This window comes from Phycicoccus avicenniae (assembly GCF_018139485.1).
In the GTDB taxonomy this organism is placed as follows: Bacteria; Actinomycetota; Actinomycetes; order Actinomycetales; family Dermatophilaceae; genus Phycicoccus; species Phycicoccus avicenniae.
Genome location: NZ_JAGSNF010000003.1, coordinates 1 through 57,671, shown reverse-complemented (window position 1 = coordinate 57,671; position 57,671 = coordinate 1). Strand labels below are relative to the sequence as shown.

At 73.3% G+C, this 57,671-nt stretch carries 46 protein-coding genes, 3 rRNA genes and 1 pseudogene (1 of these 50 running past the window's edge); 11 read left to right on the top strand and 39 right to left on the bottom strand.

Going from position 1 to position 57,671, the window contains the following annotated elements:
* Window positions 1–429, bottom strand: partial view of a replication-associated recombination protein A gene (locus KC207_RS02220; protein ID WP_211601589.1) — the start only. Its footprint begins 915 nt before the window's first position; 429 of the gene's 1,344 nt are visible here — the first part of the coding sequence; it begins with the start codon at window positions 427–429; the stop codon falls past the left edge of the window.
* A 134-nt stretch (window positions 430–563) separates the two neighbouring features.
* On the opposite strand from KC207_RS02220, the gene KC207_RS02215 reads away from it, so the two are divergent.
* Together KC207_RS02215 and KC207_RS02210 are read left to right on the top strand one after the other, a co-directional pair.
* On the top strand, window positions 564–1,343 hold the full coding sequence (locus KC207_RS02215) for a GNAT family N-acetyltransferase (RefSeq protein WP_211601276.1): 780 nt from the start codon (window positions 564–566) through the stop codon (window positions 1,341–1,343).
* Between the two features lie 115 nt (window positions 1,344–1,458).
* Window positions 1,459–2,283, top strand: coding sequence for an alpha/beta fold hydrolase (locus tag KC207_RS02210; RefSeq protein ID WP_211601275.1), 825 nt, complete (start codon window positions 1,459–1,461; stop codon window positions 2,281–2,283).
* A gap of 99 nt (window positions 2,284–2,382) precedes the next feature.
* Here KC207_RS02210 and KC207_RS02205 read toward each other — a convergent pair whose 3' ends face one another.
* Window positions 2,383–2,988, bottom strand: a complete 606-nt coding sequence (locus KC207_RS02205) for an HAD-IA family hydrolase (protein WP_211601274.1) — start codon at window positions 2,986–2,988, stop codon at window positions 2,383–2,385.
* Window positions 2,989–2,990: 2 nt separating this feature from the next.
* Entirely contained in the window at window positions 2,991–4,814 is a 1,824-nt protein-coding gene (gene aspS / locus KC207_RS02200) for an aspartate--tRNA ligase (protein ID WP_211601273.1), read from the bottom strand.
* Between the two features lie 162 nt (window positions 4,815–4,976).
* Here aspS and KC207_RS02195 point away from each other — a divergent pair, with 162 nt between their 5' ends.
* A complete protein-coding gene (locus tag KC207_RS02195) occupies window positions 4,977–5,873 on the top strand; it encodes a hypothetical protein (protein ID WP_211601272.1) in 897 nt (298 codons plus the stop codon).
* Window positions 5,870–7,384 (top strand): peptidase M16 family protein, encoded by a 1,515-nt coding sequence (locus KC207_RS02190; RefSeq protein ID WP_211601271.1) that lies wholly within the window; start codon window positions 5,870–5,872, stop codon window positions 7,382–7,384. The genes KC207_RS02195 and KC207_RS02190 overlap by 4 nt, the downstream gene beginning before the upstream one ends.
* A 4-nt stretch (window positions 7,385–7,388) precedes the next feature.
* Here the strand turns inward: KC207_RS02190 and KC207_RS02185 are convergent, their stop codons facing one another.
* The gene (locus tag KC207_RS02185; RefSeq protein WP_211601270.1) at window positions 7,389–8,111 is read right to left on the bottom strand and encodes a VOC family protein; all 723 of its coding nucleotides are present in this window, start codon (window positions 8,109–8,111) and stop codon (window positions 7,389–7,391) included.
* A 92-nt stretch (window positions 8,112–8,203) separates the two neighbouring features.
* Here KC207_RS02185 and KC207_RS02180 point away from each other — a divergent pair, with 92 nt between their 5' ends.
* The gene (locus tag KC207_RS02180; RefSeq protein WP_211601269.1) at window positions 8,204–9,697 is read left to right on the top strand and encodes a hypothetical protein; all 1,494 of its coding nucleotides are present in this window, start codon (window positions 8,204–8,206) and stop codon (window positions 9,695–9,697) included.
* An 18-nt stretch (window positions 9,698–9,715) separates the two neighbouring features.
* Here the strand turns inward: KC207_RS02180 and KC207_RS02175 are convergent, their stop codons facing one another.
* From KC207_RS02175 to tyrS, 19 genes are all read right to left on the bottom strand, one after another.
* A complete protein-coding gene (locus KC207_RS02175; protein ID WP_211601268.1) occupies window positions 9,716–10,114 on the bottom strand; it encodes a YchJ family protein in 399 nt (132 codons plus the stop codon).
* Complete coding sequence (locus KC207_RS02170; protein WP_211601267.1) at window positions 10,104–10,748, bottom strand: NUDIX domain-containing protein; 645 nt, start codon at window positions 10,746–10,748, stop codon at window positions 10,104–10,106. The genes KC207_RS02175 and KC207_RS02170 overlap by 11 nt, the downstream gene beginning before the upstream one ends.
* On the bottom strand, window positions 10,741–12,453 hold the full coding sequence (gene pyrG, locus KC207_RS02165) for a CTP synthase (protein ID WP_211601266.1): 1,713 nt from the start codon (window positions 12,451–12,453) through the stop codon (window positions 10,741–10,743). Before pyrG ends, KC207_RS02170 begins: the two co-directional genes overlap by 8 nt.
* 16 nt (window positions 12,454–12,469) lie before the next feature.
* Entirely contained in the window at window positions 12,470–13,573 is a 1,104-nt protein-coding gene (locus KC207_RS02160) for a glycosyltransferase family 4 protein (protein WP_211601265.1), read from the bottom strand.
* Window positions 13,570–15,198 carry a murein biosynthesis integral membrane protein MurJ gene (gene murJ / locus KC207_RS02155; RefSeq protein ID WP_211601264.1) on the bottom strand — a complete coding sequence of 543 codons (1,629 nt, stop codon included), beginning with the start codon at window positions 15,196–15,198 and terminating at the stop codon, window positions 13,570–13,572. Before murJ ends, KC207_RS02160 begins: the two co-directional genes overlap by 4 nt.
* A complete protein-coding gene (locus tag KC207_RS02150; RefSeq protein WP_211601263.1) occupies window positions 15,195–16,004 on the bottom strand; it encodes a hypothetical protein in 810 nt (269 codons plus the stop codon). The genes murJ and KC207_RS02150 overlap by 4 nt, the downstream gene beginning before the upstream one ends.
* A complete protein-coding gene (locus KC207_RS02145) occupies window positions 16,001–16,960 on the bottom strand; it encodes a copper transporter (protein WP_211601262.1) in 960 nt (319 codons plus the stop codon). The genes KC207_RS02150 and KC207_RS02145 overlap by 4 nt, the downstream gene beginning before the upstream one ends.
* Window positions 16,957–18,135 (bottom strand): putative cytokinetic ring protein SteA, encoded by a 1,179-nt coding sequence (steA, locus tag KC207_RS02140; RefSeq protein WP_249138506.1) that lies wholly within the window; start codon window positions 18,133–18,135, stop codon window positions 16,957–16,959. The genes KC207_RS02145 and steA overlap by 4 nt, the downstream gene beginning before the upstream one ends.
* Before the next feature lie 23 nt (window positions 18,136–18,158).
* On the bottom strand, window positions 18,159–19,844 hold the full coding sequence (gene recN / locus KC207_RS02135; protein WP_211601260.1) for a DNA repair protein RecN: 1,686 nt from the start codon (window positions 19,842–19,844) through the stop codon (window positions 18,159–18,161).
* Window positions 19,841–20,797, bottom strand: coding sequence for an NAD kinase (locus KC207_RS02130; protein ID WP_211601259.1), 957 nt, complete (start codon window positions 20,795–20,797; stop codon window positions 19,841–19,843). Before KC207_RS02130 ends, recN begins: the two co-directional genes overlap by 4 nt.
* A gap of 2 nt (window positions 20,798–20,799) precedes the next feature.
* The gene (locus KC207_RS02125; RefSeq protein ID WP_249138505.1) at window positions 20,800–21,627 is read right to left on the bottom strand and encodes a TlyA family RNA methyltransferase; all 828 of its coding nucleotides are present in this window, start codon (window positions 21,625–21,627) and stop codon (window positions 20,800–20,802) included.
* Window positions 21,611–21,799, bottom strand: coding sequence for a hypothetical protein (locus KC207_RS02120; protein ID WP_211601258.1), 189 nt, complete (start codon window positions 21,797–21,799; stop codon window positions 21,611–21,613). Before KC207_RS02120 ends, KC207_RS02125 begins: the two co-directional genes overlap by 17 nt.
* Complete coding sequence (locus KC207_RS02115; RefSeq protein ID WP_211601257.1) at window positions 21,796–22,782, bottom strand: hypothetical protein; 987 nt, start codon at window positions 22,780–22,782, stop codon at window positions 21,796–21,798. The genes KC207_RS02120 and KC207_RS02115 overlap by 4 nt, the downstream gene beginning before the upstream one ends.
* A gap of 42 nt (window positions 22,783–22,824) precedes the next feature.
* On the bottom strand, window positions 22,825–23,718 hold the full coding sequence (locus tag KC207_RS02110) for an HAD-IIA family hydrolase (RefSeq protein ID WP_211601256.1): 894 nt from the start codon (window positions 23,716–23,718) through the stop codon (window positions 22,825–22,827).
* Window positions 23,715–24,452 (bottom strand): tetratricopeptide repeat protein, encoded by a 738-nt coding sequence (locus tag KC207_RS02105; RefSeq protein ID WP_211601255.1) that lies wholly within the window; start codon window positions 24,450–24,452, stop codon window positions 23,715–23,717. Before KC207_RS02105 ends, KC207_RS02110 begins: the two co-directional genes overlap by 4 nt.
* 385 nt (window positions 24,453–24,837) lie before the next feature.
* Window positions 24,838–24,954 (bottom strand): 5S ribosomal RNA (gene rrf / locus KC207_RS02100).
* Between the two features lie 77 nt (window positions 24,955–25,031).
* Window positions 25,032–28,147: ribosomal RNA gene (locus KC207_RS02095) — 23S ribosomal RNA — on the bottom strand.
* 336 nt (window positions 28,148–28,483) lie between these two features.
* Window positions 28,484–30,009, bottom strand: a 16S ribosomal RNA gene (locus KC207_RS02090).
* The 16S, 23S and 5S rRNA genes sit together here, the layout of an rRNA operon.
* A gap of 686 nt (window positions 30,010–30,695) precedes the next feature.
* Window positions 30,696–31,970, bottom strand: a complete 1,275-nt coding sequence (gene tyrS / locus KC207_RS02085; RefSeq protein ID WP_211601254.1) for a tyrosine--tRNA ligase — start codon at window positions 31,968–31,970, stop codon at window positions 30,696–30,698.
* Window positions 31,971–32,359: 389 nt separating this feature from the next.
* Between tyrS and KC207_RS02080 the strand changes: the two genes are divergently transcribed.
* The 5 genes from KC207_RS02080 to KC207_RS02060 are packed head-to-tail and all read left to right on the top strand — an operon-like array spanning window position 32,360 to window position 39,651.
* Window positions 32,360–34,171 carry a glycosyltransferase family protein gene (locus KC207_RS02080; RefSeq protein ID WP_211601253.1) on the top strand — a complete coding sequence of 604 codons (1,812 nt, stop codon included), beginning with the start codon at window positions 32,360–32,362 and terminating at the stop codon, window positions 34,169–34,171.
* A 1-nt stretch (window position 34,172) separates the two neighbouring features.
* Window positions 34,173–34,943, top strand: coding sequence for a hypothetical protein (locus tag KC207_RS02075; RefSeq protein WP_211601252.1), 771 nt, complete (start codon window positions 34,173–34,175; stop codon window positions 34,941–34,943).
* On the top strand, window positions 34,940–35,800 hold the full coding sequence (locus tag KC207_RS02070; RefSeq protein ID WP_211601251.1) for a glycosyltransferase family 2 protein: 861 nt from the start codon (window positions 34,940–34,942) through the stop codon (window positions 35,798–35,800). The genes KC207_RS02075 and KC207_RS02070 overlap by 4 nt, the downstream gene beginning before the upstream one ends.
* The gene (locus KC207_RS02065; protein ID WP_211601250.1) at window positions 35,797–38,574 is read left to right on the top strand and encodes a glycosyltransferase; all 2,778 of its coding nucleotides are present in this window, start codon (window positions 35,797–35,799) and stop codon (window positions 38,572–38,574) included. Before KC207_RS02070 ends, KC207_RS02065 begins: the two co-directional genes overlap by 4 nt.
* Window positions 38,575–38,607: 33 nt before the next feature.
* On the top strand, window positions 38,608–39,651 hold the full coding sequence (locus KC207_RS02060) for an FAD-dependent oxidoreductase (protein WP_211601249.1): 1,044 nt from the start codon (window positions 38,608–38,610) through the stop codon (window positions 39,649–39,651).
* Here the strand turns inward: KC207_RS02060 and KC207_RS02055 are convergent.
* From KC207_RS02055 to KC207_RS01995, 13 genes are all read right to left on the bottom strand, one after another.
* On the bottom strand, window positions 39,611–40,252 hold the full coding sequence (locus KC207_RS02055) for a DNA-3-methyladenine glycosylase (RefSeq protein ID WP_249138504.1): 642 nt from the start codon (window positions 40,250–40,252) through the stop codon (window positions 39,611–39,613). The two genes, KC207_RS02060 and KC207_RS02055, sit on opposite strands and share 41 nt — an antisense overlap.
* Window positions 40,222–41,670, bottom strand: coding sequence for an argininosuccinate lyase (gene argH, locus KC207_RS02050; protein ID WP_211601248.1), 1,449 nt, complete (start codon window positions 41,668–41,670; stop codon window positions 40,222–40,224). Before argH ends, KC207_RS02055 begins: the two co-directional genes overlap by 31 nt.
* Entirely contained in the window at window positions 41,667–42,170 is a 504-nt protein-coding gene (gene argR, locus KC207_RS02045; protein ID WP_211601247.1) for an arginine repressor, read from the bottom strand. The genes argH and argR overlap by 4 nt, the downstream gene beginning before the upstream one ends.
* Window positions 42,167–43,108 carry an ornithine carbamoyltransferase gene (argF, locus tag KC207_RS02040; protein WP_211601586.1) on the bottom strand — a complete coding sequence of 314 codons (942 nt, stop codon included), beginning with the start codon at window positions 43,106–43,108 and terminating at the stop codon, window positions 42,167–42,169. The genes argR and argF overlap by 4 nt, the downstream gene beginning before the upstream one ends.
* A 2-nt stretch (window positions 43,109–43,110) precedes the next feature.
* On the bottom strand, window positions 43,111–44,331 hold the full coding sequence (locus tag KC207_RS02035; protein WP_211601246.1) for an acetylornithine transaminase: 1,221 nt from the start codon (window positions 44,329–44,331) through the stop codon (window positions 43,111–43,113).
* Window positions 44,324–45,271, bottom strand: coding sequence for an acetylglutamate kinase (gene argB / locus KC207_RS02030; protein ID WP_211601245.1), 948 nt, complete (start codon window positions 45,269–45,271; stop codon window positions 44,324–44,326). The genes KC207_RS02035 and argB overlap by 8 nt, the downstream gene beginning before the upstream one ends.
* 23 nt (window positions 45,272–45,294) lie before the next feature.
* Window positions 45,295–46,446, bottom strand: coding sequence for a bifunctional glutamate N-acetyltransferase/amino-acid acetyltransferase ArgJ (gene argJ / locus KC207_RS02025; RefSeq protein ID WP_211601244.1), 1,152 nt, complete (start codon window positions 46,444–46,446; stop codon window positions 45,295–45,297).
* Window positions 46,443–46,850, bottom strand: a complete 408-nt coding sequence (locus tag KC207_RS02020; protein WP_211601585.1) for an ACT domain-containing protein — start codon at window positions 46,848–46,850, stop codon at window positions 46,443–46,445. The genes argJ and KC207_RS02020 overlap by 4 nt, the downstream gene beginning before the upstream one ends.
* A gap of 5 nt (window positions 46,851–46,855) precedes the next feature.
* Window positions 46,856–47,896, bottom strand: a complete 1,041-nt coding sequence (gene argC / locus KC207_RS02015; RefSeq protein ID WP_211601243.1) for an N-acetyl-gamma-glutamyl-phosphate reductase — start codon at window positions 47,894–47,896, stop codon at window positions 46,856–46,858.
* 122 nt (window positions 47,897–48,018) lie between these two features.
* Window positions 48,019–48,834: an SDR family NAD(P)-dependent oxidoreductase gene (locus KC207_RS02010; RefSeq protein WP_249138503.1), complete on the bottom strand. Its 816-nt coding sequence runs from the start codon at window positions 48,832–48,834 to the stop codon at window positions 48,019–48,021.
* Window positions 48,831–51,377, bottom strand: coding sequence for a phenylalanine--tRNA ligase subunit beta (gene pheT, locus KC207_RS02005; RefSeq protein ID WP_211601242.1), 2,547 nt, complete (start codon window positions 51,375–51,377; stop codon window positions 48,831–48,833). Before pheT ends, KC207_RS02010 begins: the two co-directional genes overlap by 4 nt.
* A complete protein-coding gene (pheS, locus tag KC207_RS02000) occupies window positions 51,377–52,471 on the bottom strand; it encodes a phenylalanine--tRNA ligase subunit alpha (protein WP_211601241.1) in 1,095 nt (364 codons plus the stop codon). The genes pheT and pheS overlap by 1 nt, the downstream gene beginning before the upstream one ends.
* Before the next feature lie 207 nt (window positions 52,472–52,678).
* Entirely contained in the window at window positions 52,679–53,902 is a 1,224-nt protein-coding gene (locus KC207_RS01995) for an MFS transporter (RefSeq protein WP_211601240.1), read from the bottom strand.
* A gap of 144 nt (window positions 53,903–54,046) precedes the next feature.
* Between KC207_RS01995 and KC207_RS01990 the strand changes: the two genes are divergently transcribed.
* Window positions 54,047–55,621 (top strand): catalase, encoded by a 1,575-nt coding sequence (locus tag KC207_RS01990; protein WP_211601239.1) that lies wholly within the window; start codon window positions 54,047–54,049, stop codon window positions 55,619–55,621.
* A gap of 11 nt (window positions 55,622–55,632) precedes the next feature.
* On the opposite strand, the gene KC207_RS01985 is transcribed toward KC207_RS01990, so the two are convergent.
* The 3 genes and pseudogenes from KC207_RS01985 to KC207_RS17065 all read right to left on the bottom strand — a co-directional run.
* Entirely contained in the window at window positions 55,633–56,700 is a 1,068-nt protein-coding gene (locus KC207_RS01985) for a sensor histidine kinase (RefSeq protein ID WP_211601238.1), read from the bottom strand.
* A gap of 10 nt (window positions 56,701–56,710) precedes the next feature.
* Window positions 56,711–57,238 carry a TrmH family RNA methyltransferase gene (locus tag KC207_RS01980; protein WP_367616025.1) on the bottom strand — a complete coding sequence of 176 codons (528 nt, stop codon included), beginning with the start codon at window positions 57,236–57,238 and terminating at the stop codon, window positions 56,711–56,713.
* Window positions 57,233–57,430 (bottom strand): annotated as a pseudogene (locus KC207_RS17065) (RNA methyltransferase substrate-binding domain-containing protein); the annotation flags it as partial. The pseudogene KC207_RS17065 and the gene KC207_RS01980, both read right to left, overlap by 6 nt.
* Window positions 57,431–57,671: the final 241 nt, after the last annotated feature.

Genomic DNA, 57,671 nt, shown 5'->3' with positions numbered 1-57,671 from the left:
GATGATCGAGAACGACGGGTTCTCGGTCGTCGCCGCGACGAGGACGACCTGGCGGGTCTCGACCCCGGGGAGCAGGGCGTCCTGCTGGGCCTTGGTGAACCGGTGGATCTCGTCGAGGAAGAGGACGGTCTGGCGGCCGTACAGGTCGCGGGTGCGCGCGGCCGCGTCCATGACCGACCGGACGTCCTTGACGCCGGCGGTGACGGCCGACAGCTCGACGAACTCGCGGTCGGCCGCGGTGGCGACGAGGTGGGCGAGCGTCGTCTTGCCGGTGCCCGGAGGACCCCAGAGGATCGCCGAGAGCGGTCCGGCCGCTCCCCCGCTGCCCTCGATGAGCCGGCGCAGCGGGCTGCCGGCGCGCAGCACCGTCCCCTGGCCGCGCACCTCCTCGACCGTCCGCGGGCGCATCCGGACGGCGAGCGGCGCCATCGGTCCCGGCGCGTCGCCGTCACCACCGCCGCGGGCGGCCGCGCCGAAGAGGTCGTTCCCGTCCTGGCTCACCCGACCGAGGCTAGCCACCGGCCCTGACGGGCGGTGCGCGCGCCCGTGCGATGCTGGCCCCCGTGAGCGGGGTGAGCGTCCGGCGGCTGGACACCTACGAGGAGCTGCTCGAGGCCTCGGGGCGTCACCCGGTCGTCGAGCTCGACGTCGGGCGTGGCTTCCGGGGCCCGGCCTGGGCCGCGACGACGCCGACCGGCTCCGCCGTCGCCTTCCCCCGACGCTCCGACCACGGGGTGCCCGGGGCCTCCGTCCTCGGCGACGCCGACGCCCTCGAGGTCCTGCTCGGCGACCGGGCGGTGCTCGACTGGTTCGCCACCGGCGACTTCCACCACCTCGGGCGCCCCCGCGCGCTCCACGACCTCGTCGAGCGGCTCGTCCCCCTCGGTGACCGAGGCGGTGACTGGGACTGGATGTGGACCACGACCCCGCCGCCGCACGTCGACGGCGAGGAGCGGGTGCTCCCGTGCGACGCCTCCGACGCCGAGGAGCTCACGGCGCTGCTCACGCGGGCCAGCCCGCGCACCCACGGTCAGCCCTTCGTCCGGGACGCCCAGCGCTGGGTGGGTGTGCGGACCCAGGACCGGATCGTCGCGTGCGGGTGCGCCGAGCCGTCCGCCGCCGGGGTCCCGGTGCTGTCCGGCATCGCCGTGGAGTCGGAGCACCGCGGTGAGGGCCTCGGACGCGCCGTCACCGCGGCCCTGGCCCGGGAGGCCGTCGCGACGACCGGGGCCTGCGTGCTCGGCATGTACGCGGACAACGACGTCGCCCGGGGGCTCTACGAGCGGCTCGGTTTCCGCACCGCGGTCGAGTGGCGCAGCCGGTGGGTCGACCGGCCGACCTGAGGAGCCGTCAACGCCCGACCCGTCCGCCATATTCCCTCGACGAACCTTCGACATCGCAGGTCAGAGTGCCTAGGGTGGAGGTGTCAGCACAGCCTCCGACGGAAGGTGAGACAGAATGCCCACCCTGACCAACGGCTCGGTCGACATCCACTACGACGACCACGGCGGCACCGGCCGTCCCGTCGTCCTCATCCACGGCTGGCCCCTGTCCGGCGAGTCGTGGAACGACCAGGTCGGCGCGCTGCGCGAGGCCGGGTACCGGGTCGTCACCTACGACCGTCGCGGGTTCGGTCGCTCCGACAAGCCCGGGGAGGCCTCCTCCTACGACTACGACACGCTGACGGGCGACCTCGACGCGGTGATGCGCGAGCTCGACCTCACCGACGCCAGCCTCGTCGGGTTCTCGATGGGCGGCGGAGAGGTCGCGCGCTACATCGAGACGGTCGGTGAGTCCCGGCTGCACAGCGTCGTCTACGCGGCGGCGGTGCCCCCGTGCCTGAAGAAGGACGCCGAGCACCCCGACGGCGCCCTCGACGACGAGACCGTCGAGGGGATGCAGGCCGACCTCGCGAAGGACCCGGACGGCTTCCTCGACGGGTTCGTCACGGACTTCTTCACGGCGAACGACGAGCTCAAGGTCACCGAGGCCGAGCGCCAGGAGGCGCTGGCGCTCGCGAAGCAGGCCGACACGCACGCGGCGGTGCAGTGCATCCGTTCGTGGGTCGAGGACTTCTCCGGCGGCCTCGCGCGGACGACCGTCCCCACGCTCGTCATCCACGGTGACAGCGACGGCATCGTGCCCCTCGAGGTCTCCGGCGCCCGGACGGCCGAGCAGGTCACCGGCGCCGAGCTGCACACCGTCGTCGGCGGTCCGCACGGCATCAACGTCTCCCACAAGGAGGAGTTCACCTCCACCCTCCTGGAGTTCCTCGCGCGGTGACGCGGGACGGTCCGACGGGGTGACCTCCTCCTCCGCCCCACCGGACCACGCTGCCCGTCGCGCACCACCCCTCGCGCGGCGGGCAGCTCCCTGTTCCTCTCAGGACAGGAGGCGCTGGACCTCTCGGCGCAGCGCCGCCGACCCGGAGGCCGGGTCGTGCCGCACCGCGGCGATCCCGAGGCCGGCCGCGGCCGCGACGTTGGCCTGGAGGTCGTCGACGAAGGCGGTCTCCGCGGGCGGCAGGCCGAGCCGGTCGAGGACGTGGTGGAAGTACGCCGGGTCGGGCTTGGCGACCCCCATCTCGCAGGAGTAGAAGACGTCGTCGAAGTGGTCGTCCGTCCGCAGCACGTCGCGCATCCAGGCCCGCCGGTGGTCCTGCTGGTTCGTCGCGAGCACCGTGCGGACACCGGAGGCGCGCACCTCGTCGACGAGCGCGAGCGCGTCGACGTCCGGGACGGCCCGCTCCCACAGCCCGAGAAGGTCGTCCACGCCCACCCCGGCGTCCGGGCAGGCGTCGACCACCCGGGTGAGGGCCGTCCGCAACGGCTCCTCCCCGCGCAGGGCGGGTCCCTCCGCGGCGAACACGGCCTCGGCGAAGCCGTCACCGTTCGCGGCGTCGAGGACGTCCCGCCACCCCGCGGCGGTGTGCTGGAGCACCCCGTCGGCGTCCCACAGCAGGGCGCGCACCCCCGTGCGGGAGCCCACGGTCAGCTCCGGTGCGGACCGACGCCGGGGTCGCCCTGCGGCGGGGCGTCCGTCGCGGGCGCGGCGTCGATGCCGGCCTCCTTGCGCTGCTCCGGGGTGATCGGCGCCGGCGCGTCCGTCAGTGGGTCGTACCCGCCACCGGACTTCGGGAAGGCGATGACGTCACGGATGCTGTCGTAGCCGCCGAGCAGCATGACGATCCGGTCCCAGCCGAAGGCGATGCCGCCGTGCGGGGGCGCCCCGAACTGGAAGGCGTCGAGGAGGAAGCCGAACTTCTCCTGCGCCTCCTCCTCGGAGAGCCCCATGACCGCGAACACCCGCTCCTGGACCTCGCGGCGGTGGATACGGATCGACCCGCCGCCGAGCTCGTTGCCGTTGAGGACCATGTCGTAGGCGTAGGCCAGCGCCTCGCCGGGCCGCTCGTCGAAGGTGTCCTCGAACTCCTTCTTCGGCGAGGTGAAGGCGTGGTGGACCGCGGTCCAGGCCCCGGCGCCGACCGCGACGTCACCGGCGGCGACGGCCTCGTCGGCAGGCTCGAAGAGCGGGGCGTCCAGGACCCACAGGAAGCTCCACGCGTCCTCGTCGACGAGCCCGCAGCGCTTCCCGATCTCGAGGCGGGCGGCGCCGAGCAGTGCGCGGGAGGAGCGGGTCGCCCCGGCGGCGAAGAAGACGCAGTCGCCCGGCTCGGCCCCGACGTGCGCAGCCAGCCCGGCCGTCTCGGCCTCGGACAGGTTCTTCGCGACGGGTCCGCCCAGCGTGCCGTCCTCCTGCACGAGGACGTAGGCGAGGCCGCGGGCACCACGCTGCTTGGCCCACTCCTGCCAGGCGTCGAGCTGCTTGCGGGGCTGGCCCGCCCCACCCGGCATGACGACCGCCCCGACGTAGTCCGCCTGGAAGACCCGGAAGGAGGTGTCCGCGAAGAAGTCCGTGCACTCGATGAGCTCCTGGCCGAAGCGCAGGTCGGGCTTGTCGGTCCCGAAGCGGCGCATCGCCTCGGCGTAGGTCATCCGCGGGAACGGGGCCTCGAGGGAGACCCCGATCAGCTCCCAGATCTCGGAGACGATCGCCTCGCCGAGCTCGAGGACGTCGTCCTGCTCGACGAAGGACATCTCGATGTCGAGCTGGGTGAACTCGGGCTGCCGGTCGGCGCGGAAGTCCTCGTCCCGGTAGCAGCGGGCGATCTGGTAGTACCGCTCCATCCCGGAGACCATGAGCAGCTGCTTGAACAGCTGCGGGCTCTGCGGGAGGGCGTACCAGGAGCCGGGCGCGAGCCGGGCCGGCACGAGGAAGTCGCGGGCGCCCTCGGGCGTGGAGCGGGTGAGGGTCGGGGTCTCGATCTCGACGAAGTCGCGGGCGTCGAGCACCCGCCGCGCGGCCTGGCTCACCTTCGAGCGCAGCCGGAGGGCGTGGCCCGCCGACCGGGCGCCGGGACGGCGCAGGTCGAGGTAGCGGTGCTTGAGCCGCGCCTCCTCGCCGACCGTGACGCGCTCGTCGACCTGGAACGGCAGCGGTGCGCTCGGGTTGAGCACCTCGATCTCGGTCGCGACGACCTCGACCTCGCCGGTCGGCAGGTCGGCGTTGACGTTGTGCGCGTCGCGGGCGGTCACCTCGCCGGTGACGCGCACGACGTACTCGCTGCGCAGGTCGTGCGCGGCGCCGGTGAGCACCTCGTCGCGGGCGACCACCTGGACCACCCCGCTCGCGTCCCTCAGGTCGACGAACGCCACTCCCCCGTGATCGCGCCGCTTCGCCACCCAGCCGGAGAGGGTGACGGTCTGGCCGGTGTGGGCGGCACGCAGCGTGCCGGCCTCGTGGGTGCGGAGCACGGTCGGGGTTCCTTCGTCTCGGGTGCGGGGACGCCGGGGCCGCCGTCGGGCGGCACGGCCGTCGCCATCCTACGGACGCGGGACCGCGGTCCCGAACCGGATTCCGGGGCGCTCGGCCGGTCCGCACGCGCGGCAGGGCCGCCAGCGCCTACGATGCGCCCGATGGACGCGAGCGTTCCGGCTCCCCAGGGCGACCTGGCCGAGATCTTCCCCGAGCTCGGGGTCCTGCGCGCCCACGCCCGGGACGGCGACCTCGAGGCCGTCCTCGAGCTCCTCGAGGTGCTGCGCGCCCGCGACGTCGTCGACCACACGGTCGCGGTCCTCGTCCTCGCCCGTGCCGAGGACCCGGACGGCACGCTCGGGCAGGCCCTGGAGGAGCACGACGACGACCCGACCGTGCGGGTGCTCGCCGCCGCCCGCGGGCTGACCCTGGGCGACTCCACGGCCCGGGTCACGGCCGAGGCGTCGCTCGTGCGCCGTTGCGCGGAGGACCCGGGCAACCCGACGGCGTGGTACCTGCGGCTCGTCGCCGCGCGGGACGCGCGGCTGCCCGCGGGCGAGGCGCTGCGGCGGCACGACCGCCTCCAGGCGGCCGCCTCGGACCACGTGCCGGGGAGGCGGGTGCTCCTGGAGTGCCTGCGCCCTCGCGGCGGGGGGTCCTGGGAGGGCGTCCTGGACGCCGCGACGAGCGCGAGCGAGCACGCACCGGACGGCAGCGACGCCCACGCCCTCCTCGCGGCGACGTACCTCGCGGCCTGGCTGGCCCAGGGTCCGGATCGCAGCATCGCCTCGCTCCGGGTCCCCGGGGTCATCGACGACATCGAGCGGGCCGCGACCCGCTTCGCGGCCGCCCCGTGCCCCTCGCGCTACGGCTGGGTCGCCGCCCACACCGACTTCGCCGTCCTCCTCGGGCTCGCCGGGCGGCGCGCCAGCTCCGCCGGTCACTTCCGGGCGCTCGGGGCGGCGGTCGACGCCCGCACCTGGTCCAGCGTCCACGAGCACCACGCCGACCTCCTGACGATCCGGGAGTTCGCCCTCGCGGAAGGACGTCGCCGATGAGCCTCGTGCGCACCGAGGTGGCCGGGGTCCCGGCGGTCCACCTGCCGACGACGGGCGGGACGTGCAGCGGTGGGCTCGTCTTCCGGGTGGGCTGGGCCGACGAGACCCTCGCCGTCCGCGGCCTCACCCACGTCGTCGGGCACCTCGCCCTCGCCGCGCTGCCCCCCGGCGAGGTGCACCACCACCTCGACGTCCTCGCCAACCACACCGTCCTGCGGGCCGACGGCACGTTCGAGGAGGTCTCGCGCTTCGTCACCGAGGTGTGCGCCACCCTCCGCGACCTGCCCGCCCAGCACCTCGACACGGAGAAGTCGGTCCTGTCGGCCGAGACGGTGCACGACCGCCCGGTCGGTGGACGCACCCAGCAGCTGCGCTACGGCGCCCGCGGCTACGGCCTGTCGGCCTACCCCGAGCTCGGCCTGTCCGAGGTCGACCCCGACCTCGTCCGGCTGTGGGCGACCGAGACCTTCACCCGGGACAACGTCGTGGTGTGGTTCCGCGGCCCCGGCTCCCCGGAGACGATCCCGCTGCCGCTGCCGGACGGGATGCGCCAGCCGCTGCCCCCCGTCCCGGAGCCCCTCGCCGACACCCCCGCGTTCTTCGTCAGCCCGGAGAGCGACGTCCTGCTCGTCACCGCCGTCGTCCCGCGGTCGGCCGCGGCCGTCCTGCTCGCGGAGCTGCTCGACACCGCCCTCGACGCCTCCCTGCGCGAGCGGACCGGCTACTGCACCCGGGCGGGTGCGCAGTACGACGTGCGCGACGGCGAGGACGCCACGGTCGTCGTCCGTGCGCACTGCGTCCCGGGCCGCCGAGCGGAGGCGGTCGGCGAGCTCGTCGACCAGCTGGCACGGCTGCGCTGGGCCCCGGTCGACAGCGCGGCCCTCACGACGGCGCGGACGGCCGTGCTCCGGCGTCGCGGCGAGGTGGACCACGTCGTCGCGGCGGCACGGGACCTGCTGCTGAGCCGCCACCCCCGGGAGGACGGCCCCGTCGAGGACGACGAGCGGGCCCTGTCGGCCGTCGGCTCCCGCGACGTCGCCGCCGCGGCCGAGGCCTTCCACGCGAGCGCCCTCGCCCAGGTCCCCGAGATGGGGCTCGCGTGGGCGGGATGGCACGAGGCGCTGCTCGCGGCGAGCGGTGGGGACGCCGAGGGCGTGCCCGAGGTGCGCGCGGACCGGGTGACGGTGCGGCACGGCGGGCTGACCGCCGCCGTGCGCTTCGACGCGGTCTCGGCGATGGTCGCCTTCGACGACGGGGGGCGCTGGCTCGTCGGCGAGGACGGCACGGAGATCCGCGTGGAGCCCGGCGCGCAGTCCCTCGCCGCCGACGCCGTCGAGCGGATCGACGCGGCGGTCGACGTCGCCCGGGTGGTGCACCGCCCGGCCCGCGACGAGGACGACCGCCCGCCGCCTCCCCCGGAGGTGGCGGCCGCGGCGGCCGCGGCGGAGCGTCCGTCGCCACTGGCCGCCCGGCTGCTCGGGCGGCTGCGTCCGCGCCGTCCGGAGGCCTGAGCCGTCAGGTCCGGGCGGGCAGGACGCAGACCTCGTTGCCCGAGGCGTCGTGCAGGACCGGCCACGGCAGGTCGCCCCACGGGTGGTCGACGACCCCGCCGCCGAGGGCCAGGACCCGCGCGACGACGTCGTCCACGTCCTCGTGCGGGGCGAGCCGGGTGTCGAGGTGCAGGCGGTTCTTCACCCCGGGGTCCTTCGGGACGGGGTGCGGGCACAGCTCGAGGAGCGGCCCGCACCCGCTGGGGTGGCGCAGTGCCGGCAGCGGGGACCGGGGCTCCTCGACCCATCCCGAGAGGTACCGCCAGATCGCGAGGTCCCGGTCGGCGTCGGTGGAGTCGAGCGGGAGCGCGGCGATCGGGCCGGCGTCCGCGTAGACCTCGCGCTCCTCCATGACGCAGAACGGGTTGCCCTCCGGGTCCGCGAGCACGACCCAGGGCACGTCGCCCTGACCGATGTCGAGGGGACGGGCCCCGAGCGCCAGCGCCTGCCGGACGACGGCGTCCTGGTCACGTCCGCCGGCGAGGTCGAGGTGCAGCCGGGGCGCCGGTGGCGGCCGCTCGGGGACGCGGGGCACGCACACGTCGAGGGCGGCCCCGCCGGGCGCGACGACCCGGGTCTCGACGAGGTCGGGCTCGTCCGTGATCCGGGTCCCCCCGAGCAGGCCCTCCCAGAAGGCACCGAGCAGCCCGGGGTCGCAGGCGTCGATCGCGACGTTCTCCAGCTCCACGGGACCGGTCTACCACCCGGGGACGACACCGGGGTGCCGCGCGGACGCCCCCCGTGCGACGGTGGAGTTCGACGACCCCACCGGAGGACCACGTGACGACCATCCCGCGCCGCACCGCCCTGCGCTCCGGCGTCGGCCTCGCGGCCGGCGTCGCCGGGGTCGGGGCGACGGCGGCGTGCTCGCCCACGGAGGGGCCCGACGCCGAGGTCCCGCCGCACACCGTCGTCCTGCGCTCCGGCCCCGCCGCCGACCTCCTCGACCGCGCCGACCCCCTGCTGCTCGTCCGGGCGCTCCTGGAGCGGGCCTCGGCCGTCGTCGTCGTCCCCGCCCAGGACGCCTGGGCAGCGACCGCGGCCCCCGTCGCGGCCCGCTACGCACTGCCGGTCCTCGTCGACGGCCCGGGGCTCTCCGAGGAGCTCGACCGCCTCGGCGTCCGGACCGTCCTGCTCCTGTCGGGCACCGACAGCCCCGCGGACGTGGCCTCCCGGGAGGACCTCGAGGTGCGCGAGGTGGACCCGGACGACCCCGGCACCGTGCCGGACGGGCTCCCGGCACGGCGGTCCGGCGACCCCGGGCTCCTCCTCCACGGGCCGGACGCCGACCCGGGTGCGGTCCTCGAGGTCGTCGCGGCCGGCTGCGCCGCCGAGGTGGTGCCCCTCGAGGACCCCGACCCCCGCAGCGGACCGGACGCCCGGGCGGGCCTGCGGTCCCGGCCCCGCGGGGTCGTCGTCGGCGTCGGGGCGCTCGGCGAGCACTTCGCGGCACGGGTGCGTACCGCGCGCGCCGCCCCCGAGCTGCCGGGCGGCGGCCTCCTGCCCTTCCCCGGCCGGCGGATGGTCGCGCTCTACGGCCACCCGTCGACCGCCGGCCTCGGGATGCTCGGGGAGCAGGGCCCCGCGGCGTCCGTCGAGCGCGCCCGCGCGATCGCCCGGGAGTACGACCCGCTCCTCGACGAGCAGGTCGTGCCCGCCTTCGAGCTCATCGCGACGGTCGCGACCGCCGGCGCGGGCGGCGACGGCACGTACTCGCAGCCGACCCCGGTCGAGACCCTCCGCCCCTGGGTCGACGCGGCCGAGGAGGCCGGGATCTACGTCGTCCTCGACCTGCAGCCGGGCCGCTCGAGCTTCCTCGACCAGGCGCGGCGCTACACCACGCTGCTGCGGAGGCCGCACGTCGGTCTCGCCCTCGACCCCGAGTGGCGGCTGGGCCCGGACGAGCTGCCCCTCCAGCGGGTCGGCAGCGTCGGCATCGACGAGGTGAACGCCGTCGGCCGCTGGCTCGACGAGCTCGTCCGGTCCGAGGACCTGCCGCCGAAGGTCCTCACCCTCCACCAGTTCCGCACCTCGATGATCCGCGACCGCGAGGACCTCGAGACCGGGCTCGACGCCGTCCAGTGGCTCGTCCACGCCGACGGTCAGGGGAGCCAGGGACAGAAGCAGGACACGTGGGACGCCCTCACGGCCGACCTGCCCGACGGGGTGTGGCTGGGCTGGAAGAACTTCGAGGACGAGGACGCCCCGATGCTCACCCCGGCCCGCACGGTCGCGGAGGTCTCCCCCACGCCCTGGTTCGTCAGCTACCAGTGACCGGGACGGCCGGGGCCGTCACTCCGGGGCGAGGTACATCCAGCGGCCGGCCCGCCGCGTGAAGACGCTGCGCTCGTGCAGCTCTCCCCGGCGCGTGGGACCGTCGTCGGCGCTCACCCACTGGGCGCGGAACTCCACGACCCCGGTGTCGTCGTCGGCGCCGCCGTCCTCGGTCGCCTCGACCCGCAGCCCCACCCAGCGGACGCGGTCGTCCGGGTCGGGGTCCGCAGGGCGGGTCCGCGGGTGCCAGGTCCGGAAGAGGTGGTCGCCGGCCCCGCGGTCGTAGGCGGTGTACCGCGAGCGCATGAGCGCCTCCGCGGTCGGGGCCCATGCGGCGCCCGAGACGTACGGCCCGCAGCAGGCGTCGTAGGACGCACCCACCGGGGCACCGCCGCACGGGCAGGGCTCAGCGGCCACGACCGGGGCTCCGCTGCGGCCACGGGGAGTCGACGGGGCGCAGCCCCACCCAGTCACGGCGGCGGAGGGCGTCCGCGGCGAGGACGGCGATGACGAGGGTCGGGCTGTGCAGCCGGCCCTCGAGGACCCCGTCGACGAGCTCGCCGAGGGGGACGCGGCGCGTCGGCATCCCGAGCTCCTCGCCGTGCCGCTCGTGACGCTCCTCCTCGGGCACCTCGGTGAGGTCCCGCGCGAGGTAGGTCCGCAGGCTCTCGCTCGAGCCGCCGGGCGAGGACCAGTGGTCGACGAGGACGGACCACCGGCCGGCGCGCAGGTCGGCCTCCTCGGCCAGCTCACGGGCCGCCGTGAGGTGCGGGGGCTCGCCGTCGACGTCGAGGAGTCCGGCCGGGATCTCCCAGTCGGCGGCGCCCACGGGGTGGCGGTACTGCTGGATGACGACGGCCCGGTCCTGGGCGTCGAGCGCGAGGACGGCCACCGCGCCGGTGTGGTCGACGAAGTCGCGCGTCACGACGCCCGCGGGGCCGAGGTCGACCCGCTCCCGGCGCACGTCCCAGACCCGGCCCTCGAACGCCAGCCGGGACTCCAGGACCGGTCGTCGTCCCAGCCGGTCCTCGAGCGGCTCCGGGTCAGGCACCGCTGTCCGCCGTCTCGGACACCCGCGGCCGTTCCACCTCGACGAGACGGGTCGAGCGCTGCTGCTCGATGGCCGACCCCACGAGCCCGGCGAAGAGCGGGTGCGCACGGGTCGGGCGGGACTTGAACTCCGGGTGCGCCTGGGTCGCGACGTAGTAGGGGTGCACCTCGCGGGGCAGCTCGACGAACTCGACGAGACCCAGGTCCGGGTGGGTGCCGCTGATGACGAGCCCGGCGTCCTCGAGCCGCTCCCGGTAGCCCTCGTTCACCTCGTAGCGGTGCCGGTGCCGCTCGTCGGCCACGGTGTCCCCGTAGGCCTCGGCGACGACCGACCCGGCGACGAGGTGCGCGCGCTGGCTGCCGAGGCGCATCGTGCCGCCGAGGTCGCCTGCGCCTTCGACGAACGCCTTCTGCTCCTCCATCGTCGCGACGACGGGGGCCGGGGAGTCGGGGTCGAACTCCGTCGAGCTCGCGCCGTCGATGCCGGCGACGGTGCGGGCGTACTCGATGACCATGCACTGCAGCCCCAGGCAGATGCCGAGCGTCGGGACCCCGTGCTCGCGGGACCAGCGCAGCGCGCCGAGCTTGCCCTCGATGCCCCGGACCCCGAAGCCCCCGGGGACGAGGACGGCGTCGACGCCGCCGAGCGCGCGCTGCGCCCCGGCGTCGGTCTCGCAGTCGTCGCTCGGCACCCAGCGGATGCGGACCCGGGCGTCGTGGTGGAAGCCGCCGGCGCGCAGGGCCTCGGTGACCGAGAGGTAGGCGTCCGGGAGGTCGACGTACTTGCCGACGAGCGCCACCTCGACCTCGTGCTCGGGGTTGTGCACCCGCCCGAGGAGGAGGTCCCAGTCGGTCCAGTCGACGTCACGGAAGACGAGCCCGAGGCGGCGCACGACGTAGGCGTCCAGGCCCTCGCGGTGCAGCACCTTGGGGATGTCGTAGATGCTCGGGGCGTCGACCGCCGCGGCGCACGCCTCGTTGTCGACGTCGCACATGAGGCTGATCTTGCGCTTGATCGACTCGGGGATCTCGCGGTCTGCGCGCAGGACGAGCGCGTCGGGCTGGATACCGACCTGGCGCAGGGCGGCGACCGAGTGCTGCGTCGGCTTCGTCTTCAGCTCGCCGCTCGGGGCGAGGTAGGGCACGAGCGAGACGTGGAGGAAGAAGACGCTGTCCCGGCCGAGGTCGTGGCGCACCTGGCGGGCGGCCTCGAGGAAGGGCAGCGACTCGATGTCGCCGACGGTGCCGCCGATCTCGGTGATGATGACGTCCGGCGCGTCGTGGTCCTCGACCCCGGGCGACCCGGCGGCCTGGGCCCGCATCCGTTCCTTGAGCTCGTTCGTGATGTGCGGGATGACCTGGACGGTGTCGCCGAGGAACTCCCCGCGACGCTCCTTGGTGATGACCCGGTTGTAGACCTGACCGGTCGTGACGTTCGCGCTACCGCGCAGGTTGACGTCGAGGAAGCGCTCGTAGTGGCCGATGTCGAGGTCGGTCTCGGCCCCGTCGTCGGTGACGAACACCTCGCCGTGCTGGAACGGGTTCATCGTTCCGGGGTCGACGTTGAGGTAGGGGTCGAGCTTCTGCATCGTCACCCGCAGGCCGCGGGCCCGCAGGAGATGTCCGAGGCTCGAGGCGGTGAGGCCCTTGCCCAGTGATGAGGCGACGCCTCCGGTCACGAAGATCTGTTTCGTCTGCAGCACCACGGGCTTCAACGATACGTCATCCGGTGGACCGCCCGTCGGGCGACGCACCGGCACCGACCGACGCGTACGCCTCGAGGACGTCGGCGAGCGCGTCGTCCTCGTCCGGCAGCCGGTCGGCCCGCTCGACGGCCTTGGAGCGCAGGTCGTCACGGACCACGCCGTGGAGGACGATGTCGCGGATCCCGCGGGCGAGCGACACCGGGTCCCCGCCGGGCACGAGGAGCGCCGCGTCCCCGACGACGGCGGCCGTCCCACCGACCTCGGTGGCGACGATCGCCGCCCCCGCGTGCAGCGCCTCCTGGAGGCCCACGGGCTGGCCCTCCCAGAGCGCGCTGGAGACGACCGCGTCCGCGGCGGCGAGCAGGTCCGGCACGTCGTCGCGGCGGCCGAGGAGGCGGACGGGCAGGTCCTCCTCGTGGATCCGGCGCCGCAGCCGGTCGTGCAGCGGGCCGTCGCCGGCGACGACGGTGAGCAGGTCGACCCCGCGCAGCTCGCGGTGCGCGTCGAGGAGGACGTCGAGACCCTTCTGCTCCGCGAGACGGGCGACGACGACGACGAGGGCGGTCCGGCTCCCGATGCCCAGCTCGGCGTGGACCTCGTGCCGGTCCCGTGCCGGGGCCCGCGGGGGTGGCGCCGGGACGACGGCGAGCCGCGCCCGCCGGGCGCCGAGGGCCCGCATCCGCTCGACGAGGTCGGCCGACACCCCGAGCACGAGATCGCTGCGGGCGGCGACGACCCGCTCGAGGGCGGCGTAGACGGCGGCCGTCGCGCGGCCCCCGGGAGGGGCGTTGTGCAGGGTCGTGACGAGCGGCGCGGACGAGCGGACGAGGGCCAGGCCGGCGAGCGCTCCCGCGCGCAGGCCGTGGGCGTGGACGACGTCGGCCCCCCGGGAGAGGGAGGCGATCTCGCGGACCGCGCGCGCGTCGCGCACCGGGTGCGGCCGGTCGGAGGTCTCGAGCGGCACGACGTGCGCCCAGCGGCCGAGGCCGAAGGTGCGCTCGACCTCCCGGGGGCAGGCGACGACGACGTGGTGCCCGGCGTCGGCGACCCGGCGGACGAGACCGCGCACGTGCGTCCCGACGCCGCCGGCGCTCGTCCCGAGGACGACGAGGACCCTCATCGGGCTGAGCCCGCCCGGCGCCGGGACCGTCCGCGGGCCCGGATCTCCCGCATCATCGACCGGTCGCCGACGAAGAGCACGAGGACCCCGGAGAGGAGCGCCGCGGCCCCGGCGGCGACGCCGACGCCCAGCGCCTCGGGCAGGGACTCCATCGAGCGCCCGTGGGTCACGAGGTCGCCGACGACCCACTCGACGGCGAGGACGACGACGACGGTGCCGACGGTGCGCCCGGTCCCGGCGACGGCCGCGGGCCCCCAGGCGCGGCGGACCAGCAGGCCGAGCGACAGGCCCGCGACGGTCATCCCCAGCGTCGAGGACACCCCGAGGGTCCACAGGGTGAGCGCGGGACCGGCGCCTCCGGCGAGGAGGAGAAGCGGGAGCCCCGCCGCGATCCCCCAGCCGAGGGCGGTGGCGCTGCCGGCGTCGACGGGGCGACCTCGGACGTACAGCGCGCGCGTGAGCAGCGCGACGAGCCCGAACCCGACGACCCCGGGGGCGTAGGCGATGACCGCGGTGGGCATCGCGGCGAGCGCCTCGGGCGAGGACGACACCCCGTCCCGGGCGTCGAGGACGCGGAAGAAGGCGCCGAGCGCCGGCGCCGCCGCGATGAGCACCCCCGCGGCCACGCCGGTGAGCGCGAGGACGGCCCGCAGCGCGCGGGACAGCGTCTCGCTCGCGTCCTCGCCCGCGCCGGTCCGGGTCGCGAGGTCCGGGAAGGCGCTCTGCGCGACGGGGACGGCGAGGATCGCGTACGGCAGGAGGTACACGGCCTGGACGTAGGTGTAGACGGTGAAGACCCCGTCCCCGCCCGCGGCGCCGGAGAGCCACACGGTGACGAGGACGGCCGCCTGCTGGGCGGCGAGGGCCATCGCGCCGGCGACGGCGAGGGAGCGGACCCTGCGCACGTCCTCCGGGGGCAGCCGGAAGGCCGGGCGCCAGCGCCACCCGGTCGCGAGGGCGGGACCGAGGAGCGGCAGGGACAGCACGAGCACCCCGAGGGTCGTGCCCCAGGCCAGGACCGACACCGCGGCGTCCGGGACGAGGCCGGGGGCCGTCTCGCCGTCGACGACCGCCCCGTACCAGAGGTAGGTCGCGAGGACGACGACCGAGGACAGCAGCGGGGTGAGCGCCGCCGTGAGGAACCGGCGGTGGGCGTGGAGCAGGCCGGTGAGGATGATCCCCACCCCGTAGAGCGGCACCTGGACCGCGAAGATCCGCAGGAGTCGGACCGCGACGCCGAGGGCCTGCGCGTCGTCCCCGGTGACGAGGAGGCTCGAGACGGGGCGCGCGAGCAGCGCGAGGAGGGCCCCGAGCGGCACGAGGACGACGAGCACCCACGTGAGCAGCACGGAGGCGGCCTCGTCGGCCCGCTCCCGTTCGCCACTGCCGATGCGGTGGGCGATGAGCGGGACCGCGACGGCGGCCAGGGTGCCGCCGGCCGCGACCTCGAAGACGACGTTGGGCAGGGCGTTGACCCGCTGGTAGATCTCGCCGACCCCACCGCTGCGGACCGAGTCGGCGAAGACGAGGTAGCGGGCGAAGCCCGCGAGCCGCGCGAGCAGGGTGACGGCGGCGATGAGGCCGGCCGCCCCCGCGATCCCCGTCGCGACCTGGCGCCGCGTCATCGGGCGGACCGTCCCCACGCGTCGACCTCGCGCAGCCCGGGGGTGGACTCGATGACCGCCGTGAAGCTCACCCGCTCCGAGGCCAGCGTGAGGGCGACGAGCACCGCGAGGGCGGCCAGGCGCCCCGACCGGCCGGTCCGCTCCACGAGCGCGAGCCCGACGAGCGCCCCCGCGGCGTTGGCCCCGGTGTCGCCGAGCATGGAACGGCCGGCGAGGTCGTCCGGCAGGACCCCCAGCGAGGCGCCGACGGCGGCGGCCGCCGGCGCCCGGCCGGGGCCCGGTCCGGTGAGTGCCAGGGGCAGGGCCGCGGCGACGGTGACCTTGAGGGCGCGCCCCGGCCGCAGGTCGAGGAGGTTGGCGAGGTTGGCGCTGCCGGCGACGACCCCGGCGGCGGCGAGGAGGTCCGCGGTCGTGCGGTCGGCCCGTCGCCGGTCGGCCACGGCGGCGGCGAGGAGCCCGGTGACGCCGATCCCCAGGACCTTGACCGCCCCGGTCGTCACCTCACCACGCGCGAGGGCGCCGAGGTGGCCCCGGAGCCCCTTGGACGACCCGTCGCCCGCCAGGTCGTCGAGCGCGCCGAGGGCCCCGGCCCCGGCCGCGGCGACGACCCCTGCCGGACCCGCGACGACGCTGCCGAGCACGGCCCCGGCGACGAGGGCCGGGCCCTCGAGGAGGGTCACTGGGTCGCCGGCGTGGTTCGTCCGGCGCCAGCGGTCGGAGCGGACCGTGCGCACGAGGAGCCGTCCGCCCACGCCGGCCGCGGCTGCGGCCACGGCACCCGCGACGAGGGCGCGCCCGCCGCTCACGACCCCGGGACGGGGGCGAACGGGGCGTCCGCGCCCGGGCCGACGCCGTAGTGGCCGGATCCTCCGCCGGCCTGCTCGACGAGGGCGAAGACGACGCTCGCCAGCCCCGCCGGGTCACCCGCGTCGTCGACGGTCGAGACCGTGTCGGCGGCGTCGGCGTCGTCCCGCACCGTCGCGACGACCGAGACCCCCTCCGCCTCCGCGCTCGTGTCGGACGCGACGACGGCGCCCCGCGAGGCCACCTGGAGCGTGTCCGCGAGCCCGGCCCAGCGCTCGGCGACGGCCTGCTGCTCCTCCTCGGTGCCGTCGGTCACGGCGCCCCCGACGACGACGGCCATCTCGGCGCGGGAGAACTCGTCGGCGTCGAAGGACAGGACCCCGCCCTCGGCGAGGCGCTGCATCGCCTCGGCGGCGACCCCGTCGTCGGGACCGAGGTCGCCCAGCGTCGCGGTGCGGGTGAGCAACCGGGAGAGGAGGACGTCCTCGGGACGACCGTCCCCGCCCGAGGAGAGGTCGACGCCCGCGCCGGACGCCACCTCGGCGACGAGCTCGTCCCGGGACGCGGCCGCCTCGGCCTCCTGGGTCACCCACTCGTTCGCGACCGAGGTCGTCGAGGTCACCCGGCCACCCGCGGAGTCCACGGCCTCGACGACGGACTCGCTGACGGCACCGTCGGCCCCGGGGAGCACGACGAGGGCGACCCGCTGGCCCTCGAGCGCTCCCTGGAGCACCCGCCCGGACACGGCGGCGAGGTAGGCGTCCCTCTGGTCGAGCTCGGCCCGGGCCCGGTCGAGGTCCTCGTTGAGCGCGGTCTTGTCGTCGCGCAGGCCCGCGACCTCGCTCTGCAGGGTCGAGCCGATCTCGCCCTGCAGCGGTCCCGCACCGAGCACGATCCCCACCGCGAGCGCGATGAAGATCGAGACGATGGACACGATGTGGTAGCGGAAGTCGATCACGTGAAGAGCCCTCCGATGGCGGTCCACAGGTCGTCGATACGGGCACCGAGGACCTCGAGCACGGCGCGACCGCCGGCCGTGGCCCACAGCGCGGCCCCGAGGGCCAGCACCCCGCCGAGCAGCATGAGCCCGACGCTGAACGAGGAGATCCGGGTGCGGTAGAGGCGGCTGACGCCCTTGGCGTCGACGAGCTTGCCGCCGACCCGCAGCCGGGTGAGGAACGTGCTCGCCATCCCGGACCGCCCCTTGTCGAGGAACTCGACGAGGGTGACGTGGGTGCCGACCGCGCAGATGAGGGTCGCCCCCTTGTCGTCGGCGAGGAGCATGGCGACGTCCTCGCTCGTGCCCGTCGCGGGGAAGACGACCGGGTCGACCCCGAGGGCCTTGACCCGCTCCAGGCCGGGCGCTCTGCCGTTGCGGTAGGCGTGCACGACGATCTCGGCGCCGCTGCGCAGGGCCTCGTCGGACACCGAGTCCATGTCGCCGACGATGAGGTCCGGGGTGTGCCGCGCCTCGATGAGGGCGTCCGCCCCGCCGTCGACGCCGATGAGGACGGGACGGAACTCACGGATGTACGGGCGGAGGATCTCGAGGTCCTCCTTGTAGTGGTACCCCCGCACGACGATGAGGACGTGCCGGCCCTCGAGGTCGGTCGTGATGTCGGGGACCCCGACCCCGTCGAAGAGCAGCTCGCGCTCCTTGCGGAGGTAGTCCATCGTGTTCTCGGCGAACGCCTCGATCTCGGCGGACAGCCCGGCCCGGGCCTCGGTCATCGCCTCCTGGACGGCGTCCGCGGTGAGCAGGGTGCCCTCGGCGACGGTGTCCTCACCCCGCAGCAGGGCGTCGCCCTGGACCCGTACGGCCGTGCCGTCCTTGAGCCCCATGACGGCAGGCCCCGCCCGGTCCAGGAGCGGGATGCCGGCCGAGACGATGATCTCGGGACCGATCGTGGGGTACCGCCCGGAGATCGAGGCCGCCGCGTTGACGACGGCCGTCGGGCGACACGCGACGAGGGCCTCGGCGCTGACCCGGTCGATGTCCTGGTGGTCGATGACGGCGACGTCGCCGGGCTTCAGCCGCTTCGTGAGGTTCTTGGTCCGGGGGTCGACGCGGGCCGGACCGCCGTCCCCGGTCGCGGGGTCACGGTCTCGTCGCGAGAGGAGTCGTCTGGGCATCCGCACCATCGTCCCATGCCCGCTCAGGCTCGGGCGCGGGTGAGCAGGTCCCGGGCGTGGTCGAGGGCCGCCGGCGTGTCCGACCCGCCGAGCATCCGTGCGAGCTCGGCGACGCGGTCCTCCCCCGTCACCTCGTGCACCATGCTGCGCGTCACGCTGCCGTCGTCGGACTTCTCGACGACGAGGTGGCGGTCCGCCGCCGCCGCGACCTGCGCCAGGTGCGTGACGACGACGACCTGGGCGTGCCGGGCGAGGGCGGCGAGGCGGGTGCCGACGTCGACGGCGGCCCGCCCGCCGACCCCGGCGTCGACCTCGTCGAAGACGAACGTCGGCACGGAGGTCCCCGCGTCCGCCGTCGCGACCTCGATGGCGAGCATGACGCGGGACAGCTCACCGCCCGAGGCGGCCTTGGTCACCGACCGGGCGGGGGTCCCCGGCCCGGACGCGAGCCGCACCTCGACGACGTCGCGGCCGTCGGCGCCGAACCGTCCGGAGTCCTCGACGGCGACGCTCACCCGCGCCGACCCCATCGCGAGGTGGCCGAGCTCCTCGGTGATCCGCCCGCCGAGGTCCGCGGCCGCGCGGGTGCGCGCCTCGGTGAGCCGGACGGCGGCCGCGTCGCGCTCGGTGGTGAGCGTCCCGACCTCCTCGGCGAGGGCGTCGATGCGATCGCCGGTGCCCTCGAGGTCCAGGACGCGCGTCGCGCCGTCCTCCGCCCAGGCGAGGACGTCGGCGAGCGTCGGGCCGTAGAGCCGGGCGAGCTCGGTGAGGGCGGCCCGGCGCTGCTCGACGCCGTCGAGCCGGGCCGGGTCGACGTCGACGTCGGCGACGTAGGACCCGAGGTCCGCCGCGACGTCGGCCGCGAGGTAGCGCAGCTCGTCGACCCGTCCCCCGAGCGCCGCGAGCACGGGGTCGGCCTCGCCGACCTGGGCGATGCGGGCCGAGGCGGACGCGAGCGCCTGGAGGACGGCGGGGACGTCGGGGCGGTCCTCGTCACCGCTCAGCAGCACGTGCGCCTCCCCGGCCGCGGCGCGCAGGTCCTCCGCGTGCCCGAGACGCTCCGACTCCGCGCGCAGCTCCTCGTCCTCCCCCGCGTGGGGCTCGAGGGCCTCGATCCGCTCGAGCCCGGTCCGCAGGGTCTCGGCCTCTCGGGCCCGTTCGGCGGCCTGCTGCCGCAGCGCGTCGAGGTCCTGCTCGGCGGTGGTGAGCCGTCCGTGGACGTCGCGGTAGGCGGCGAGCGCGCTGCCGACGGCGTCCCCGCCGAACGCGTCGAGCACCTCGCGGTGCTCCTCCCCCCGGCGCAGCCGCCACTGGTCCGCCTGGCCGTGGACGGCGACGAGGTGCTCGGCGAGCTCGCCGAGCAGCCCGACCGGTGCGGCGCGGCCGCCGACGTGGGCGCGGGACCGGCCGTCGGCCTGGACGGTGCGCACGAGCACGAGGCCGTCCGCGACGTCGCCCCCGGCCTCGTCGACGCGCCGGACCGCGGCGTGCTCGTCGGGGAGGGTGAGCAGGCCCTCGACGACCGTGCGCCGGCTGCCGGTGCGGACCAGACCCGCGTCGCCCCGACCGCCGAGCAGCAGGCCGAGGCCGGTGACGACCATCGTCTTGCCCGCCCCGGTCTCGCCGGTGAGGACGGTGAGCCCGGGGTGGAGGGGCAGGACGGCCTCGTCGATGACACCGAGGTCGCGGATCCGGATCTCCTCGATCACGCGTCGGCCCCCGCGGGGCCACCGAGGGGCCCGGCGTCACCGCGGGCGCGGCGGGCACTCCCCCGCCAGCCGTGGACGGGGAGGTCGAACTTGCGCACGAGGCGGTCGGTGAAGACCGCGGTCGAGAGCCGGGCGAGACGCACGGGGTGCGCCGACCGGTCGACCTCGACCTGCGACCCCGGGGGGAGGGTCACGGCACGACGCCCGTCGCACCAGAGCACGGCCTCGGCCTCGCTGTGCGGCAGGAGCTGGACGGCCAGGTGCGAGTGCGGCCCGACGACGACGGGACGGTTGAAGAGGGCGTGGGCGCTGATCGGGACCAGGAGCATCGACTCGACGTCGGGCCACACGACGGGGCCGCCCGCGGAGAAGGCGTAGGCGGTCGACCCGGTGGGCGTCGCCATGACGATGCCGTCGCAGCCCCACGTCGACAGCGGGCGACCGTCGATCTCGACGGTGAGCTCGAGCATCCGCTCACGCGCGGCCTTCTCGACGGTCGCCTCGTTGAGGGCCCACGAGGAGAAGACCTCGCGACCGTCCTGCCGGGCGCGGACGTCGAGGGTCATCCGTTCCTCGACGGTGTAGTCGCGGGCACAGATGTGCTCGACGGTCGCGTCGATGTCCTCGCGCTCGGCCTCGGCGAGGAAACCGACGTGGCCGAGGTTGACCCCGAGCAGCGGGGCGTCGGACCCCCTGGAGATCTCGGCGCCGCGCAGGATCGTGCCGTCGCCGCCGAGGACGCAGACGAGCTCGGGCTCGAGGTCGGGGCGGGTCTCGTCGACCGGGCGGATGCCCGGGACGTCGGCCAGGGGCGTGCCGGCGAGGTCGGCCCGGGGGGCGATGACCCCGATGTCGGACGACAGTAGCCGGGTGGCGACCGCGGCGGCGATCTCCTGGGCGTCACGACGGGTCGGATGGCTCACGAGGAGCACGTGGCGGCCGGCCGTCGGCATCGTCATCCTCCCGGTGGGTCGTCGGCGACCGCGCGCGCGGCGGCGGCGATCTCGTCCTCGGTCATTGTGGCGGACCCACCCGACACCGCCCACATCAGGTACTCGGCGTTGCCGGTCGTCCCGCTGATCGGGCTGGGGACGACGTCGCGAACGCCCGCCCCGGCGGCCGCGAGGGAGCGGGCGACGTCTCTCACCGCACCGGCCCGGAGGGCCGGGTCCGGCACGAGCCCACCCCGGCCGAGCCGGTCCCGCCCCACCTCGAACTGCGGCTTGACGAGGACGACGAGGTCCCCACCGTCCTCGAGCAGCCCGACGAGGTCGGCGGCGACGAGGGTGAGCGAGATGAAGGAGAGGTCTGCGACGACGAGGCGCGCGGGGCCACCGAGGTCCTCGGACCGCAGACCGCGGACGGTCGTCCCCGACCGCTCCTGCACCCGTGGGTCCTCGGCCAGCTCGGGGACGAGCTGCCCGTGGCCGACGTCGACGGCGACGACCTGTTCCGCGCCCTCGGCGAGCAGGACCTGGGTGAAGCCGCCGGTGGAGGCGCCGACGTCGACGCAGCGGCGTCCTGTGGCCGTGAGGCCGTGCGGCCCCCAGGTCGCGAACGCCGCGGCGAGCTTGTGGGCGGCCCGTCCGACGACCCGCGGGGCGCCGGACGACACCTCGAGACCGGTCTCAGCGTCGACCTCCTGCGCCGGCTTGCGGGGCGGGAGGCCGTCGACGAGGACGTGGCCGTCCCGGACGAGGTCCCTCGCCTCCCCACGGGACCTCGCGAGACCCCGCCGGACGAGCTCGACGTCGAGCCGGACGATCTCAGCCCCCGAGGTCACCGAGACGGGAGCGCAGCGTCTGCTGGACGTGCTCCCCCGCCGCGAGCCGACCGTCGAGGTCGGTGGGGTCGACGGCCGCGAGGTCCCCGAGCGCCGCGTCGATGACGATGTCGCCGGTCTCGGGCGGCTCCGGGCGCCGGGCCTCGGGTGCCGGCCCGGACGGCTCCGTCACGACGGGTCCCCGGGCGAGGCCGGCGCCGTCGCGCTCTTGTTCGCCGTGCCCTTCGTCCCGCCCTTCCTCGCCGCGCCCTTCTTCGCCGCGCCCTTCTTTGCCGTCCCGGACTTCTTCGCCGCGCCCTTCTTTGCCGTCCCGGACTTCTTCGCCGCGCCCTTCTTCGCCCCCGCGCTCTTCGTCGTCCCGGACGTCTTCCCCGTGCTCTTCGACGCCGCCGCACTCTTCTGCGCCGTCCCCGACTTCGTCGCGGTGCCCTTCTTCGCCGTGCTCTTCGGCGCCGTCGCGCTGTTCTTCGTCGCCGCACTCGTCTTCGTCGTCGCACTCTGCTTCGTCGTCGCACTCTGCTTCGTCGCACTCTGCTTCGTCGCACTCTGCTTCGTCGCACTCTGCTTCGACGTGCTCTTCTTCGTTGCGCTCTTCTTCGCCGTGCTCCTCGTCGACCCCGGGTCACCGACGGCGTCCGGTCGGTTGACCGGAGACGTGGTCGCAGACGTCCGTCCGGAGCCGGGTGTGGCGGCCTTGCGGGCCCGGGCCCGGCGCACCGTCGTCGCAGAGCTCGCCCCGTCGGTGCGGGTGGCCCCGACCGTCATGACGCTCGGCGTGGGGGTGCCCACGGTGTCGGCGTCCGCACTCCCGCTCCGGATACCCACGGCGCGGGCCAGCTCGTCGACCTGCGTCGTGAGCCCGGCGACCGCGGCGCCGAGGGACTGCACCTCCCCCAGGAGTCGTCCACCGTCGACACGGTCCAGCGCCGACTCGACCTCCCGTTGCACGAGCCCGACGACCTGGTCCCGGTTGTGCTCCGCGGCCTTGAGGAGGTCGTCCGCGAGCCGGCCGACCTGCTTCGCCACGGCGGACGGGTTCCCCGCGGACCCCGCGAGGGTCACGATCTCCTGGGCCGCCTCGACGGCGCGGGCACGGGTCACCTCACCGAGGCCTGACGCGAGCTCGACGTACGCCCGGATGGAGCGCTTGACCATGGGACCTCCTCGGTCGTGCGGCCGGGTTGCCGCGGCTCCACGCTACCGGGGTCCCGCCTCCGACAGCAGCCGACGCACGGCGGCCCCACCGTCGGACGGGGCCTGCTCGAACGCGGACCTGAGGTCCTGGGTGGACGGTTCCATCGGCCCGAGCCACCGCAGGTCCGGCGCGACCACCGTGGGGCGTCGTTCCGCGGGTGCCTCGAGGGCCGCCTCGAGGTCGTCGACCCCGGTGAGGACGAGCAGCGACTCCATCCCGGCCGCGACCGCACCCTCGACGTCGGTCTCGAGTCGGTCGCCGACCGCGAGAACCCGCTCCGCCGCGACCCCCAGGCGTCGGGCACCGAGGAGGTAGAGCGCCGGGCCGGGCTTGCCCGCGACGAGGTCCGGTGGCCGGCCGACGGCACGGGCCACGGCGGCGACGAGGGTGCCGTTGCCGGGAGCGGTGCCCCGGTCGGTCGGCAGGGTGCCGTCGGTGTTGGTGGCGACCCACCGCGCCCCCGCCTGGACGGCGTAGGCAGCCTCGGCGAGGTCGGACGCCGAGACGTCCGGCCCGTACCCCTGCACGACCGCTACGGGGGCCACGTCCCGCGCCTGGGCCGCGGTGACCGGCTCGAAGCCCGCGTCGGCGACCGCGCGGGCCACGCCCGACCCTCCGATGCAGAGCACCGGGCCCGACTCGGTGTCCTCGGACAGCAACCAGGCCGCGGCATCACTGCTCGTCAGGACGTCCTCCGCCGCGCACGGCACACCGAGGTCCTGCAGGTGCGCGGCGACGTCGCCCGCGGCCCGCGAGGCGTTGTTGGTCGCGTAGAGCACCGGGACCTCCAACGCCGAGAGGGCCTCGACGGCGTGGCGCACCGGGGACGGACCGCGGTACACCACGCCGTCCAGGTCGCAGACCACGGCGTCGAAGCGGCCGAGGACGGGAGTCACCGGGGCTCGTCCCCAGCGTCAGTCGATCCTGGGGACTCGTCCTCACCCGGCGGCATCCCCGCGAGCTCGGGCTCGTCCTCGCCGAGCTCGACGCGGATGCCGTCCAGCTCTTCGAGACGCTCGACCGCGTCCGTCTCGTTCTCGACGTCGCCCTCGACGGCCTTGAGGAACCACTCACGGGCCTCCTCGCGACGCCCGAGGGCCTCGAGGACGTCGGCGTAGGCGTAGTGGAGGCGGTGCACGCCGCCCTTGGGTCCGCGCCGGAGCGCCGGGACCTGGAGCGCGACGAGCGCGGCGTCGAGCTGCCCGAGATCGCGGCGGATGCCGGAGACCACGATGGTCAGCTCGAGACGTTCCGCCTCGGGAAGCGTCGTGGCCTCGGGCCCGCTCGCGAGCTCCAGGGCACGGGAGTGCCGCCCGAGCCCCCGCTCGCAGTCGACCATCAGGGGGATGAGGTGCGAGGACCCACTCAGCCGGCGGACCGTCCGGAACTCGGTGAGCGCGCGGGAGAAGTCCCCACGCCGATAGGCGACCATGCCCAGGGCCTCACGCGCCGCGGGCACCCGACCCGCTCGACGCACCGCCGTCTCGGCGTGCGCCAGCGCAGCGTCCAGCTCGTCGGCCTCCAGGAGGGCCGCCACCATGACGAGGTGCTTGGCCACCCCGTCGGCGTTCTCCTTCGACAGCGTGCGCAGCTGTTGGTGCACGGACCGGTCGAGCTCCTTGCCGGTCACCTCGTCGGGGATGCGCGGCTCGGGCAGCCTCGGGCCCTTCGGAGCGAGCCGGCTGCCACCGCGCGACCCTCCACGGTCGGCGCCGGAGCCGGGACGGTCGGCGGAAGCGGAACCCCGGGGCCGTCCTCGACCGGCGTCGTCGCCACGACCCCGGCGCGAAGACCCTCCGGGCCCGCCACGGCCGTGCCGTGGCCCGTCGTCGCTGCGTCGGCGGCCACCACCTCGGCGGTGCTCGTCACTCATGCGTGTCGCCGTCCTCTCGTCTCACCGGCGTCCGGATCACAAGTCTACGAACGCCGCGTCGTCTCGCCCCGGGGATGCCGTCGTCCACAACCCCCGGACATGAGAAAGGGCCCGTCATTGACGGGCCCTTTCTGGAAAGTATGTCCGGCTGCGTCCTACTCTCCCACACCGTCTCCAGTGCAGTACCATCGGCGCTGAAGGGCTTAGCTTCCGGGTTCGGAATGGAGCCGGGCGTTTCCCCTTCGCTATGACAGCCGAAACTCTATGGAGATGTCAGTCGATCCCGACCGTATCTCGGGAACTGCACAGTGGACGCGAACAACAAGTCTTGAAGTGTGTATCAAGTCATCGGCTTATTAGTACCAGTCAGCTACATGCATTGCTGCACTTCCACATCTGGCCTATCAACCCGGTAGTCTAGCCGGGAGCCTCTCGGGGTAAACCCCATGGAAACCTCATCTTGAAGCGTGCTTCCCGCTTAGATGCTTTCAGCGGTTATCACTACCGAACGTAGCTAATCAGCGGTGCTCTTGGCAGAACAACTGACACACCAGAGGTTCGTCCATCCCGGTCCTCTCGTACTAGGGACAGCCCTTCTCAAGTTTCCTACGCGCACAGCGGATAGGGACCGAACTGTCTCACGACGTTCTAAACCCAGCTCGCGTACCGCTTTAATGGGCGAACAGCCCAACCCTTGGGAGATACTCCACCCCCAGGATGCGACGAGCCGACATCGAGGTGCCAAACCATGCCGTCGATATGGACTCTTGGGCAAGATCAGCCTGTTATCCCCGGGGTACCTTTTATCCGTTGAGCGACGGCGCTTCCACAAGCCACCGTCGGGTCACTAGTTCCGACTTTCGTCCCTGCTCGACATGTCTGTCTCGCAGTCAAGCTCCCTTGTGTACTTACACTCGACACCTGATTGCCAACCAGGCTGAGGGAACCTTTGAGCGCCTCCGTTACATTTTGGGAGGCAACCGCCCCAGTTAAACTACCCACCAGGCACTGTCCCTGATCCGGATCACGGACCGAGGTTAGATATCCAGAACGACCAGAGTGGTATTTCAACGTTGACTCCACACACACTGGCGTGCATGCTTCACAGTCTCCCACCTATCCTACACAAGCCGTACCGAACACCAATACCAAGCTATAGTAAAGGTCCCGGGGTCTTTCCGTCCTGCTGCGCGTAACGAGCATCTTTACTCGTAGTGCAATTTCGCCGAGTTCGCGGTTGAGACAGTGGAGAAGTCGTTACGCCATTCGTGCAGGTCGGAACTTACCCGACAAGGAATTTCGCTACCTTAGGATGGTTATAGTTACCACCGCCGTTTACTGGGGCTTAAATTCTGAGCTTCGGCCAAAGACCTAACCCGTCCTCTTAACCTTCCAGCACCGGGCAGGCGTCAGTCCGTATACATCGTCTTGCGACTTCGCACGGACCTGTGTTTTTAGTAAACAGTCGCTTCTCCCTGGTCTCTGCGGCCCTTCACCCTAGGAGGCAAACTCCTTCAGGGTCCGGGCCCCCCTTCTCCCGAAGTTACGGGGGCATTTTGCCGAATTCCTTAACCACGATTCACTCGATCGCCTTGGTATTCTCTACCTAACCACCTGAGTCGGTTTGGGGTACGGGCGGCTAGAACCTCGCTAGAAGATTTTCTAGGCAGCATAGGATCACCCTGCTTCCCGCATTCGCGGTCACTATCAGGTCTCAGGAACGTGTGAGGCGGATTTGCCTACCTCACTCCCTACACCCTTGGACGTGGACAACCATCGCCACGCGGAGGCTACCTTCCTGCGTCTCTCCATTGCTTGACTACTACAACTTCGGGTCGCGCGCTCCACTCAGGTCTTCTCCCGAAGGATCCGACAAGAGCTTCAGGCGCTTAGCATCAGAAGGTTCGTCATGGGCGGTTCTTCGCCGGTTCCGGAATATCAACCGGATGTCCATCGACTACGCCTGTCGGCCTCGCCTTAGGTCCCGACTTACCCAGGGCAGATTAGCTTGACCCTGGAACCCTTGGTTATTCGGCGGACGGGTTTCTCACCCGTCTTTCGCTACTCATGCCTGCATTCTCACTCGCGTGGCCTCCACGGCTGGATCACTCCGCCGCTTCCCTGGCCACACGACGCTCCCCTACCCATCGACACGCTTGGACCGTGGACCCGCAGGTGTCACGGCCGGGCAAAGTGTCAATGCCACAGCTTCGGTGGTGTGCTTGAGCCCCGCTACATTGTCGGCGCGGAATCACTTGACCAGTGAGCTATTACGCACTCTTTAAAGGGTGGCTGCTTCTAAGCCAACCTCCTGGTTGTCAATGCAACTCCACATCCTTTTCCACTTAGCACACGCTTAGGGACCTTAGCTGGTGATCTGGGCTGTTTCCCTCTCGACTACGGAGCTTATCCCCCGCAGTCTCACTGCCACGCTCTCACTTACCGGCATTCGGAGTTTGGCTAACGTCAGTAACCTGGTGAGGCCCATCGGCTATCCAGTAGCTCTACCTCCGGTAAGAAACACGTGACGCTGCACCTAAATGCATTTCGGGGAGAACCAGCTATCACGGAGTTTGATTGGCCTTTCACCCCTACCCACAGCTCATCCCCTCAGTTTTCAACCTAAGTGGGTTCGGTCCTCCACGACGTCTTACCGTCGCTTCAACCTGGCCATGGGTAGATCACTCCGCTTCGGGTCTAGACCCAGCGACTCATTCGCCCTGTTCGGACTCGCTTTCGCTACGGCTTCCCCACACGGGTTAACCTCGCCACTGAGCACTAACTCGCAGGCTCATTCTTCAAAAGGCACGCCGTCACCCCACGAGGAGGCTCCGACGGATTGTAGGCACGCGGTTTCAGGATCTATTTCACTCCCCTCCCGGGGTACTTTTCACCTTTCCCTCACGGTACTTGTCCGCTATCGGTCACCAGGGAATATTTAGGCTTAGCGGGTGGTCCCGCCAGATTCGTACGGGATTTCTCGGGCCCCGTACTACTTGGGATACTTCTCTGGAGTTCGCGCCATTTCGTCTACGGGGGTAGCACCCTCTGTGCCGGGCCTTTCAATGCCCTTCGACTATGACGCGAATTTCTGACTCCATGCCAGCATGTCAGCACTGACTGAGAAGTCCCACGACCCCGACCATGCAACGCCTGACAGCTATCACACATGATCGGTTTAGCCTGTTCCGCTTTCGCTCGCCACTACTCACGGAATCGCGGTTGCTTTCTCTTCCTGTGGGTACTGAGATGTTTCACTTCCCCACGTTCCCTCTACCCACCCTATGTGTTCAGGTGGGAGTGACTGGACTTGCCTCCAGCCGGGTTTCCCCATTCGGAAATCCTCGGATCACAGTCTGGTTATCGACTCCCCGAGGCTTATCGCAGATTCCTACGTCCTTCTTCGGTTCCTGGTGCCAAGGCATCCACCGTGTGCCCTTATAAACTTGAGCCACAAAGATTTAAGATGCTCGCGTCCACTGTGTAGTTCTCAACATACGGGCGGGCCCTCGTCGGTCTCGGCGCCTGCCGGCTCTGCCGGTGGTTCGTCCGCGACGGGGGTCCTGGCCTGAACGGCCTGAGGTGAGCATGACGCCCGAGCCCTCAGGACCCAACAACGTGTCAGGCACCGTGCCCCACCTGATGGCGTTCCACTCTCCCGAAGGAGCTGTACTGACCACTGGTGAGACCCAGTGCCAACTAATCGATGTTCCACCCTTGAGCACCTGCTGACCGACAGTCGCGGTCAGACCAGGCTCTGGATCGCTGTCGCGACCAGTGCTCCTTAGAAAGGAGGTGATCCAGCCGCACCTTCCGGTACGGCTACCTTGTTACGACTTAGTCCCAATCGCCAGTCCCACCTTCGACGGCTCCCTCTCAAAGAGTTGGGCCACCGGCTTCGGGTGTTACCGACTTTCGTGACTTGACGGGCGGTGTGTACAAGGCCCGGGAACGTATTCACCGTAGCGTTGCTGATCTACGATTACTAGCGACTCCGACTTCATGGGGTCGAGTTGCAGACCCCAATCCGAACTGAGACCGGCTTTTTGGGATTCGCTCCACCTCGCGGTTTCGCAGCCCTCTGTACCGGCCATTGTAGCATGTGTGAAGCCCAAGACATAAGGGGCATGATGATTTGACGTCGTCCCCACCTTCCTCCGAGTTGACCCCGGCAGTCTTCTATGAGTCCCCGCCATGACGCGCTGGCAACATAGAACGAGGGTTGCGCTCGTTGCGGGACTTAACCCAACATCTCACGACACGAGCTGACGACAACCATGCACCACCTGTATACGAGTGTCCAAAGAGAACGACATCTCTGCCGCGTTCTCGTATATGTCAAGCCTTGGTAAGGTTCTTCGCGTTGCATCGAATTAATCCACATGCTCCGCCGCTTGTGCGGGCCCCCGTCAATTCCTTTGAGTTTTAGCCTTGCGGCCGTACTCCCCAGGCGGGGAACTTAATGCGTTAGCTGCGGCACGGATCTCGTGGAATGAGACCCACACCTAGTTCCCAACGTTTACGGCATGGACTACCAGGGTATCTAATCCTGTTCGCTCCCCATGCTTTCGCTTCTCAGCGTCAATAATGGCCCAGAGACCTGCCTTCGCCATCGGTGTTCCTCCTGATATCTGCGCATTTCACCGCTACACCAGGAATTCCAGTCTCCCCTACCACATTCTAGTCTGCCCGTACCCACTGCAAGTCCGGGGTTGAGCCCCGGATTTTCACAGCAGACGCGACAAACCGCCTACAAGCTCTTTACGCCCAATAATTCCGGACAACGCTCGCACCCTACGTATTACCGCGGCTGCTGGCACGTAGTTAGCCGGTGCTTCTTCTGCAGGTACCGTCACTTTCGCTTCTTCCCTGCCGAAAGAGGTTTACAACCCGAAGGCATTCATCCCTCACGCGGCGTCGCTGCATCAGGCTTTCGCCCATTGTGCAATATTCCCCACTGCTGCCTCCCGTAGGAGTCTGGGCCGTGTCTCAGTCCCAGTGTGGCCGGTCGCCCTCTCAGGCCGGCTACCCGTCGTCGCCTTGGTGAGCCGTTACCTCACCAACAAGCTGATAGGCCGCGAGTCCATCCCAGACCGAAAAACTTTCCAGACGGTAGAGATGCCTCTCCGTCTCGTATCCGGTATTAGCCCCGGTTTCCCGGGGTTATTCCAGAGTCTGGGGCAGGTTACTCACGTGTTACTCACCCGTTCGCCACTGATCACCTCGGAGCAAGCTCCGAGGGTCACCGTTCGACTTGCATGTGTTAAGCACGCCGCCAGCGTTCGTCCTGAGCCAGGATCAAACTCTCCGTTGATGTATGACTCCCGATACGTGACCGGGAAATCGGTACCCTGTGGAGGGTTGTTTCACTGGCTGAGCACGAACAACCAGCTCTCGCTGTTGTTCGTTGTCAACCAAAGGATATTTCGTTGCATCACCGCGTTCCCGACCGGTGGCCGGAAAGCACGTCGATGCGACGAGGTTATTGGCATCGATTTTTGACACGCTGTTGAGTTCTCAAGGTTCGGACGCGCACCGTTGCTTTGCTCAGCGAGCTCGGCTTCGGGGCGACTCCGTGTGTTCTCCCGACTGCTCGGAAGCAACCGTTCGAACGTACCCGCGTCCATGCTTGGGCGTCAACTCCGTGACCCGCTCTTGGAGCGGCCGGAGAGTGTGGCGCTTGGATCTCTGCGGTGGTTCCCACTCTAGCACCCTGTCGGGGCCTTCCTCCAACTCGCTCTGCCGGCCGCTGTGCGTCCGGACCGAGTCCGTCGGGAGTGGTGTCAGCTCGTGGGACCGGCCTTCTTGGTGCGGGGCTGATCGGCCCTGCCGCTTGGTGTCCGTTCCTCCCTCTCGGGCTGACGCCGAGAACATTAGGACACGTTCGCCGCAGAACACAAATCGGCGCCCCGGAACGGGAAGGGGGGCGACCCTGTCAGTCCTGGAGGAGCAACGAGCCCCGCTGCAGGACAGCGGGGCTCGTTGGTACGACGACGTCGGTCAGCCGGCGGGCGGCGGGTCCACACGACCGGCTGCGAGGTTCTTGCGGCCACGGCGGAGCAGGACGACCCCACCCGCGAGGACGTCCCCGCCGGAGAGGACGGCGTCGACGTCCTCCACCTTGACCCCGTTGACCGACGCCCCGCCCTCTCCGAGGGTGCGCCGTGCCGCGTTGCGCGAGTCCGCGAGCCCGACCTCGACGAGGGCCTCGACGAGGGGCATCCCGACGGCGACGCGTCCGCCCGGCAGCTCCGCGGCCGCGTCCCTCAGCGTCGAGGGGTCCAGCCCGTGCGGGTCGCCCTTGCCGAAGAGCGCCTCGCTCGCCGCCTGCACCGCCTCGGTCGCGGCCCGCCCGTGGACGAGGGTCGTCGCGTCCGCGGCGAGGGTTCGCTGCGCCGCGCGCCGCCAAGGCTCCTCCGACGCCTGGCGCTCGAGGTCGGCGATCTCCTCCTCCCCCCGGTCGGTGAAGACCTTGAGGAGGGTGACGACCGAGGCGTCCTCGACGTTGAGCCAGTACTGGTAGAAGGCGTAGGGGCTCGTCATGTCGGCCGAGAGCCAGATCGCGTTGCCGGCGCTCTTGCCGAACTTCTCCCCGGAGGAGTCGGTGAGCAGTGGCGTCGTCAGCAGGTGGACCGAGACCCCCTCGGCCCGGTGCACGAGGTCGGAGCCGGCGACGAGGTTCCCCCACTGGTCGCTGCCCCCGGTCTGCAACGTGCAGCCGTACTGCCGGTACAGCTCGAGGTAGTCGAGCCCTTGGAGCAGCTGGTAGCTGAACTCCGTGTACGAGATGCCCTCGTCGCTCGCGAGCCGGGCGGCGATGGCGTCCTTCTTCAGCATCTGGTTGACCCGGAAGTGCTTGCCGACGTCCCGGAGGAAGTCCAGCGCCGACAGCCCACCCGTCCAGTCGAGGTTGTCGACGAACACGGCCGGGTTGTCACCCTCGGTGTCGAGGAATGGCCGCACCTGGTCCTGGATCCGGGCGACCCACTCCGCCGTCTGCTCCTTGGTCTTCAGCACACGCTCGGACGTCGGACGGGGGTCGCCGATGAGCCCGGTCGAGCCGCCGACGAGGCAGATGACCCGGTGCCCCGCCCGCTGGAGCCGGCGCATGACGACGAGCTGGACGAGGTTGCCGAAGTGGAGCGACGGGGCGGTGGGGTCGAAGCCGCAGTACGCCGTGATCGGCCCGTCGGCGAGTGCCCGGCGCAGCGCGGTCTCGTCGGTCGTCTGCGCCACGAGCCCCCGCCACTTCAGCTCGTCGAGGATGTCGGTCACGGTGCTGCGTCCTTCCGTTCGCTGGGGTGGCCGGCGGCCGTCGTCACGCACAGCCTGCCACGGGCCGCCCACCCTCCGCCGCCGCGTTCCGCGCGGCACGGACCGGTCCCGTCGACGACCTCGCGGACCACCGCGCTCCCCACCCGAAAACCGTTGACGCGCAGCCGGATCGGATCTCGACACCTGGGGGTGGGAAGACCGTCACCGGGTCGCCCCCGAGTGTTCACGTCGCCCCCCGAGGACCCCGTTCCCGCAGGTCAGGGCCTCGCGCCCGGGTGAACAGGCCCTCGGGGCGCCGACGACGCTCCGGGAGAGGGCGTTCCGTCGTCCTAGGCTCGGCCGCGCCAGAGCCCGACCGTCCGTCCGACCCACCCCGACCCGGAGCCCCCATGCCACGCGGTGACCTCGTCGTCTGCTCCTTCCACACCGCCGACCCGTACTACACCGGCTTCGCCGACGCCCTGCGTGCGGGCCTCGACGCCCAGGGGATCCCCCACGACGTCCATCGGCTGGTCAAGGGTCCGGACGACGACTGGGCGGACATGACCCGGCGCAAGGTGGGGATCCTCGACGCGGCCTGCCGCGCCCACCCGGACAAGAAGGTCTTCTGGATCGACGTGGACTGCTCGCTCGTCGACCTCCCCGACCTCGTCGCCGACTTCTCCGCCGACGTCATCGGCTTTCAGCGCGGGTTCGCCGACCCCCTGTCGATCGGCTACGGCCGGCGCACCCGCTTCTGGGAGCCCTGCTTCTTCGGCATCAACACGACCCCGAGCGCCCGGGACTTCGTCGCGACGGCCGCCGCCCTGGAGCGCTCCTCGTCGCTCAAGGCCACCGACGACTACTTCTTCGAGGAGGCATGGCGGACCCGCGCGGCGGGGATGAGCTTCCAGGTCATCCCCTCCGCGGCCGTCGTCGGACGTGGGGCGGACCTGCCGGGGGTGCCGCAGTTCTTCCGGTTCGGCTCGAGCGGCAACGTCGCCGAGTACCGGGACAAGGTCGTGCAGCACGAACCGGTCGGGTCCGGGGCGCGACCCGGACCTCGGGAGCGGGTCACGACGCTGGCCCACCGCACGGCGAAGGCGGTCCACCACCGGCTGCCCGCGGGAGCCCGTCGTCAGGCGCGTGACGCCGCCGACCGGCTCGGCATCACCCACCTGCTCACGGCCTCGGACCCCGTCGCCGGCCTGCCGAGCGGCGGTGACGCCACGGCGGTCGCGCGCCGGGCCGCCGTCCGCACGATGGTGTCCGCCGGGCAACGGGGTGACCTCGCCCGGGTCGAGGCGGGGATGGCCGCCGTCGAGGCCGCGGGCGGCCCGAGCGCCGCCGAGCGGGCCGCGCACGAGGCGGCCACGGCCTACGCCCACTACCTGGCGGTGGGTGACGGCCGCGAGCCCCTCCCCCTCAGCTGGTGGTCCCGACCCTTCCCCGGGAACTTCGGCGACTGGCTGAGCCCCTACCTGCTCCAGGCCCTGTCCGGTCGGGCGGTCGCCTACAAGGCGCCCACGGCCCGCACCTCGAGCCCGCACCTCGTCGCGGTCGGGTCCATCGGGCGCTTCGTCAGTGCCTCGTCGGTCGTCGTCGGCACCGGCGTCAGCGAGAGCGACACGTGGCTGGACCCGGCGGCGCGCTACGTCTCCGTGCGCGGCCCCGTGACGGCGGCGGCGCTGCGTGCCTCGGGCGGTCCCGACGTCGAGCGCTTCGGCGACCCCGGCGCCCTCCTGCGGCGGGTGCTGCCGCTCGAGCGCGGCGCGACGAACGGCCGGGTCGCCCTCGTCCGCCACGTCCGCCACCGCGACCTCCCGACGATCCTCCCGGAGGGGACCGACGAGCTGTCCGTGCTCGCCGGGACCCCGGGTCAGGTCGAGGACCTCGTGCGCACGCTCGTGTCCTACGACCGCGTCGTGACGAGCGCGATGCACGTCCTCGTCGCGTGCCAGAGCTACGGCATCCCCTGTGCCCTCGTGACCTTCGCGGGTGCCGAGGACGCCGTCCACGGGACGGGCGTGAAGTACGGGGACTACGTGCGCGGCGTGGGCCTCGGGATGTCGCTCACCCCGGCCGTCGTCGGGCTCGACCTGCGCCGTCTCGACCTCGACCCGCTGACGACCGACGACCGTGTCGACGACCGCACCCTCGACGACGTCGAGGACGCCGTGCGCACGGCCGCCGACCTCGTCCTGACGCCCGCGGGGGTCTGACGTGCTGCGTGCGGTCCTCGCCGAGTTCGGAGAGCTCTTCTCCGACCGGCCGAGCCGCCTGCGGGTGTCGGGGCTCGTCCTCGTCCTCGCGAGCGTCCCGCTCCTGGAGATGCTCGCCATCCGCCTCTTCTCCGGCATGGTCACCGACCCCCGGCTGCTCACCGAGAGCCGCACCGCGCTCGTCCTCCAGGCCGGAGGGTTCTTCGCCGCTCTCGCGGGCACCCGCGGCGCTCACCACGCCGCACGGATCCTCCGGCCCCGGGTCTTCGAGGCAGCCTTCAGCCGGCTCCGGGCAACGCGCAGCCGACACCAGGAGAGCTGGGCCTACGCCCAGGCCTTCGAGGTCTCCGGGGTGCTCGCCGGTCTGGTCCAGGCCGCCTCGTTCGTCGCCGTCATCGCCGTCTTCGACCCGGCGACCGGGGCCGTGGCGCTGACCGTCGGAGCCGTCGTCCTCCTCGCGATGTCGCGCACCTACAGCGCCCAGGTCGCCGCGCAGGAGCGGTTCGTCAGCACGTCGTGGACGGCCGAGGCCGTGGGGGTCCCCGACCAGGTCGGACAGCGGGTGCGCGCGGCCGAGATCGGTTCCATCCTCGCGACCGTCGGCCTCGCCGTGGCCCTGGCCTTCCTCCTCGTCCAGGTCGTCGACGCCGCCGTCGACACCGCGACCGCCATCATGATGTTCCTCGGGCTGCGCCTCATGTTCGGCCAGCTCGGCACCGTCTCGGCGTCCGCCATGCGCTTCGCCCGCGCCACCGTCCGGGTGAAGTCATGACGATGACCACCCCCGAACGTGCCGCCTCCACGAGCCCGCTGGCCGACCTCAGCGTCTGCTATTCCTCGCTCCGGGAGCGGGTGGGACGGATCGACCCGCCCCGCGACCCCGCGGTGGAGGTCGTCGTCCTCGTCCAGGGTCCCGGCCCGGTCCCGGACGTGCCCGGCGCCCGCACGGTGCGCCTCGGGTCGCTCGGGGTGGCGCGCAGCCGCAACGCCGCCCTCGACGTCGCGGGTCGCCGCTACCTGCTGTTCTGCGACGACGACGTCGAGGTCGACCTCGACGGGGTGGCCGCCGGCATCGAGCGGCTGCGACGGACCGGCGCGGCCATCGCGCTCGGCCGCGGCACCTCGCCGGACCGCACGCTGCGCAAGCGCTACTCCCCGGACGGCACGCCGCTCACCCTCCTCAACAGCGCCAAGGCCGCGACGTACGAGCTGCTCGTGGACGTCGAGCAGGTGCGGGCCCACGGTGTCCGCTTCGACCACCGGTTCGGCGCCGGCGCCCAGTACTACCTCGGGGACGAGTACGTCTTCATCGCCGACGCCCTCCGCGCGGGCCTGCGGGGCGTCGCCGTCGCCGAGGTGTTCGGTACCCACCCCGCGACGAGCTCCGGCAGCCGCTGGGGCACCGAGGCGGACCGTGCCGTGCGCGCCGTCGTCCTCAACCGGGTCTTCGGCCGCCACGCCCTGCCGGCGCGCGTGGCCTTCGCCGCCCGCCGCCTGCCCCGGCTCGGTCCCCGGGCGGCCCTGCGCTTCGCCCTCGACGGGCGCCGTCCCCTCGGCTCCCCCGACGCGCCGGTGCCCGACCCCGGGCTCCCGACCCACGACACCCGACCCGAGGAACGACACCGGTGACCTCCCTGCCCCGGGCCCGCTCCGCCGCCACGCGGCTGGCCTCGCGCTCCCTCTCCCTGGCCCGCACCGTGGCCCCCCGGGTGGGGGCACCCCGCGAGGGCGTCGCCGGCCACGGTCCGGCGCCGGCCGGGACGGCCGCGTTGCGACGGCAGCGGGACGAGGCGCGCTCGGCCCTTCGGACGCTGCGCGTCTGGCGGGACCTCGTCGCCACCCGGCTCGGGACCACGGCGTCGGTGGCGGACCCGCCGCAGCACCGTCGCGAGACCCTCGCGGCGCTCCGGCTGCTCGAGGCGGACGCCACCCTCGTGCGGGCGGTGCGGGCCGGCCGGCCCGTCGACGAGGCCTGCCTGGACACCGTCCGCGCCCTTCTCGCGGCGGACGAGCACGTGCGCGCCCGGTCCTTCGCGCAGTCCCTGCTCGAGCAGCCCGCGACGCGGGCGGCCGGCCTCGCCGGGGTCGCTCTCGTCGCCCGTTTCCAGTCGCTGTGGGACCTCGCGCGGGACCGCTTCGCCGAGGTCCCGGAGGACCTGGCCCGGCGCGCGGCGGCGGTGGAGTACCTCGACGTCGTCCACCGCGGGGACCCGGACCGGGGCGCTGCGCTCGCCGACGCGTGGTGGGACGGGCTGTCCCCGGGCGCCCGGATGGCGGTCGTCCGGTTCACCGTACGGTCCGGGGACGACGACCGCGCCGGCACGCTGCTCGAGCGGACCGTCGCCGACGGGACCCGGGACCGGCTCGAGGAGCGCGACCGCGACGAGCACGACTGGCTCCTCGCGTGGCGGTCCCGGCGCGACACCGCGCGGGCCGCCGAGGCCCGCGCCCCACGGGCCCCCGTCACGGTGGCCGTCATGGGCTACGAGCAGCCGGACCTGCTGCGCCAGTCGAGCAACCTCGGCGACCACGTCCAGACCCTCGGGTCGCTCGGGCACCTCCTCGCCTTCCCGGTCCCGCTCGAGGGCGACCCGGAGCTCGTCGAGGTGCTCGAGGAGCTGCGGGCCCGCCTGCGGCCGGAGCGTCGCCACACCGGGACCGAGGACCTGCGGGGCGCGCGCGTCGTCGTCGCGAACCGGGACGCGACCCACGACGACGCGCTGCCCGCCGGGACGTGGCTCGTCGCCTTCGGGTGGTTCATGCACTCGACGTTCGGCGGGCCGTACGCCTTCCCGCCCGACGACCGGATCCGTCCGGTCTACGTCTCCTTCCATGTCCAGCGGCGCGCCATGCTCACCCCCGAGGCGGTCGAGCACCTCAAGGAGCACGGGCCCGTCGGGTGCCGGGACTGGACGACGACCTACCTCCTGCTGGCGCTCGGGGTCGACGCGTTCTTCTCCGGGTGCCTCACGACGACGGTGGACGCCTTCTTCCCCGACCGGGCCGAGGCTCCGGCCCACGGGCGCCGGGCGTACGTCGACGTCCCGGTGCCGGCCGCGGACCCCGGCGGTCACCCCTTCACGCACGCCGACGCCGGCGTCTCCCGTGCCTCGCTCGCGACGAACCTGCGGGAGGCCGTCCGGCGGGTCGACGAGTACCGCGGCTTCTCCGCGGTGACGACGTCGCGACTGCACTGCTACCTGCCCGCGACCGCGGTCGGGTGCTCCGTCGACTTCACCCCGCGGCGGCTGTCGGACGTCCGCTTCGACGGGCTGCTCGGCCTGCGACCGGGCTCCCCCGAGCTGCGTGCGATGCAGGACGGGCTCCGCGACCTCCTCGAGCCCCTCTACCGCTCGATCCTCTCCGGCGCCGAGCCGGAGACGGTGCGGACGCTGTGGCGACGGCTCACGGCGGACCGGGTCGCCGCCGCGCGGGCCCGGCTCTCGGCCCCCGTCACGTCCCTCACCTCGGCCGTCGACGTCGACGCCGCCGCGGCTCTCGTGCTCGCGGACCGACGGGTCCACGGCGCGGAGGCGACGGCGGGCGCGGCGGACGTCGTCCACGTCGCCCTCGCGGCCGACCGCAACCTGGTCGCCGAGGTCCCGGTCGTCGTCGAGTCGCTCGTCGGGGGCACCGCCCGGCCGCTCCACGTGAGCCTGCTGACCCGTGGGTGGGTCGAGGCCGACCACGCGGCGCTCGCACGGACCTTCCCCGGGACGACGTTCACCGTCCTGCCCTGCGACCGGGTCGACGTCGGCGAGGTCGCGGGGATGCTGCGACACATCACGGTCTCGACGATGGACCGGCTCCTGCTGCCGCTGCTGCTCCCGGACCTCGACCGCGTCGTCTACCACGACGTCGACGCGCTGACGACGGGCGACATCGGCGAGCTGTACGACACCGACCTCGGCGGCCATGCCCTCGCCGCCCGGTCGGCCCGGGCCTCCTGGGCCGAGAGCGGCTTCGCGACGGTGTACCGCGCCTCCGCGCGGCTGCCGCACGCCGCCGCCTTCGAGATGCGACGCCGGATGTTCCGCGAGCTGCCCTACGACTTCGTCGCCTTCAACGCGGGCGTCCTGGTCCTGGACCTGCAGCGGATGCGTGCGGACGACTTCTGCCGCCGCTACCTGCCCTTCGCGGAGCACTACGGGATGAACGACCAGGAGATCCTCAACACCTACGTCGGTCCGCACCGGACGGTGCTGGACCCGCGGTGGAACGCCGTCCCCCAGCAGGAGACCGTGCGCGACCCGCGGATCGTCCACTGGGCCGGTCCCGCGAAGCCGTGGTCGACCGACCACGTCGTCCTCCAGGAGCTGTGGGACCGCCACGCCGAGCGCGTGGCGACGCGCGCCGCCGCGCAGGGGGTCGTGCTGCCGACCCGGGACGGCCTCGCCCGCTGACCCTCCGCCCACCCGGTGTGGCAGCCTGACGCGGTGCCCCGCTCCCCCGCCCGCCGCGTCGCCGTCGTCGGCGCCGGCATCGCCGGGCTGACCCTCGCCGCCGCGCTGGGTGACGACGTCGAGGTGACCCTCCACGAGGCCCGGCCGGAGCGGGCCGGGCTCGGGGCGTCCCTCGTCCTCTGGCCGAGCGCCCTGCGGGCCCTCGACCGTCTCGGCGTGCGGCCCCTCCTCGGCGAGCGGATGACGGCGGCCGGCAGCGGGCGGGTCTTCGACGCCGAGGGCCGTCCCCTCACCCGCCCGCACCGGATGCCGCTCCACGTCGTCGAGCGCCCCGACCTCCTCGCGGCCCTCACGGCCTCGCTCCCCCGTCGCGCCCGCCTCGTCGAGGCCGAGGTCGACGACCCCGAGGAGCTGGACGCCGACCTCGTCGTGGGCGCGGACGGAGTGCGCAGCCGGGTGCGCGGCCTCGTGGACCCGCGCCGTGCCGGACGGCGGGGCACCCCGTGGGTAGCCCTGCGCGGTGCCCTCGCGACGCGGCCCGCCCCTGCCGACGTCGGCGAGTACTGGGGGCCCGGGCGCCTCCTGGGGCTCGTGCCCTCTCCCGCCGGCGGCTACTGGTTCGCGACCCACTGCGACGACGAGGGCGTCGAGCCTCTCGACGTGGACACGGCCCTCCGCCAGGCCCGGGAGGTGTTCTCGGGGGCCGGGGGCCGGGCACGGGACGTCCTCGCCTCCGCCGACCCGGCGACGACCTCCGCCACCCGCCTCTGGACGGCCCCGCCGCTGCGGCGCTACGCCTCCGGTCGTTACGTCGTCGTCGGCGACGCAGCCCACGCGATGACCCCGAACCTCGGCCGGGGAGCCTGCGACGCCGTCCTCGACGCGGTGCGTCTCGCGTCGGCCCTGCGCAGCGGCCGCGGGACCGCCGGGTACGAGGCCCGACGGCTGCCCCCGACCCAGGCCGCGCGGGTCGCGTCCGGTGCGCTCATGCGGCTCGCCCTGCTCGACCGCGGGAGCGGCGCACGCGACCGAGCCCTCAGGACCGTCGGCGCGGTGCGGCGGGGCGGTAGGCGCTGACGGTCGCATCGCCGGCGACGTGGAACCGCCAGGGGAAGCGGTCCCCGTCGCCGCCGGGTCCGCGGACACCGACCCGCGGCCCGGCCCGCACGGCAGTGGTGTCGACGGGGACCGCCGGTGGCGTGAGCGTGACTCCGGCCCCCGGCGCCAGGAGGTCGAGTCCGTCGTGGCCGCGCCCGAGCCCGAGCGCGACGGTGAGCCGCGCCGGGCCGCGGGCGAGGTCCCGGGCGGCGAGCCGGTCCCGCCCGCGTCGCGCCCGCTCCTGCCCGTCGACGACCTCACCCGCGCGGAGCAGGACGGCGGCCGCCTCGCCCTCGGCTCCGGTGACGACGTTGGCGCAGAAGTGCATGCCGTACGTGAAGTACACGTAGAGCCGGCCGGCCGGGCCGAACATCGCGGCGTTCCGGGGCGTCCGACCCCGGTGGGCGTGCGAGCCCGGGTCGTCGGCGCCGGCGTACGCCTCGACCTCGGTGAGCCGGACCGTGACCCCGTCGTGGGTGACCGTCGCGCCGAGCAGCCGCGGCGCGACCTCGAGCACCGGCCGCGCGAGCAGCCCCGCGAGGGGGTCGCTCAGCGCGCGGTCGGGACGTCGGCGGCCCACGTGCGGGCCTCCGTCGCGACGGCGACGACCCGGTCGAGCTGCTCGGCGACCCGCGCCGGCGCGGTCCCGCCCTTGCCCGAGCGCGAGGCGAGCGACCCCGGCACGGTGAGCACCTCGCGCACCCCCGGGGTCAGGTGCTCGGAGATCCCGGCGAGGTCGGCGTCGGTGAGGTCCCACAGCTCGATGCCGCGCTCCTCGCACACCCGGACGCAGGCGCCCGCCACCTCGTGGGCCACCCGGAACGGGACCCCCTGCCGGACGAGCCACTCGGCGACGTCGGTCGCGAGCGAGAACCCCTGGGGCGCGAGCGAGGCGAGTCGCTCGGTGTCGAAGACGAGCGTGCCGACCATCCCGGAGAACGCCGGGAGCAGGACCTCGAGGGTGTCGAGGGCGTCGAAGACCGGCTCCTTGTCCTCCTGGAGGTCGCGGTTGTACGCCAGCGGCAGGGACTTCAGCGTCGTGAGGAGCCCCGCGAGGTCGCCGACGAGCCGTCCGGCCTTGCCGCGCGCGAGCTCGGCGACGTCGGGGTTCTTCTTCTGGGGCATGATGCTCGACCCCGTCGAGTAGGCGTCGTCGAGCGTGACGAAGGAGAACTCCTTCGTCGCCCACAGGACGACCTCCTCGGCGAGGCGGGAGACGTCGACCGCGGTCATCGCCGCCACGAAGGACAGCTCGGCCGCGAAGTCCCGCGAGGCCGTCCCGTCGATCGAGTTCTCGACCGACCCGGAGAAGCCGAGGTCGGCGGCGACCGCCTCGGGGTCGAGGCCGAGGGATGACCCCGCGAGCGCCCCCGACCCGTACGGCGAGAGCGCGGTGCGGGCGTCCCAGTCCCGCAGCCGGTCGACGTCGCGCAGCAGCGCCCACGCGTGGGCGAGCATGTGGTGCGACAGCAGGACCGGCTGGGCGTGCTGGAGATGGGTCCGGCCCGGCATCGGGACCTCGGGGTGCCGGCGCGCCTGCGCGACGAGGGCGTCGACGACGTCGAGGACGAGTCCGGCGACGAGCCGGGCGTGCTCGCGCAGGTACATCCGGAAGAGGGTGGCGATCTGGTCGTTGCGGGAGCGGCCCGCCCGCAGCCGGCCGCCGACCTCCGGCCCGGCGCGCTCGATGAGACCGCGCTCGAGGGCGGTGTGGACGTCCTCGTCGTCCGCGGCCGGCAGGAAGACGCCCGACTCGACGTCGGCGCGCAGCCGCTCGAGCGCGTCGAGCATCGCGGCGAGCGTCGCGTCGTCGAGCAGCCCGGCGCGGTGCAGCACTCGGGCGTGCGCGCGGGACCCCGCGATGTCGTGCGGGGCGAGCCGCCAGTCGAAGTGCGTCGACTTGCTGAGCGCGGCGAGCGCGTCCGCCGGTCCGCCGGCGAAGCGGCCGCCCCAGAGGCTCGTGGGGGCGGGCGCGCCGGGGGCGTCGTCGTGGGTCACTGCGGGTCCTTCCGGGCGTACGACATGAGGAGGTCGACGATCTCGGTGCTGCGGCGCTCCCCCGCCGTGATGACCATGATCGTGTCGTCCCCGGCGATCGTCCCGAGCACGCCGGAGACCGTCGTGTGGTCGATCGCCGAGGCGAGGTAGTTGGCGGCGCCGGGGGGCGTCCGCAGGACGACGAGGTTCGCGGAGCGCTCCGCGGAGACGAGCAGCTCCTGGCACCGGGCGGCGAGCCGCGAGGTGTGGGCGCCCTCGTCCTGCGCGGCCCGGACCGTCCGGTCCCCGCCTTCGCCCGGGACGGCGTAGACGAGACCCTTGCCGACCCGCACCCGCTCGGCGCGGACGTCGACGAGGTCGCGGGAGAGCGTGGCCTGGGTGACCTCGATGCCGTCGTCGGCGAGGAGGTCGAGCAGCTCGGTCTGGCTGCGGACGGGGTTCGAGCGCAGGATCTCGACGATCCGCTGCTGGCGGGCCGTGCGGCTCGTGGAGACGCTCATCGCGGGCCGTCCGACTGCTCGACGAGCCACGACAGCAGCGCCTTCTGCACGTGCAGCCGGTTCTCGGCCTCCTGCCACACCGCGGAGCGGGGACCGTCGATGACCTCGGCGGTGACCTCGGCGCCGCGGTAGGCGGGCAGGCAGTGGAGGAAGACGGCGTGCCCGGCGGCCCGGGCCATCGCGGCCTCGTCGACCCGGTAGCGCGCGAACGGGTTGCCCTCCCCCTTGCGCGCCTCCTCCTCGGCCTCCTGGCCCATCGACATCCACGTGTCGGTGACCACGACGTCGGCGCCGTCGAGCGCAGGGGCCTCGTCGTCGGTGACGAGGACGGAGCCGCCCTGGTCGGCGGCGATCTCCTCGGCCCGGGCGACGACCGCCGACGGCGGGTGGTGGCTCGCCGGGCCGGCGAGCCGGACGTGGAGGCCGGCGAGCGCGCCACCGAGGAGGTAGGAGCTCGCCATGTTGTTCGCACAGTCCCCGAGGTAGGCCATCGTGCGGCCGGGGAGGTCGCCGAGCCGCTCGCGGACCGTCATGAGGTCGGCGAGGATCTGACAGGGGTGGAAGTCGTCGGTGAGCGCGTTGACGACGGGGACGTCGGCGTACCGCGCGACCTCCTCGAGGTCGGCCTGGTGGAAGGTCCGCCACACGACGGCGGCCGACTGCGGGCCGATGACCCGCGCCACGTCCGCGACCGACTCCCGCACCCCGACCCCGGCGAGGTGGCCGTCGACGACCATCGGGAAGCCGCCGAGCTGCGCGACGGCCCCGACGAAGGAGACCTGGGTCCGCAGCGTCGGCTTGTCGAAGATGATGACGACGGTCCGCGGCCCCTCGAGCCGCCGGTCCGAGAAGGGGTCCGCCTTGAGCGCCAGCGCCCGGTCGAGCACCTCGCGCTGCTCGCCGGCCGTGAGGTCGTCGTCGCGCAGGAGGTGCCGCAGGGTCACGTCGCGTCCCGCTCGGCGAGGTCGAGCAGCCCGGGCAGGGCGTCGACGAAGAGGTCCAGCTGCTCGGCGGTGACGACGAGCGGCGGGGCGAGCCGGACGGCGTCGGGCGCGACGGGGTTGAGGATGAGCCCGGCGTCCCGGCCGTGGGCGGTGACCGCCGCCGACCAGTCGCCCGCGAGGGTCACGGCCCGCAGCAGGCCGGAGCCGCGGATGCCCGTGACCCGCGGGTCGTCGAGGGCCTCGATCCGCCGCTGCAGGTGGTCGCCGACCTCCCGGACGTGCGCCATGAGGTCCTGCTGCTCGATCGTGTCGAGGACCGCGAGCGCCGCGGCGCAGGACAGCGGGTTGCCGCCGAACGTCGTGCCGTGCTGCCCCGCGGCGAGCAGGGCCGTGGCCTCCGGCCCGAACGTCACGAGGGCGCCGATCGGCACGCCGCCGCCGAGGCCCTTCGCGAGCGTCATCGCGTCCGGGACGACGCCCGCCTGCTCGCACGCGAACCACGTGCCCGTGCGTCCGACGCCGGTCTGGATCTCGTCGACGACCAGGAGGGCGCCTGCCTCGGCGGTGAGCCGCCGCGCGGCCTGGAGGAACTCCGGCTCCGCGGGGACGACCCCGCCCTCGCCCTGGATCGGCTCGAGGACGAGCGCCGAGGTGTCCGGGCCGACGGCGTGCTCGAGCGCCGCGACGTCGCCCCACGGGACGTGGACGACGCCCGGCATGAGCGGCTCGAACGGCTCGCGGAAGACCGGCTTGTGGGTCAGAGCGAGCGCCCCCGTCGTCCGGCCGTGGAAGGCGCCCTCGGCGGCGATGATCCCGGTCCGGCCGGTGCGGCGGGCGAGCTTGACGGCCGCCTCGATCGCCTCGGTGCCGCTGTTGCAGAAGAACACCGCGGACCCCTCGGGGGCGCCGGTGATGCCGAGGATGCGCTCGGCGAGCTCGACCTGCGGGACCGAGGTGAAGAAGTTCGAGACGTGGACGAGCTGGCCGGCCTGCTTCGACACCGCGGCGACGAGGGCCGGGTGGTTGTGGCCGAGCGCGTTGACGGCGAGGCCGCCGACGAGGTCGAGGTAGCGCCGCCCGTCGACGTCCCAGACCCAGGCGCCGTCTCCGTGCTCGAGGACGAGCGTCGGACGTCCGAAGACCCCGAGGAGGGAGGACTCGTAGCGGCCGAGCAACTCGTCGGTGTGCGGGCTCGCGGGTGCGGTCGTCTCACTCATCGTCGTCTCCGTCCTGGTCCGGCAGGACCATCGTTCCGATGCCCTCGGAGGTGAAGATCTCGAGGATCACGCTGTGCGGCTGCCGTCCGTCGACGACGTGGGCCTGGGGGACGCCGGACTCGACGGCGCGGATGCACGCCTCGAGCTTGGGGATCATCCCCGACTCGACGCGGGTGAGCAGCTCCTTGGCCGCCGACACCCGGATCTGCGAGAGCAGCGAGTCGCGGTCGGGCCAGTCGGCGTAGATGCCCTCGACGTCGGTGAGGACGACGAGCTTGCGGGCCCCGAGGGCCGCCGCGAGCGCGGCCGCGGCCGTGTCGGCGTTGACGTTGAGCACCTGGCCCTCGTGGTCCAGGTCCGGCGCGACCGTCGACACGACGGGGATGCGTCCCGCGTCGAGGAGGTCGAGGACCGCCCCGGGGGTCACCTCGGTGACGTCGCCGACGAGGCCGAGGTCGTGGTCCTCGCCGTCGACGGTCACGCCCTTGCGCGTCGCGCCGAAGAGCCCGGCGTCCTCGCCGGAGAGGCCGACGGCGACGGGGCCGTGCTGGTTGAGCAGGCCGACGAGCTCGCGGCCGACCTGGCCCGTGAGGACCATCCGGACGACGTCCATGACCTCCGGGGTCGTGACCCGCAGGCCGCCGCGGAACTCGGACTCCAGCCCGAGCCGGTCGAGCATCGACTTGATCTGCGGGCCGCCGCCGTGGACGACGACCGGGCGCAGCCCCGCGTACCGGAGGAAGGCGATGTCCTCGGCGAACGCCGCCTTGAGGGTGTCGTCGGTCATCGCGTTGCCGCCGTACTTCACGACGACGAGGGCGCCGCGGAAGTGCTCGAGCCAGGGCAGCGCCTTGACGAGGGTCGACGCCTTCTGCTGGGCGACGCGCAGCGAGGCGGCGTCGATCGCACCGCGGAGGGTCTGCTGCTGGGGTTGGGTCATCGGGGTCTCGGTCCCTTCGGGGCTCACGTGGAGTAGGCGGAGTTCTCGTGGACGTAGTCGTGGGTGAGGTCGTTCGTCCAGACCGTCGCCGCCGCATCACCGGCGTGGAGGTCGACGAGGACCCGCACCTCGCGCTGCGAGAGGTCGACGAGGCCGCGGTCGTCGCCGACCCCGCCGGCCCGGCACACCTGCACCCCGTTCATCGACACGTCGAGGCTCGCGGGGTCGAACGCCGCCGCGGTCGTGCCGACGGCGGCGAGCACGCGGCCCCAGTTCGGGTCGCCGCCGAACACGGCGCACTTGAAGAGGTTGTTCCGGGCGACGGAGCGGGCGACCTCGAGGGCGTCGTCCTCGGACGCGGCGGAGACGACCTCGATCGCGATGTCGTGGTGGGCCCCCTCGGCGTCGGCGATGAGACCGCGGGCGAGCTCGGCGCAGACGGCCGTGACGGCCTCGGTGAGCGCGGCCTCGTCGGCCTCGACGCCGGAGGCTCCCGAGGCGAGGAGCAGGACGGTGTCGTTCGTCGACTGGCAGCCGTCGGAGTCGATGCGGTCGAAGGTGAGCCGCGTCGCCTCGCGCAGGACGGCGTCGAGCCGGTCCGGGGCGACGACGGCGTCGGTCGTGACGACGACGAGCATCGTCGCGAGCGCCGGAGCGAGCATGCCCGCGCCCTTGGCCATCCCGCCGACGGACCAGCCGTCACGGTCGGCGACCGCGAGCTTCGGCACCGTGTCGGTCGTCATGATCGCCTCGGCCGCGGCTCGTCCGGCGTCGGCGGCGAGGGCGGACGCGGCGGCGTCGACCCCGGGGAGGAGCTTGTCCATCGCGAGGCGTTCGCCGATGAGACCGGTCGAGCACACGACGACGTCGCCGGCGGCGACGTCGAGGAGGCCCGCGACGTGCTCGGCGGTCGTGTGGGTGTCCTGGAACCCGGGCGCCCCCGTGCACGCGTTCGCGCCGCCGCTGTTGAGGACGACGGCGTCGGCGCGGCCGTCGGCGACGACGGTGCGCGACCACGTGACGGGCGCGGCCTCGACGCGGTTGCTCGTGAAGACGGCGGCGGCGTGGTGGTCCGGCCCGTCGTTGACGACGAGGGCGAGGTCTGCCGTGCCGGACGCCTTGAGCCCGGCGACGACGCCGGAGGCCCGGAACCCGCGGGGATGGGTGACGCTCATGCGGTGCTTCCTCCGGTGAGGGTGGTGGGGGTGACGACGAAGCCGGCGCGGCGCCAGGCCTGCGCGGCGTCGCCGGAGCGCTCGCTCGGGACGAGGACCCAGTCGGTGTCGAAGGTCGACAGGCCCAGGACGGAGATCCCGGCGTCGGCGAGCGGGGAGAGGATCTCGACGAAGACACCGACGGCGCTGAAGTCCAGCGGACCCGCGACCTCGACGGCACGGAACGGACCCTCGGTGCGTGCCCCGGCGGGGACGACGTCGCTCGTCGTGACGACCGAGGTCTCGTCCGGGGTGCGGGTCACGGAGGCGAGGGGGCCACGCTGCCAGTCGAACGTCGGCTCCTCCCCAGGCCCGAGCCGGACGACGGAGACGTCCTCCGGGTGCTCCATGAGGTGGCGCGGCATCACGCTCACGGCGCGATCCCGGCGAGCGGCAGCCCGGTGGTCTCGGGGAGGCCGAGGGCGAGGTTGAGGCACTGGACGGCCGCGCCGCCGGTGCCCTTCGTGAGGTTGTCGACGGCCGCGACGACGACGACCCGGCCGACCCGGTCGTCGAGGGTGACCTGGAGGTGGACGCAGTTGCTCCCGACGACGCTGCTCGTGCTCGGCCACCGGCCCTCGGGGAGGAGGTGGACGAACGGCTCGTCCTGGTAGGCGGTCTCCCACGCGGCGCGGACCTCCGCGGCGGTCGCGCCTTCGGCGACGGTCGCCGTGCCGGTCGCGAGGATGCCGCGGGGCATCGGGGCGAGGGTGGGGGTGAACGAGACGACGACCGGGCCCGCGCCGCACGCGGAGAGGTTCTGCTCGATCTCCGGGGTGTGCCGATGGACGCCACCGACGCCGTACGGGCTCATCGATCCCATGACCTCGGAGCCGAGGAGGTGCGGCTTGAGCGACTTGCCGGCGCCGGACGTGCCGGACGCGGCGACGACGGTGATGTCGCCCGGGTCGACGACCCCGCCGGCGAGGCCGGGGGCCAGGGCGAGGGACACGGCCGTCGGGTAGCAGCCCGGCACGGCGATGCGGGTGGCCCCGACGAGGGCGTCGCGCTGCTTGCCGCCGTCGGTCGGCAGCTCGGGCATCCCGTACGGCCAGGACCCGGCGTGCGGGGTGTCGTAGAAGGTCGTCCACGCCTGCGCGTCGCGCAGCCGGAAGTCGGCGCCGCAGTCGACGACGACGACGTCGTCACCGAGCTGCTCGGCGATCGCCGCGGAGTGACCGTGCGGGAGGGCGAGGACGACGGCGTCGTGGTCGGAGAGGACCTCGACGGTCGTCTCCTCGAGGACGCGGTCCGCGAGCGGGGTGAGGTGGGGGTGGATCGAGCCGAGCGGCTGGCCGGCGTTGCCCCCGGCGGTGACCGCTCCGACCTCGAGGTCGGGGTGGGCGAGGAGGAGGCGGAGCACCTCTCCCCCGGCGTACCCGCTGGCTCCGGCGACGGCGACTCTCTGCATGGCGCATGACTATACAGAAGTATTCATCTTCATGCACGCGGCCCCGCGTCCCGACCCCGGAATCCCATCGTACCGGGGTCCACGGGTCCGGCCCCGGCACCGTCGGCGGCCCGTGGTCCCCGTCAGGCGAGCGGGTCGTCGTCGCGCAGGACGAGGTCGAGGGTGCGCTCCCCGGACTCCAGCCCTCGCGCCGCCATCGCCCGGAGCGAGTCGACGGTGTCGACGCCGGCCCGCAGGAAGCGGCCGGAGAACGCGTCGAGCTCGCCCGACGCGAGGGCGAGCACGAGCGTCGTCACCTCCTCCGGGGAGGTCCACTCGGTCCGGTCGGCGTGCGCCTCCATCGCCTCGGTCATGTCCGTGCGGACGACGCCGGGCATGAGGTCGAAGGCACGGATGCCGCGGTCCAGGCCCGCGAGGTGGGTCGAGCCGGTGATCCGGGCCAGCGCCGTCTTGCTCACGTGGTACCCGGTCGAGACCTCCCCGGCCCGGCGCGCGACGCCGGAGTTGACGTTGACGACGCGCCCGCCGCCCGCGGCGGCCATGTGCGGCGCGACGAGCCACGTCATGAGGTACGGGCCGAGCACGTTGACCTCCTGCTGGTGCCACCACGCGTCGGGGTCGGAGGCGAGGAGGTCGACCTCGGCGTCCATGACCCCGGCGTTGTTGACGAGCAGGTCGATCCGGCCCTGCCGCTCGACGACCTCCTCGACCCACGCCGTGACCGCGGCCCGGTCGCTCACCGGGGCGACGGTCGAGGAGCCGCGCTCGACGACCCATCCGGCGTCCTCGAGGGCGTGGGCCACGTGCCGCCCGATCCCCCGGGAGGCGCCGGTGACGACGGCGACGAGATGACCGCCGCGACCGGCCCGCGCGTCGGTGTCCGGCGGGGGCGTCACGTCGCCGTCGTCGTCGACGGGCTCGTCGATGCCGTCGCTCACCGCTGCACCGCGCCGTGTGCCGACGCCGCCGCGGCGACGGCGGCGTCCCGCAGGCCCGAGACCTCCTCCGTCGTCATCGTCCGGTCCGCGGAGCGGAAGGTGAGCCGGTAGGCGAGCGAGCGCTTGCCCGGTCCCACCTGGTCCCCCTCGTAGACGTCGAAGAGACGGACGTCCTCGAGCAGGTCACCGCCGCCGGAGCGCAGGACCTCCTCCAGCGTCGCGGCCGGGACGGAGCGGTCGACGACGAGGGCGACGTCGCTCTGGGCCATCGGGTACGTCGCGAGGGTGTGGGCTCGGACGGTGGCCTCGGCGGCCCGAGTGAGGACGTCGAGGTCGAGCTCGCCACCGACGGTGCGCTCGGGCAGGCCGAGCCGCTGCACGACCTTCGGGTGCAGCTCGCCGACGTGACCGACGGGCGTGCCGTCGGCGAGGGAGACCCGGGCGCAGCGGCCGGGGTGCCACGGGGCGACCGCGTCGGCCGACGTCACGAGGTCGACCGCGAGCGCCTCACCGAGGGCACGGACGAGCTCGAGGACGTCGGTGAGGTCGGCCCGACGGCCCGGGCCCCACCAGCCGGCCCGGTCCCGGTCGCCGGCGAGGAGCAGCGCGACGTGTCGCGGCTGGTCGGGCACGGCGGCACGGATAGCGGCGAGGACGTCGTCGTCCGGGAGCACCCCGACGTCGACCGTCGGGGCGGGGCGCTGCTCCCCCGCGAGGTCGGTGACGAGGCCGACCTCGAAGAGGGCGACGTCCTTCGCCCCGCGGGAGACGTTGCGGCGGACCGCGTCGACCATCGTCGAGAGCAGGCTCGTGCGCATGAGCGGCGCCTCGTCCGAGAGCGGGTTCGCGATCCGCACGGTGCGCGCGGTCTCGGCCGCGACGTCGAGACCGAGGTCGGCGAGCCGGTCCGGGCCGACGAACGGTGCCTCCCAGACCTCGGAGAGACCCTGGGCGGCGAGGAGGTCGGCGACGGTGCGCCGCACCCGCTGGCCGTGCGTGAGGCCCGACCCGCCCGGCGGGACCGGCAGGACCGACGGGATGCGGTCGTAGCCGTGGATCCGGGCGACCTCCTCGACGAGGTCCTCGGCCGTGCGCAGGTCCGGACGCCACGACGGCGGGGTCACCGCGAGGGGGCCCTCGCCCGCGTCGACGGTGCAGCCGATCTGCTCGAGGACGGCGACGACCTCCTGCGCCGGGTACTCGACCCCGACGATCCGGGCGGGGAAGCCGGGGTCCATCGTGACGACGGGCGCCGGGGCCGGCGTGCCGACGTCGGTGACGGCCGGGTCGGCCGTGCCCCCGCCGAGCCGGACGAGCAGGTCGACGGCCAGCTGGGCCGCGGCGGGCGCGAGGAGCGGGTCGACGCCGCGCTCGAAGCGGCGGGAGGCCTCCGACGGCAGCCGGTGCCGGCGGGCCGACCGGGCGACGGTCACGGGGTCGAAGTGCGCCGCCTCGAGGAGCACGTCCGTCGTCCCGGGGCCGACCTCGCTCGAGGCCCCGCCCATGACGCCGGCGATGGCGAGCGGGGTCTCACCGCCGTCGGTGACGAGCAGGTCCTCGGGGTCGAGGGTGCGCTCGACGTCGTCGAGGGTCGTGAGCCGCTCCCCCGCCCGGGCGCGGCGCACGACGACCCGCTCGCCGAGCCGGTCGAGGTCGAAGGCGTGCAAGGGCTGGCCGAGGTCGAGCATGACGTAGTTCGTCACGTCGACGGCGAGCGAGATCGGCCGCATCCCGGCCTCGGTGAGCCGCACCTTCATCCACGACGGGGTGGGAGCGGTGACGTCGATGCCGCGGACGACCCGGGCGACGTAGCGGTCGCAACCGGCCCGCCCACGGATCGGGGCGTCGTCGGTGAGCTCGACCGGGACGCCGTCGTCGGTGGCGGCCGGGGCCGCGGCCGCGAGCGCCGTCGCGGGGTCCGTGAAGGCCGCCCCCGTGGCGTGCCCGTACTCCCGGGCGACGCCCCGGACGGAGAAGCAGTAGCCGCGGTCGGGGGTGACGTTGACCTCGACGGTCTCGCGGTCCAGTCCGAGCAGCGGGATCGCGTCGGCGCCCGGGACGAGCCGGTCGAGCATCGCCGCGTCGCCGGCGAACCAGTCGGTGAGGACGAGGATGCCGTCGTGGTCCTCACCGATCCCGAGCTCGCGGGCGGAGCAGATCATCCCGGCCGAGACGTGGCCGTAGGTCTTGCGGGCCGAGACCTCCATCGGACCCTGCGGCGTCGTGACCGACCCGCCCGGGAGGATCGCGACGACGAGGTCGCCCTCGTGGAAGTTGTGGGCCCCGCAGACGATGCCCTGGGGCTCACCGGTGCCGTTCACGTCGCCGACGTCGACCTGGCACCAGTTCACGGTCTTCCCGTTCTTCTGCGGCTCCTTCTCGAGGGAGAGGACGCGGCCGACGACGAGGGGGCCGCTGACTCCCCCGGTGTGCAGCGCCTCCTCCTCGAGCCCGACGGACACCAGGGCCGCGGCGACCTCGGCCGCGCCGGCGCCCTCGGGGACGGCGACGTGGTCGCGGAGCCAGTCGATGGGTGCCCGCATCAGATCTCCATCCCGAACTGCGCGTCGAAGCGCACGTCGCCCTCGATCATGTCCCGCATGTCGCTGACCCCGGTGCGGAACATCAGCGCCCGGTCGACCCCCATGCCGAACGCGAACCCGGTGTAGCGGTCGGGGTCGACGCCGCAGGCGGTCAGGACGTTGCGGTTGACCATCCCGCAGCCGCCCCACTCGATCCAGCCCATCCCCTTGCAGGTCCGGCAGTCCGGGTCCTCACCGCGGCACACGAAGCAGCGCAGGTCCATCTCGGCGCTCGGCTCGGTGAAGGGGAAGAAGGACGGGCGCAGCCGGGTCGTGATGCCCTCGCCGAACAGCTCGGCGGCGAGCCGGTCCAGCGTGCCCTTGAGGTGGGCCATCGTGATGCCCTCGTCGACGGCGAGCCCCTCGACCTGGTGGAAGGCCGGCATGTGCGTCGCGTCGAGCTCGTCGGTGCGGAACACCCGGCCGATCGCCGCGACGTACACCGGCACGCCGCGCTCGAGCAGCGTGCGCGCCTGGACCGGTGAGGTGTGCGTCCGCAGGACGAGCCCGCCGTCGGGCGGGTCGACGTAGAAGGTGTCCTGCATCTGGCGGGCCGGGTGGTCGACGTCGAAGTTCAGGGCGTCGAAGTTGAACCACTCGGCCTCGATCTCCGGGCCCTCGGCGATCTCCCAGCCCATTCCGACGAAGAGATCGGCGATCCGCTGGGACATCAGCTCGATGGGGTGCCGGCGGCCCATCGGGCGGCGGCCCGGCGGCAGCGTGACGTCGAGCGCCTCCTCGACGAGGATCCGCTCGTCCCGCTCGGCCTCGAGCTCGGCCTGGCGGGCGGAGAAGGCCTGGGCCACCCGCCCGCGCGCCTGACCGACGCGCTTGCCGGCCTCGGCCTTCGCGCTCGGCGGCAGCGCCCCGATCTCGCGGTTGGCGAGGGCGAGCGGGCTCTTGTCGCCCTGGTGCGCCCCGCGGACGGCCTTGAGCTCGGCGAGGGTGCCCGCCGACGCGGCCGCGGCGAGGGCTTCGGCGACGGCCTGCTCGACGGCCTCCGGGTCGAGCACGGCGACCTCGACGGGGTCGTAGCTGGTGTTGGGTCCGGACATCGCTCCCACTTCGGGTTCGGCGCTGGGCGGGCCCGAGTCTAGGTGGGCACCGCCCGCGGGACGGACGGGGATCGGCCCCCGGACGACGGTGAGCCCGGCACGCGGCCGGGCTCACGAGGTGCTGCGCTCAGTGCGCGCGACACGTCGGGCCCGAGGGCCCGGTAAATCGGCGGTCGCAGCAGCTCACGCCGTCCACGATAGCGGAGGTCACGGCGCTCCTCGGTGGGCGCCCGGCGCGGCGTCCGCGGTCTCCTCGACGGCCTCGGCCCTGACCCGCGGCGCGAGCTGCGCGGCGAGCCCGATGACCAGCCCGACGGCGGCGACGGCGAGGAAGCCGCTGCCCACCCCGAACCGGTCGAGCGCGGCCCCCGCGAACGGCGCACCGAGCGCACCGCCGACGGTCATCGAGCCGCCGTGCCAGCCCATCGCCTCGCCGCGGCGTTCGGCCGGGACCATCCGGGAGATCTCGTCGACGGTCGCGGCGATCGTGGGCGCGCACAGCAGCCCGGCGACGAACGCGAGCGCGCAGAGCGTCCACACCGAGGTCGCGAGGGCCATCGGGGCCGCCGTCACCGCGAGGCCGACGAGCAGCCAGCGTGAGGGGACCTCGTGCGAGGCCGCCCCGTAGACGAGGCCCCCGACGAGGGAGCCCAGGCCCCACACGGCGAGCACGATGCCGACCGACGCGAGGCTGTCGAGGTCGCGCATCGTCGCGATGAAGGAGATGTCCGACCCCGCGAGGACGACCGTCGCGACGGCGGCGACCGAGCAGGCGACGACGAACGGCCCCCGGACCCAGGCCTGCCACGGCAACGACGAGCGGCCGTGACCCGCCTCCTGCTCGCCACGGAGCGGCGGGTCGAGCACCCACACGGCGAGGCCCGCGGCGACGCCGAGCATCTGGTTGACGAAGATCACCCATGTCGTCCCCCACTGGGTGGCCGCGGCGACGGCGACGGCCGGGGCGATCATGAACGAGACCTCGAGCAGCGAGGTGTCGAGGGAGATCGCGGTCCGTCGCTGCTCGGGGGCGGAGGCGGCGATGATCGCCTGCCGGACGAGGGAGAAGATCGGCACGAGGAAGAGACCCGCGACGGTGACGAGGACGAGCAACGCCCAGTAGGGCGCCCACGGGGCGACCGCCCAGCACACGCCGGAGACGACGATCGAGGGACCGACGACCCGGCGCAGCCCGTACCGGTCCAGGAGCCGTCCGCGCCACGGGGCGCTCACCGCCATCGACAGCGTGGCCGCCGCCCCGACGACGCCCGCCTCGGCGTAGGAGCGGCCGAGTTCCGTGACGACGTGGATCGTCACGATGACCCCCGTCGCGAAGACCGGCAGCCGCACGACGACGCCGAGCACGAGCGCCCGGCGCAGCGCCGGACGCGCCAGCACGTGGCGGTACGGCTCGAGGCTCAGGGCGGACACCGGGACACTCTGACACTGCACGCGCGGCCCTGCCATCCGACGAGCCGAATTCGTCGGCACCGGAACGCCGACCGGCCCGGTTTCGGCCGCGACCGGCACGGGTACCGTCGAGCAGGAGGGACCGCACCGAGTGAAGGAGAGTCGATGACCCCGCAGGACCCCTACGCCGACCCGAGCACCCTGGGCACCCCGACCGGCTCCACCATGGCCAACGGCGCCCCTGCCGAGAGCGACGAGCACAGCCTGAGCCTGTCCCCCGACGGCCCGCTGCTGCTGCACGACGTCCACCTCCTCGACACGCTCGCGCACTTCAACCGCGAGAACATCCCGGAGCGCAAGCCGCACGCCAAGGGCTCGGGCGCCTTCGGACGCTTCGAGTGCACCGAGGACGTGTCGCGGTACACGAAGGCCTCGGTGCTCCAGCAGGGAGCCAGCGTGCGCACGGCCGCCCGGTTCTCGACCGTCGCCGGTGAGCTCGGCTCCCCGGACACGTGGCGCGACGTGCGCGGCTTCGCGCTGCGCTTCTACACCGACGAGGGCAACTGGGACATGGTCGGCAACAACACGCCGGTCTTCTTCGTCCGCGACCCGATGAAGTTCCCGCACTTCATCCGCAGCCAGAAGCGGCTCGCCGCGTCGGGCCTGCGGGACGGGACGATGCAGTGGGACTTCTGGACGAACTCCCCCGAGTCGGCCCACCAGGTCACCTACCTCATGGGCGACCGGGGCCTGCCGCGCTCCTGGCGGTTCATGAACGGCTACGGCTCGCACACCTACATGACGAGCAACGCCGCCGGCGAGCGGTTCTGGGTGAAGTTCCACTTCCACAGCGACCAGGGCGTCGAGAACCTCACGAACGAGGAGGCCGAGCGGCTGTCCGGGGCGGACGCGGACTTCCACCGCAGGGACCTCTTCGAGGCCATCGAGAGCGGGGACCACCCGTCCTGGACGATGTACCTCCAGGCGATGCCGTACGAGGACGCCAAGACCTACCGGTTCAACCCCTTCGACCTCACGAAGGTGTGGCCGCACGAGGACTACCCGCTCGTGAAGGTCGGGACGTTCACCCTCGACGAGAACCCCGTCAACCACTTCGCGCAGATCGAGCAGGCGGCCTTCGCACCGAGCAACATCGTGCCGGGCATCGGCTTCTCGCCCGACAAGATGCTGCTCGCGCGGGTCTTCTCCTACGCCGACGCCCACCGGGCCCGGGTGGGCACCAACCACCACATGCTCCCGGTGAACCGTCCGGTCCCGGCCGTCGAGGAGCGGGCGAACCATCACGTGTGGGACGGCCCGATGAACTACGAGGTCAAGGGGGGTCCGACGTACGTGCCGAACAGCGACGGCCGCGGGCACTCCGAGTTCCAGGGTGCCGTCGCCGAGGGCTGGGAGGCCGACGGCGAGATCGTCCGTCAGGCGTACACGAAGCACCCGGAGGACGACGACTGGGGCCAGGCCGGCGCGCTCGTGCGCGAGGTGTTCGACGACGCCCAGCGCGACCGCTTCGTCGAGACGGTCGCCGGCGCTCTCGGCGGGGTGCGCGAGGACGTGCTCGAGCGGGCGTTCGTCTACTGGAGGAACGTCGACGCCACCGTCGGCGCCCGGATCGAGGAGCGCGTCCGGGCCGGTCAGGGTGACCCGATCCCGGGCGCGCCCGACGAGGACAAGGCGCAGGTCACCGAGCCCCTGCCGGAGCCGGCCGGGCACCGCGCCTGACGGCGGCCGGGTCAGTCGCCGTCGGGGAAGGTGGCCCGCAGCAGGGCCCCTCCCGACGGCGACTCCTCGGCGACGACCTCCCCGCCGTGGGCCTCGACCATGCCCCGGACGAGGTAGAGACCGAGACCCGTCCCGTGCCGCGCCCCGGCCTGCCAGAAGCGGTTGAAGACGAGCTCGCGGTGCTGGGGGGCGATGCCGTCGCCGTCGTCGGCGACGACGAGGTCGGTCGCCGCCGGCCCGTCCCACGTCGCCCGGCGCACGCCCACGTGCACCCGGCCGCGTCCGTGCCGCAGCGCGTTCTCGACGAGGTTGGCGAGCACCTGCTCGAACCGGTCGGGGTCGACCCACATCGTGCGGGCGGACTCCTCGACCTCGACGTCGAACTGGTCGCGGTCGGCCCCGGAGGCCACCCGGCGCTCGACCTGGGCCTCGAGGCGCGGCACGACGTCGACGGGCTGGGCGTGCACGGTGAGGCGTCCGGCCTGGATGCGCGAGGTGTCGAGCAGCTCGGTGATGAGGCGGGTCACCCGGTCGGCGTCGGCCTCGATCGTCTCGAGCATGAGGCGCTTCTGGTCGTCGGTGAACCGGTCCCAGTTGCGCAGCAGCGTCGAGGAGAACCCCTTGACACCGGTGAGCGGCGAGCGCAGCTCGTGGGCGACCGACGACAGCAGGGCGGCGCTCTCCTTCTCGGCCCGCCGCCGGGCCTCGGCGTCGCGGAGGCCCACGACGACGGCCCGGACCGGACCGAGGTGCCCGTCGCGCACGTAGTGCGCGGTGACGAGCAGCTCGCGGCCCGAGGGCAGCACGAGGAGCCGCTCGCGGTGCCCGCTGCGGGTCTCGAGGCCCGTCCACGGGTCGCTCACGTCCCACCAGTCGTCGCCGGTGAGGTCCTGGAGCGGTAGCGCCTCGCGGATGTCACGTCCGACGACGTCCGCGGCGGCGAGCCCGGTGACCTGCTCGGCCCGGGAGTTCATGTACCGCACCGTGCGGGAGGAGCCGATGGCCGCGACGAGACCGTCCGGGAGGAACTCCAAGCCGTGCGCCGCGAGGTCCTCGGGGATCTTGAACGCCTCGGCCATGGCGGCGACGTTACCGGCCGGGTCCACCGGTCCGGGGGAAGCCCGCCGACGTGTACAGGCAGACCGTCGCGGCCATCGCGAGGTTGAGCGACTCGGCGAGCCCGTGGATCGGGACCCGGACGACGTCGTCGCAGGCCGCGCGGGTCTCCTCGGGCAGGCCCCACGCCTCGTTGCCCATGACCCAGCAGTGCGGCCCGGACAGGTCGGCGTGCGGCAGCAGGGTCGTCCCGGCCCCGTCCGCCGCGAGGGTGCGCACCCCCGCCGAGCGCAGCCGGTCCAGGCTCGCGGCGACGTCGAGACCGGTGACGACCGGCAGGTGGAAGATCGAGCCGGCGCTGGAGCGGACGACCTTCGGCGAGCGGACGTCGACGGACGCCGCGCTCACGAGGACGGCGTCGGCACCCGCGGCGTCGGCCCCGCGCACGACCGTCCCCGCGTTGCCGGGGTCGCGCACGTGGGTGAGCAGGACGAGCAGCCGCGGCCCTCGGGCGAGGACGTCGTCGAGCGACGCGGGGTCGTCGTCGACGACGGCCAGCACGCCCTGGGGTGCCTCGGCGTCGGCCATCGCCGCGAGGACCTCGGCGGACACCGGCTGCACCCGCAGGTCCGCGTCGCGGGCAGGCTCCAGGATGTCCGCGGCGTAGCGACCCGCGGCCTCCTCGGTGACGTAGACGTCGCGGACGCGGTGCGCGGCGTGCCGCACCGCCTCCCGGACACCCTGGGGTCCCTCGACGACGAAGCGGGGGGGGGGGGGGGGGCCCCCCCCCCCAGGGGGGGGGGCCGGCGCCCCCCGCCCCCGGGCGCCGCGGGGGGGGGGTGGGGGTCCGGGGGGGGGGGGGGGGGCCGGCGGGGGGGGGGGGCCGCCCCCGTGCGGGGGGGGGGGGGGGGGGCCGGGGGGGACGGGGCGTGGGCTGGTCCTCGGACACGGTCAGGACGACTCCTCGGTGACAGCAACCTGCAGGATGCTGATC

Coding starts and splice junctions, on each gene's coding strand:
- KC207_RS02035 (WP_211601246.1), bottom strand. CDS start 44,331: ATGAGTGAGACGACCGCACCCGCGAGCCCGCACACCGACGAGTTGCTC.
- steA (WP_249138506.1), bottom strand. CDS start 18,135: ATGCCCAGACGACTCCTCTCGCGACGAGACCGTGACCCCGCGACCGGG.
- KC207_RS02020 (WP_211601585.1), bottom strand. CDS start 46,850: ATGCCGCGCCACCTCATGGAGCACCCGGAGGACGTCTCCGTCGTCCGG.
- murJ (WP_211601264.1), bottom strand. CDS start 15,198: ATGACGCGGCGCCAGGTCGCGACGGGGATCGCGGGGGCGGCCGGCCTC.
- argB (WP_211601245.1), bottom strand. CDS start 45,271: ATGACCCAACCCCAGCAGCAGACCCTCCGCGGTGCGATCGACGCCGCC.
- argJ (WP_211601244.1), bottom strand. CDS start 46,446: ATGAGCGTCACCCATCCCCGCGGGTTCCGGGCCTCCGGCGTCGTCGCC.
- KC207_RS01990 (WP_211601239.1), top strand. CDS start 54,047: ATGACCCCGCAGGACCCCTACGCCGACCCGAGCACCCTGGGCACCCCG.
- argC (WP_211601243.1), bottom strand. CDS start 47,896: ATGCAGAGAGTCGCCGTCGCCGGAGCCAGCGGGTACGCCGGGGGAGAG.
- KC207_RS02190 (WP_211601271.1), top strand. CDS start 5,870: ATGAGCCTCGTGCGCACCGAGGTGGCCGGGGTCCCGGCGGTCCACCTG.
- KC207_RS02195 (WP_211601272.1), top strand. CDS start 4,977: ATGGACGCGAGCGTTCCGGCTCCCCAGGGCGACCTGGCCGAGATCTTC.
- KC207_RS02160 (WP_211601265.1), bottom strand. CDS start 13,573: ATGAGGGTCCTCGTCGTCCTCGGGACGAGCGCCGGCGGCGTCGGGACG.
- pheT (WP_211601242.1), bottom strand. CDS start 51,377: ATGCGGGCACCCATCGACTGGCTCCGCGACCACGTCGCCGTCCCCGAG.
- KC207_RS02070 (WP_211601251.1), top strand. CDS start 34,940: ATGACGATGACCACCCCCGAACGTGCCGCCTCCACGAGCCCGCTGGCC.
- pheS (WP_211601241.1), bottom strand. CDS start 52,471: ATGTCCGGACCCAACACCAGCTACGACCCCGTCGAGGTCGCCGTGCTC.
- KC207_RS01985 (WP_211601238.1), bottom strand. CDS start 56,700: ATGGCCGAGGCGTTCAAGATCCCCGAGGACCTCGCGGCGCACGGCTTG.
- KC207_RS02080 (WP_211601253.1), top strand. CDS start 32,360: ATGCCACGCGGTGACCTCGTCGTCTGCTCCTTCCACACCGCCGACCCG.
- KC207_RS02115 (WP_211601257.1), bottom strand. CDS start 22,782: ATGGTCAAGCGCTCCATCCGGGCGTACGTCGAGCTCGCGTCAGGCCTC.
- KC207_RS02130 (WP_211601259.1), bottom strand. CDS start 20,797: ATGCCGACGGCCGGCCGCCACGTGCTCCTCGTGAGCCATCCGACCCGT.
- KC207_RS02210 (WP_211601275.1), top strand. CDS start 1,459: ATGCCCACCCTGACCAACGGCTCGGTCGACATCCACTACGACGACCAC.
- argR (WP_211601247.1), bottom strand. CDS start 42,170: ATGAGCGTCTCCACGAGCCGCACGGCCCGCCAGCAGCGGATCGTCGAG.